Raw genomic sequence first — 57671 nt, 5'->3', positions numbered from 1 at the left:
GGACATGGCGATTCCGTGTAATAAGGCCTTCTAACAGTTGCAGTAGCATTATTATCTCACGAAGACTAGTATAGTACCTATCGGTGAGAGGAATGAGCCAACGAATATTTGCGGTCTTTGACATTGGAACAACTGGTGCTCGCGCATGCCTTGTTGATGAGGAGGGTCGTGAGATCACACGAGAATATGAGGAATATCCCAAGACACCTCATAGTCTCTCGACACACGAACAACTGGCGGATACGTTCTGGCGTACTGCCTGCAATACGATGCAGCGAGCACTCGCGGATCTCCCCAGAGGCGCGAGCTCTGTGGTCGCCTGTGTAGTTGCGACAACACGCGATTGCATCACACCGGTTGACAAAGCGGGGACACCTCTTGCGCCCACTGTGACATGGGTGGACAATCGTTCCACAGACAGGGCGAGAGAGATGGCTGAGGACATCGGACCGCGAAAGAGCATTCACAAGATGATGTGGTTTGCAGAGAACCGCCCAGATCTCTTTCAGAAGACCTACAAGTTCGTGACTCTTGATGCTCTCATCAACTATCGACTCTGTGGGGCAATGGTGACAGAACCCGCCAATGCCCGGTATGGCCCATTTAATCACGAGTCACTCACTTGGTCCGAAGACCTCTGCGAACTGACGGGCATTCCTCTTGACAAACTTGCAGACATAGTGAAACCAGGACAGATGATTGGAGAGGTCTCACCCGATGCGGCAAGGCAGACGGGACTTCTCAAGGGGACACCAGTGATCATGGGAAGCGGTGATCAGCAATGTTCGGCTTTGGGTACTGGAACAATTCGCCCTGGAATCGTCAAGGCCACAACAGGGACAGGCACCTTTGTGATTACCCACACCGACGAATATTTTGATGAACCTTACGTGATGTTCAGCAACCCCTCTGCAATTCCGGGCAAGTGGATCTTGGAAGGGGTCATTCCGGGAACAGGTCTTGCCTACAAGTGGTTCCGTGATCAGTACTGCGATAGAGAGAGAGCCATTGCCGCCGAGACCAATCGTGATGTCTATGAGATCATCGAGGGCTCTGCGAGCTCTGTTCCTGCAGGCAGTGATGGTCTTGTCATCTTCCCATTCATGGCCTACAACAAGGGCATCTTCTATAATCTGGGATTCGGCCACACAAAGGCGCACATTGCACGTGCCATTATGGAAGCAAATGGGTATGGCATTCAGATGTACGTCCAGATGATGGAGGGCATGCTTGATGTCGAGTTCCCAGAGATCATCATTGATGGTGGCGGTTCCAACTCACCACTCTGGCGACAGATAATTGCCGACTGCACGAACAAACCCGTTGCCCTACCAAGGACCCGTGATGCCACCGTGATCGGAGCCGCAATCTTGGCCGCAATCGGCATGGGAGTATATGGCACGTTTGAAGAGGCCGTCGACAACATGGTGCACATGGAAGAGCGAAGACAACCAATCCCAGAGAATGTTACCATTTACGAACAACAGTATGGGGTCTTCAATAAACTCATGATTGCAGAGATGTCGGACCTGATTTCACTGACATCATAAAATGAGAGTAACTGATTAGGCCGAATAGTGAAACGGAGAGGTCGTTTTAACAACCTCTCTTTAATCAGAAACAAGTTCGAGACCTATGAGTCTTGTTGCTTGCTCTCTTCCCAGAATCGGCCAAGAAGCACCATTGCGAGAACGAGTTCCGAACCATTTAATCGCTGGGCAATGAATTCTATTGATTCACTAACCGTGTCGCCATAGCCCCATGCTTCCTTTGCTGTACTTAACAGATCATCAAAGCGATGCTCAGGGATTCCAAGTGCATCAGTTATCTTTTCGGCATCGTGCCCTACAACTGTCATTATACCAAGATTGTATGTTGGCATCATTCTTCACCATTATCTGGCATCGGTGTCGCCATTAGTTTCTTTTCGCAAAGTATCTCCTTTTAATGTTCCTACGACAGTTCTCACTCTGATGACCATTTTTCGGAGGAGTAGTAACGTTTCTATTGAAGTTCTGGTTCAATAAACGAGTCCCTGCACAGACAAGGGAGGCACAATGAATGGCTGAATACGATGTCATTGTAATCGGCGGAGGAAGCACCGGAACTGCGATGGTCCGCGACTGCGCCTTACGTGGTCTAAAGACTCTGCTCTTGGAGCGTGATGATCTTGCATCTGGAACAGTAGGAACCTGTGCAGGAATGATCTCATCAGGTCTCAAATACATGAATGAGCCGGAGATTGTGGATCTATGTTCCACAGAGGTCGTTCATCTTCTACACATTGCGCGCCATATCATCATGAAGGACCCTATTCTCACACCTATGCTTGAGATGAGCGATCTCTCGAGTGGGGGGAACTTTGCAGAAGAGTATTCCAAGCGTGCTGCCGAACGTGATGTCCCTCCAGTCATGTTTCTCACACCAGAAGACTCCCTGAAGATCGAACCCATGCTCAATCCGGATCTTATTGCATCACTCTATTTTGAAGAGTTTTTCATCGATCCTTTTCGATTCTGCCTCCTTCAAGCACTCGACGCCAAACGACATGGAGCAGATGTTCGTACATACTGCGAAGTGACAGACATCATAGTAGAGAACGGAAAAGTCCAAGGCATCCAGTTCTTTGACCGGACATCTGGAAGATTGGAATCGGTCAAGACCAAGTTTGTTGTGAATGCCACCGGACCGTGGGCACCAAAGATCGTAGAGATGGCAGGAGCCCATCTGGATATCCGCATGAACAAGGGAGCACATATCATCTTTGACAGACGTGTGGTCAATGTGGGAGTGATCACAAAAGCAGTTGATGGCCGTATGATCTATCTCTTCCCCCATGAGAACACGACACTATTGGGGACTACAGCACTTGACACATGGGATGATCCTGATACCCTCTCAGCATCTCATGATGAAATCGAATACCTACTCAAAAGTATTGAATGGGTCGTCCCTTCGATTCGCGAGGCGCGTATCATTCGAACGATGGAGGGCGTACGACCATTGGTGGCTGAGTGGAAGATTCCAGAGGGGGATGTCACACGAGGGTACAAGGTCATTGACCATGAAGCGGATGGCGTATCAGGACTGATCAGTTTTGCTGGAGGGAAGCTGGTCATGTGCAGACAGATGGCCGAAGATGCTACAGATCTGGTCTGCAAAAAACTTGGTATCAGCACGCCATGTTCGACTCATGAAACACCATTACCGGGAAATGAAGACGATATTGATGTTCTTGCCATTGCTACAGAATACGGCGTGTCAAGCCATCTTGTTGAACGTATGCGGACTCGTCGTGGAACCGAAGTGACAAAGATTCTAGAATTGACTCGTGAACAGCCAAGCTGGAAAACGACCATATGCACCTGTGAACCGGTGACTGAGGCAGAGATCCGCTATACGATTCGAAATGAATTCCCTCAGACGATGAACGACCTGAGGCGCCGGCTCAGGATAGGAACAGGGCCCTGTCAGGGGACATTTTGCACCTTCAAGGCTGCTGCGATCCTCGCCGAAGAGTTAGGACTTGAGGGGAAACAATACCACGAGGAGATCATCCAGTTCCTTGCAGAACGCTGGAAGGGAAAGCGGCCTCCCATGCGTGGAGAACAGCTTGCTCAGGAAGAGCTTGCTCAGGGCATCTATGCATGTGTGGCCAATCTTGATCATGCAGGACTTCAGACCGAACGTCAACCTTGGGAGGAGGCGAACTAGATGGACTTGTCAGCAGATGTGCTCATCATTGGGAGCGGCATGGCAGGTCTGGTCGCTGGGTCGGTCACGGCCGAGGCGGGTCTAAAGACAATCATCGTCACCAGAGGCCACGGTGCCACAGCAGACTCTTCGGGGGCAATTGACATAGTTGGATATCTTCCTCAGGCGGGTACTGCTGTATCATCTCCATTAGAAGGGCTATACGGTATCTCCGCACTCTATCCATTACATCCCTATTCCCTCTTAGGGGTCAAGAACGGAGAACCAGTGATCAATGAGGAGAGAGTGGTGGAACGGGTTCGCGCATCAGTGGACTGGTTCCTTCAAAAAATGAGCAGGTCATCAATACCATACATTGGAAACCTCAAAGAAACCCTTTGGCCCCTAACTATGCTTGGGACTACCAAACCAACAGCCCTTCTTCAGGAGTCCATGGATCCTCGCGGAATCACGAGAGAGCCCGATAATGTTCTACTATTTGTGGGGATTCGAGGATTTCCCGACTTTCATTCGGCGCTTGCAGCAAAGGCGTATCTGGAAGAACGCCAGACCGAAGGAACTGGCCCGCGTCGTGTCGCCAATTGCACGGTCGATCTGGGTCACTTGGGAGGCCCTCAGAATCTCTCAGCCATAGAGGTGGCAAGATTTCTGGACAGTTACCAAGGAATAGATCGTCTCATGACTCAATTGAGTCCACACATTGAGATGAGCGGCGCCACTCACCTTGCGATACCACCTGTTCTTGGACTCGATCAGCCTCTGGAAACAAAGGCACTCTTAGAAAAAGAACTTAGAGCTGATATCATCGAGCTTTTGGGATTCCCCCCATCGGTTCCGGGAACACGCTTACAGAATGCACTTGAACGGATATTTGTCGAACAGGGAGGAACTCTTCTGAAAGGTCATCAGGTCGTCTCGGCCACGAACACTAATAGCTCGGTACAGGAAGTCATTGCAAGAGCTCCAAAACGTTCGATCAAGATCAAGGCACAAGCATTTATCCTATCATCAGGAAAGTTCATCGGCGGGGGTATTGCTGGCTCGGAGAGAGGGCTTCATGAGACAATATTCGACCTGCCCGTCTTTGATGCTCGACGAATTCCAACAGAGGATGTACGACCACAGCGCCTCACTCGGCTCATGTCGATCACTGAGCAAGGACACCCACTCTTCGGCTGCGGAGTGGGAAGTGATGAGACCCTAAGACCGATCACAATTAGTGGTGAGCGCTATGCATCGAACCTCTTCTGTGCGGGAGCTGTACTTGCAGGGCACAATTGGCCGGTAGAGAAGAGTGGTCTCGGTGTGGCGCTGGCAACAGGGTATGCAGCGGGCACATCGGTCATAGAGGAGGTGTCAGCATGAGCGAGGAAGAGGCATATGAATTTGTCAAGAACACATTGAAACAGGAACGGATCGTACCATACACCAAGGCAGAGCTCGATGTCATCCGCTCAGTTGAACAGTGTATCAACTGTGGCCTATGCATCAATCACTGCCCTGTGGTCCGTGCAGTTGGCCTAGATCGCTTCAGTGGCCCCCGAAGTATTGCTGTTGAGCTGAGCCGTTCACCACCAGAGTTTTGGTCCACCGTTGACAAGATCTATCTCTGCACTGGCTGTGGGACCTGTCGAGAGGTCTGTCCAAAGAATGTCAACATTCCAGAGGTCGTGAACATAGTACGAGCAAGGCTGTTCAATACACGACCCGATCTTGTTCCAAAAAGTCTGTTGAAGACCAGCAAGATCATCGCAACCCATAATCTTGCCTTTGAGCCGTGGGAAGACCCTGAGGACAAGGCCGACAGTCGTGACATGAGATTGGAGATGCTGGGACTCCCCCTGATTGAAGATCGTATTGTCAAGGGCGCCGAAGTCCTCTTTTACCCCGGTTGCCAAGCCGAGGAACGTGCTCAGGAAGTGCGTGAGGCGGGGAAAATAATTCTTGATCACTTTGGAGTGGACTATACGCTTCTTGAAGAGATGAGTTGCTGCGGTCTTCCAGCACGATTAATTGGGGACACGGCCACTGCTGAACACCTCGCAGATATTTTGACAGAGAAGGTAAAGGCAATGGGTGTCAAGAGCGTAGTGACAACCTGTGCGGGGTGTACCTCAAGTCTGAGCCAGATGGCAGAGGAGAGAGAGTGGAACATCCCTGTCTATCATATGATGGAGTACCTTGTGGAGGTCATTGGCATCGATCGCGTCAGAAAAGCAATTGATGCGACCTCTACTGAGACCGCGCCTCAAAAGGTCACACTCCATAATCCCTGCCATCTCATTCGCCATACTTCTCGCCAGATGGAGGACTACGAACGTGAGATACTCACACTTCTTCCAACCGAATATGTCTCATCCTCTGTGGCAGACTCGTGCTGTGGTGGCGGAGGGATGGTGGGCTATCATTCCCCGGATGTGGCAAATGCAGTCACGCAGGTGAATGTGAGTGGAATCAAGCAGAGTGGTGCCACACATCTTGTTGCCCCATGTCCCTTATGCACAGCCCAAATTGAAAATGCGCTCTTTCGTGCGGACAGTGAAGTAGAAGTGAGTGATTTCACAGTATATCTTGCACAGCATCTTCGGTTGAAGAGGTGATCTCGTGGTTCTTGATAAGGATACAATCACAAAGGCCGCATCTATGATCCAAGACATTGTGGGTCCCGATTATGTGACCCTGACAACTACTGATCGTGTATTGAACGCACATGATGCATGGCCCCTCAGTGAGGCCAAGATCCGAGCAGGTGAAATCCTACCTCTTGCGGATATCATCGCATTTCCTGCAACAACGGAAGAGGTCGCAGAGATTCTGAAGATCGCAAACAATCTGCGAATCCCCGTGGTCCCGGTGGGAGGCGGTGCTGGTACCTGTGGAGGCACACTACCAATCTACGGTGGCATCCAGCTCGACCTGAAGCGAATGGACAAGATTTTGGAGATCGATGATGTATCGATGACTGTCAGAGTGCAGGCTGGAGTCGTCGGAATCGACCTTGAAGAGGCGGTGAATCGTCGCGGGTACACAACAGGACATACTCCCACGTCCTTACGTGCATCAAATGTGGGAGGATTCATCGCTACTCGGTCTGGTGGCTCAATGTCATCGCTCTACGGCAAAATTGAGGACATGACACTGGGTCTCCAAGTGGTCCTTCCCAATGGTTCAATTGTGGAGTGCAAGGCGGTCCCCCGTCATTCTGTGGGGCCGGATCTCAAACAGTTATTCATCGGTTCTGAGGGAACCTTGTGCGTGATCACTGAGGCCACACTCAAGCTCTTTCCTCTGCCCGAAACACGCAAGTTTCGCAGCTTTGCGTTCAAGGACGTTCATACAGGTCTCACAGCGATACAGCACATCTTCCGAGCGGGGGTAACACCGTCCGTTGTCAGACTCTATGATCCCGAAGACACTGCAATGAGCGTGAGTACTCATTTTGAGGTGGATGATGGTGACTGTATGCTGATGCTAGCCTTTGACGGCAGCCCTGAGCGGGTTGAGTTGGACGAACGTGTAGCAGCGGAGATCTGTCTTGGACATGGAGGAAAGGACTTTGGTGAGGGCCCCTCTAAAAGATGGTGGGAACATCGATATGATATGTACTATCCGTCCAAGTTCACTACGGCGGGCTATGCCATTGGAGATACTATTGATGTCGTCGCCACCTACGATAAACTTGAGCAGGTCTATCACTCGATGAAGCAGGTAATGGAGGAAAATGATGCAATAATTTTGGCTCATTTCTCCCATATGTACCCACATGGCGGAAGTATCTACATGATCTTCTTTCTTGCAAGGGAGGAGGCAGATTCGTCTTGGGCAGCCTACAAGAAAATCTGGGATGATGGGGTCAAGGCGTGTCTCGCGGCGGGTGGGACCATGAGCCACCAACATGGAGTAGGCCTTAGTCGAAGTACCTATACAGAAGATGAACTCGGTTCGGGAATGGAAGTCCTCAGAAAGATCAAGGCTGTTCTCGACCCGAACGGAATCATGAATCCCGGCAAACTTGGTCTGGAGGTGCGTGACCGATGAAACCTGAGAATATAGCAGAACAGGTGCGGATGTGCGCATCCTGCCCAAAGATGTGTCGGCATGTCTGCCCCACATTCTTCGCATGGAGATCTGACAGCCCGACGCCTCACGGACGGGCACTCCTTATCCATCAGGACCTCACAGGAGTACGGCCACTTGACGAAAGAGGTATCGAAGTGCTCTATCAGTGCCTAGAGTGCAGTGCCTGCCTGACGTGGTGCGTACCGGGTATTGATATCGCGTCAATTGTTGAGATCGTTCGTGCGCGAATCGTTGAAGAGGGCCGAGCCCCAGAACGCCTGACTGAGATTGCCACATCCATTCATGAGCATCACAATCCCTATGGGGAGGATCACAACAATCGCAATTCGTGGCTTAAGACCACCAGAACAGGAGAGAAACGTGTCATCTACTTTACTGGTTGCACTACAGCTTATAGAGAAAAGGAGATTGCAGAGAGCACCATCCAGTTGCTTGAGCGACTTGGGTATAGCGTCACGATCACTCCTGATGAGTGGTGTTGCGGTTCACCGCTCTTACGAACAGGCTTTGTGGAAGAGGCGCGTGAAACCGCAAACCATAATGTCGAAGTGCTAAATGCATTGGATGCGGAAACAATCATGGTGACCTGTCCGGGTTGTTATCGCACACTGACAGAAGACTATCCCGAGCTTGGACTGACTCTGAACAAACCCGTTGTCCATATCACTCAATTTCTTGATTCTCAACTGAAGGACCTTCCCACTGGGGTCAAGGGAACTGTGACATACCACGACCCTTGCCATCTGGGGCGCCACAGTGGCATCTATGATGAACCTCGACGAGTCATCGATCGGGTCGCTGAAACGCCATTAGTAGAGATGGAGCGATCACGTGAGAATGCGATGTGTTGTGGTAATGGAGCAGGTCTCAGGACTCTGTTTCCCGAACAGTCTCGAAAGATTGGCCGTGAACGTATTGAGCAGTCACTTCGTACTGGCGCGGACTATCTTGTGACAGCGTGCCCATTTTGCAAGAACATGCTAAAGTCACAGGCACAGGACCAGATCAAGGTCCTTGATCTTCCCGAATACCTGATGCTTGCAGATGGCCACAAAAGGAGCATAGATTAAGCCAAAATGTGACAGGGGACCGAGCATCATGAACACTGAAGAATTACTTCGGCTGAAAATTCGGCTTCTCACTCAGGGTGCGACCGTGATCAAAAAGGAACTCAAAGGTCGTCGAGGCGGCGCTGGTCCAGTGGGTGCTCGATATTTCATCATTCCAAATGGGCGTCCCGTTGGAGTACCACTCAGGAGCGGAAAACAAGCAGAGGTATTTCATTCTGCAACATTGGAACCGACAGAGGATCCCCTAGTATGGATATACGACGGGGCTGTCGAGCTTCGTGCAGTGCCGACACCCAAGTTTTTGGGTATGAAGACGGCGGATGGGATAGAGTATCGTAAGATAGCTCTCTTGCATGGTAGTGAGACCCTTGCAACGACAGCGTATCAGGCCTGTCGCTATTGGGCCCACGGAAGCCAGTGTAAATTCTGCACAATCCCAGTCTCGTTAAACGCGGGTGACACAATCTTAGACAAGCAACCAGAACAAGTGGCGGAAGTGGTCATGGCTGCTGAGCGGGAAGGGGTCATCAAGAACATCCTGATCACGACTGGTACTCCAGACGCCCCCGATGTCGGGACAAATAGACTCGTCAGAATAATTAAAAAAATCCGTGAGGTCTCGGACCTTCCAATTGGGGTGCAGTTCGAACCTCCAACCGAAATGAGATACATAGAGAATGTTGCTACTGCAGGTGCAAATGCAGTAGGGATCCACATTGAGAGCGCCGATGATGAGGTCCGTAAACGAGTATGCCCCGGAAAACACGAGTACGGTCCATTGAACCTCTATCGCCAAGCTTGGGATACAGCCCTTGATTACTTTGACCGAGGCAATGTGAGCACCTTTCTTCTCTATGGCCTAGGAGAAGATCAAGCAACCACATTATCATTTATCCAAGAGCTATCAGAATTGGGAATAATGACTGTCGTCACTCCGTTTAGGCCAGCATATGGAAGCCAACTCGCAAACTACATACCTCCCTATGTGTCCGACTTGGAGGGCGCCATAGCATTTTACAAAAATGTAGGACGAATTCTCTACGACAATGATCTGAATCCTGATAAGACAGTGGCTGGTTGCCACAAATGTGGTGGCTGTACGCCCATTCAAGAGGCCTTTGACTGGGCCAAAACACACCAATAGCCCTGAGAGCGGCGTTTATTTGTTCGTGCAAATCAAACATAAACCACACAAAACTGATGGGATGATCTATGGCTGAGCTTGCACCTGAAGAGATTAAGATCATAGAGTTCACAGAAGAGGATGCTGAGGAGATCTCACAACTGTTCAAGGAGGTCTGGCCGCTTCAGAAGGAATACCCCACATCATGGAGAAAAAAGCGAATGTACACTCCGGAACAGATTATAGAGGAGATGCATTCGGGATATCACTATTTTGGAGCCCGTCTCGAGGGTAAGATCGTTGGGGTCTACAAGGCCATAATCACAGACAAGGGTCTCTATGGAGAACATCAGACAGTTAGTCGCTCCTGTCGAGCCTCAGGTCTCGCTTCTGCAATGTATCTACAGTTTGCAGAATATGCACGTGCCCATGGATTACGGCGTAATTATTGCAATATCTTGGTCGGAAGCAAAATAGGTGAACGCTTGATGGCCAAGTTCGGATTCAGACCTTGGGGCGAGCCGTACGAACAAGATGAAGGTATGTTTGTCCAGATGTATGAACGCATCTTGGACGACGAATAACCAACTAAAAAAGAAAAGAGCGAGCCCTATCAGAGGGCTCGTCAACAATCACCAATAAGTTTCCTCAAACACATTGGCTCTGGCAACTAAATCGCGATACAAGACCGTCTGAAAGATCATATCGATTGCAGAGAACAAGGCAACCCCAACAAGTCCTCCAATCGATGATGCCAATGTGAAATTAGGCACAAACAGAGACACTATTGCCATAATGACCAAGTTCAGTAATGCAACTCCTAGCCACACAAGAATCATACCTCCCAAGATATGCCAGAAGTTTCGTCCGCTGAGTCGATATGCGCGTTTAACAGAATCCACAACCCCTAGATCCTCAATCGTACCGACTGCCATGGCAGGAGTAAGACGGATTATCACATAGACACCAATAAATAGTATTATTATACTCAGTAAGAGGAGCGAAACATACTGCTGAACTTGGACCATCCACACATAGGGATCGGTCATGGGAATTGCCGCGATAGCGAACATAACAAACACAAGAGGAACAAAGAACGCACCCGTAATGAGGGCACGGAGCAAACCGATTCCAATCAGCTTGAACATTCTGCTCGTAGCAAATGAAAGACTCTCTCTAACAGTACCATTACCGGGAGTACCATAATCGGAATATGCAAATTTAATGGTTGCACCTGTGACAAAAGCAGAAACAAACAAACCGCCTATTGAGAAGAAAGCCACAGTTGCCGAATAGGCGGACACTGAAGACACTAGAGTGAGCAAATGATTCACTATATCCAAGACATTTCCATTAAATGATATGAAGTTGGGCAGAGACCCCGTAACAACCATTATCACAATCAGAGAGATCGTTTGGTACAAGAGCAAGATTGCCCCCGCCACTATGATATATTCCAAAATCCTACGCAACCAGAGTGTGAGTGTACGACTTGCAATATCATAAGCACTGATTGCAAAACGTTCCTCACCAGTTGTGATTCCGTCAGGCTCGTTTTCAAGCGCCATAGTGCATCGACCTCGTACTATCAGATTATCCTTATTTGTTCTTTGGCTTAAGCCATAAACTTGTAATCTGTCATGCAGGTTTTGGACGTACATCTGCAATCTCCATGAACTTCATACCACCCGCCTTCTCGAGAAGTTCTTCAAAGGACATCATAAAGACTCGTGGAGTAATCTCTGTCGAGTCTTTTGTCAGACGCTGTATCTCAGTGACGAGTGTGTTATGTGGGGGTCTCACTGATGAATGCGTTGCAACATACAAGTTGAGAACATCCATACTGTACGGATCGCTCATGTCCTCCTTGGCAATCTCTATCTGTATCTCCTCAATCTCAGGGAAACGAAGGAGATCCGTTCTCAGAGCGGTCAGATTGACGGTGGCACCTTTGATCTTTTTCTCTGAGAGTCCCATGATTTCAATTTGAGCCTCAGCATCATTTTGACGGCCAATGTCCCAAAAGTGAGGACCATCAATCCCACAGATCGGGCACTTTCCGTTCTCATGACGGGAGGTAACATCACCCAAGAGAAAACCTTCGAAGACCGTACCTGTCGCATCCAGATGGAACAGAGTAACATGCCCCGGCTCGTTCTCGTCAACAAACTCCCAGCTTCCATCCTTATTGAGCCGGGTGAACTCGAAAGAGAGGACAAGAGGACTCACATTATGATAAGGTCCGTTATAATCACACTGCACGGCAAACGAGACCTTGCTCTCAGATGATGCATATCCCCCAATAACACGGACTTCCTTTGCACCTTTGGACTTGAGGGTTGAGATCATATCATCTACTACTGGAGGGTAGATCTTCTCTCCGGCCAAGAGAACCACGACTTTCTCAGGAGCCTCATAGTCTGCTTCCTTCATCGCACGGATGAACCTGTTACGGAGATAGCTGGGCATGCCTGCAAAGCCATTTGCTTTGAAGAGATTTGCAATCTCTACAAGTTTTGGCGTGGGAATTGCCCCACCAGCACTTGTGGCCACATAGAATTTTGACATCTGTTTGAGACCCAAGTTAACTGCATGCCATCCTAGATGTGGTGCATAGGGGAAGAGATTCATGCTCACCAGTTCCCATCCCTCAGCAGCCCAGGGATCAACAGCCATCTGGCCGACCTTGACACAATTCTTGTACAAGAGATCATTATCATATCGCGTGAGAAATACAGGTGCTGGCATCCCAGAGGCGCGACCTGAACTCAACCAGAACTGAAGCGGGGCATACATGTAGGTCAAACGTTCTCTAATTCTGTCCATTGCCGCAGATGCACCCAGATGTAATTTTACGCGGGCCCCATTATTTCTTAGAAATTTATACAGCTCGGCCTTGCCTGCGGCACGAGCATAGTTCAGTAGGTTCTTGACAATCTCTGCGGGGTCCCTCTCTTTGCCATCCACTTCTGAGGGATTCAGTACAAACTCCTTGAGATGGTCTTTGTAGTCGATCTTTCGAACCAATGGGATTTGGTACTTCTCCCAGTCCTCTATCTTTGTGATATTGAACGGATCAATGTTATTTTCCTTGAAGAGCCGTCTATAGTAAGGATGGTTCGGATAGACCTGATATCGGATGAACGCCTTAAACTTGCGTTCCTGAAGTTCCCGTAGCTCTCTATAAGAGATCCTCTTGAGTTCCTCAAACGTGAATGTAGTCTTAACCAATTGTATACCTCCAGTGTCAAGTCGCAGATATAATCTGAAGCGAATGGCAGGAAATAAACATTATCTCTCACAGAAAATTAAGTAGAGGACCGTCCCTGAAACAAGTCTATACAGATCCACGTCATTCCGATGTACATAGAGAGAGGTTTCGCTTTAGATTCCCGGCTGATTAGCATCAACAATGTTCAAAAACATAATACACATACTTAGGAACATTGATACGAGCAGAAAGTCATAATAGTATCTTGAACACTCAACAGAGCATCAGACAATAAACTGAGAGGATACAGCGATGTCCGAAACCGATGAAAAGCTTCAGAAAGGAATAATCGAACTGGATAAGGGAAATGTGAAGAAGGCATTTGGCCTCTTCAAGGATGTCTTTGAAACCAGACAGGACAGACTGATCAAGAAGGTACAGGATAATCCCAAGTCACCAACACTGATGTTGGACTCGCTGTATATGATTCATGCCCTGGTTTGGATGAGAGTCGCAGAATCAGGAATGAAACCAAAAGAGGCTCTTGAGCTTTTAGGGAAGGCTGTGGGAACCGTAGAGGCTGCACGGACTGCACTTGGCCCTCTTGTGACAGGTCTTGCTCAGTGGGCCAAAGAGAAGAACATTACAGTAGTCCGAAATAAGGCACTAGGCCTCCTTGCTGCAACAAAGGATCTTGAGGACATGGCCAAAAAGGCACTTGATGCCCAACGACGACTGCAATAGAATCACTGCACGGCCATCCGTCCAGTCGTTTCGCGGTGGGGCATAGTTCACTTCTTTAGACGCTTCGCCCACTCATCCTCAGGAAATCGCCGCCCCATAATCTCCAGTTCTTCTTGAATACAGGTTTCGAGATCGATGCCAAAGTGATTGGCCAACTGCACAAATAATGAGAAGACCTGAGCGAATTCTCGGCCCAGTGATTCTTTTTTCGGTGCCTCATGACCAATTCCTACTATTTTGTAGCCTTCCTCGATGGTGATAAAACGGGAAATCTCACCAAGTTCCTCGATCAGATGAGTGAAGACCTGTGACGCAGGAAATGAATTCCAGCCTCGTGCCTCATCGAACTCATTCAATCGCTTCTGAAGTTCTTTTAGCTCTACCACTTTTACGCAAGCCTCTTGATCAAGGAGAGCACCTGCCCACGTGCCTGTGCAAGTGATCGTTCAGGAATATCATCCATAAGACCGAGAGATGTTTCATCCGGCAACGACTCACCCCCTAAGAACATGGCCTCGCTAATCACGCCCATGAATTCTGTCGGGGGAAGCACAGCAGCAGCTAATTTCGTCTCCTTTTTGACACCTTGAATATTGGTCACAATAGTCCAGATTCGTGAACCGTCGGTGCATCGGCATTCGGTGAGTTTGTCGCTGCCTTTCACCGCACTCGTCTGACTGATCTCGACAGCTAGTAGATCCACGGCGTACCCGGCATCATCAGGGAATTTTTGGAGCCTTCGTGGGAACCCAGTGATGGCACGAATTGCATAGCGGAACTCTGCAATTGCTAATCTCTCACCCTCGGTCTTAGGTTTGTGACCAGTTGACGTAAGGGTGGTCTCAAAGCCTTCGCCCATAGCAACAACTGCCTGAACGATCTTTTTTGTAGCCGGAAGTTCAGCCAGTTGTGGTGCCTCTACATAGGAGTACTTGATCTCGTAAAAGATCCCCTCAAGAGTCTTTAACACCTCATTGAACTTTCCATAGTTCAGATGCATCTTCAGTCGCCGATTGCGAATGAGAGCCGTGAGGCGAGCAAGTGCATCCTCTACGATTAGAACCCGGGCATCCTTTGCTGTGTCCACCGTGTTCACCGTAGAATGCTCCAGTAGTATCGGTAAAAAGCCCTCCGGAATGTTAATTTTGCCAACAAAACCAAAAACAAATCAATAAGGCCACAGCACGAATACTGATATAAACACATGATTCATAGTGAATTCGTAAGTATTGAATGGAGCGATCTCGATTTGATTCAGGCCATCTACATCCTCATTGCTGACAGTGGGTTGTGTGTTCTCGACAGAAAATATGGCGAGGCCGACATGGATCCGAACCTCATCAGCGGGTTTTTGACCGCCCTGATTCAATTCGGGCGAGAGCTGAGTTCCGGGAATCGTGTTCACGTAATAGACTTTGGAGCTTTTGACATCTGCCTCTCACTCAGAAAAAATGTCATTGTTGCAGCGATCGTGGATAAAGTGGACGACACCAATGCAGCCATGGCCGTTCTTGCGGATGTGAATAATGCCTTTGTAAAAGAGTACGAAGATGTCCTTGTGGACTGGGATGGCAATCTGGAGCCATTTGAGAAATTTGGCAAGATCCTTGACGACATTACCAAGAACGGGAAGGCCTCAGAAAAGAAAATCATAGTCCCGCTTCTAAAAGGCAAGGTCTCACCAATGCTTGTTCGACTTGGACAGATGGACCAAGACACGTACGATGTTGCAAAGATGTGTAAGGGGAGCCTCACCACACGAGCAATTGCAGATCAGCTCGGAAAGCATCTCAAAGATGTACAAAAAGCACTCCATACTCTTGAAGATCTAAAAATGCTTGAATGGAAAGAGATCGGCTAAAAGAGATTGAATGGTAGAGATCAAATCACCTCTACCACATGTATGTAATTATTTCTGACCCCATTCATTTCCTATAGCAATAAGAATCAGTCCTATCACAATCAGGCCCGGTGCGAGAATGCCGGGAATCGTGTAGCTCCCGAAGACAAAAGTTGCCAGTACTTCTCTACCGGAGTGAACCGCTCTACCCGCAAAGAGAACAAAGAAGCCAAGTCCAAGAATGAAGTTTGACCTTCGGAGAAGCCCGCCTGACTGATATGCCAGATACCAGAACAATAAGGGGATGAATAATGCATAGATTGCTCCTGCACTACCGGTAATATTCGCACGCATACCTGAGTCCAGAGGAAAGACTGCCAGTACGACTGCAATTATCGCAGCGGGGGTTGCAAAGAGAATCTCGCCCCATCTTCGTCCGATAATCATGAAGCCTGCTGTTGCCGAAAGAATTGCAAGGGCCATCCATTGAAAGAATGCACCAGCACTAAGCCATGGAGTGAGATCAGGTAGTAATGTAGTGACGCCAAGAGAGGGGAGTCCACCATATAGTGAGCGTGAATCCGCATAGAAATCACCGACAAAGTAGAAACATCTTCCAATGGCCAGTAGCAAAAAGAACAGAGCCATTGCTAGCTGGAATGGATTCTTGGTGTTTCGCCAACGGAAGAACAAGAGAAACAGGAACAGAAAGAAGTAATAGCCCACAACAAGGAACCAAAGTCCAATGTGAACTTCGCGGATAGCCATATCGATTGTTTGTAACATTCGACTCACTCCATCGTATAATCGGCAGAGAATTGTTATGCTCACCAACAAATAAAGGTATTCCGCGCAAGAATACGAGCAGATAATCTCTATATAATCCGGCTTCAAAGTATAAAGTATAGGTGGTAGTACTTGAGTACACATACATGGAAGCTGAAAAATGCCGATGGGACCATTGAAGAATTTAGTGATATCCGTCGGAAGGTCGGCAACCAAGTCATTCGTGCGTATCTTCTTGATGAACTCCTTCAAAAAGGCAGAACTATACATATTCAGGCAAGCCTCAGGGGGCCAAAGAACGAATTCAAAGATTTTGCAAAACACTTTATCCTTCAGGCACAGCATAACAACAGTGAGTTTAAGATTCTGGCAGAGTTTGGAGTCTACGAGAATCTACGAATTATTGGTACAAACTCTTCAACAATATACGACATGGATGCAGCAGATATCATTAACTTATTTACGGAAGCCTTACAAAGCCCCGAACAATACCGTGCCACTCTACTAGTGAGCGAAGATACAAAATTAGTTACAAAATGATCAGAGAATTTTATAATCTGATAAAGGTGGAATAGATGTTTAAAAGATACGCAAAATGCCCAGTCTGTGGCAAAAAGACCGTACTAAATGTACCGCCCAATGTGCTAATCAGTGCCAAGCGATTTCCCTTTACAGTAAAGGTCAAACATAATGATCATTATTTCTATATTAATCTGGACAGCCAAGCATTGATAACTGATATTCTTCGCCCCGAACTTGTTGAATAACAATATCATCCGATATAACGGTCAGGTCGAGTCTCCTCGTCCTGCATTTGCTTACCCTGCTGTTCCATCTCGTCCTTGGCCCATCCAAGAAATTCAACTACTTGTTCAGCCTGTTCATCAAGTGCATCAAGAGGTGTCTTGAGGCCCACCAGATCCCCAAAGACGGCGATGGCCATTCTGGCTGCGCGATAATCCATCTTGAGAATACCGATGGTCTCGCCTAGAAGACAGGCACCCTTCATATCATACATTGTGGCGGCCCAGGTCGGAATGATTCCATTAGCGCCATTGATGACGCCCTGCTTCATACTCACAACCCCTGAGATGAGCGATAATGCGTCAAGGAGCTGTTGATCACTTGCTGAGACAAAGACACGTGGCTCGGCCGGGAATTGGTCGAAGTAAGCCGCATAGTCTTGCTCGTAGGCTGCAAGTGCAATGACCTCTTCCACACCATAAGTGGCAAATTCTCGAACGATAAAGTCGGCATACTCGAAGACACCACGACTATTTCCCGGTTGATAGTCTGCTGTGAGAAAGAACACATCATGCGGCTCATCTGGGGCTGATCGATAGAGATAGAGTGATGATTTTGGCATCTTCGTGATTCCGTCATGGACCATCACCTGCGGTGGGAAATCGCTACAGAAAAACTGCATGACCGGTTCTGCATTTAGTACCTCTATAAGCGTTTCAACTGAGATGCGCCCTACATTTGCAATTCCGGGTAGCCCCACAACAGCAACAGGATGCTTGAGTTCTGCTGTTATGTCTATGAATTTCCGAGTATACACACCTTTTCACAGTCCACTATAGTATTTAGTCTTCTTTGTATATGGCCATGTCGGTCAGGCATTGAACAAGTTTTCAGAGGCGATAGAATTCACGCGCATTGGAGGTCGTAGTCGTCCCGACAACTTCGGGATCAACCTCTTTAATCTCCGCAAGGGTTTCACAGCCATATCTAACATTTGCAGGCTCGTTTCGTTGATCCGTAGGAGATAGATAGGGACCATCGGTTTCAAGTAAGATCTGTTCAAGGGGCATGATCTCGGCGGCGCGCCTCCGGTTTCTATAGCGTCCAAAATTGGCTGGAAGTGTAATGAACCAGCCATTGTCGGCCACACGCTGAGCGACACGCGGAGGACCATCAAAACAATGCATAAGCACAGGACCATTGAATTCCCGTTCAAGTATGTCAGTGGCCTCAGCCTCAGCCTTACGTGAATGGATGACAATTGGCAGATTCAGCTCTTCTGCCAACCTAATAAAATCAATAAAGAGCGGCTCCTGCGCCTTACGACCAGCAGGATCTTTTATCCAGTAATAGTCAAGTCCCACCTCACCAACTGCAACTATTTGGTCAGCATACTTGCGAGAGAGTGCAATGATCTCATCAGCCTCTTTTCTGGTCAATTGTGACACGGAGGTTCCAGCAGTATGAAAGACGAGGCCCTTGTATTTTTCCACAATCCCTAGTGTTCGTCTAAAGGAACCGGGGCCAATAGAGCAGGTCACCATGCCCTCCACACCAGCATCCTGTGCCCGTTTGATCACCTTGTCCAAGTCATGCTGGTAATGTTTCATGTCAAGATGAGTATGGGCATCGAATAAGCGCATAACAGAAACACTTCCCTTTGAGGCAATACACATTTCCTTTTTATCCGTCACCGTCTGACAAAGAATGGGAATTGATATGTCCGACGATATTAACACACGGCTAAGAGAAAAGACCATGCAAATTGCAGCTCTCAATCAACGCTTAGAGACCATGCAAGCCCAACTTAGCGGTAGTGTCCGACGGGCATCTCAGCTGAATCAGCAACTACAGACCCTTGAGCAGAGTGTGAAAGAGAAGGACTCTGAGATTCAGCAATTAAAGACTGAACTCCAGAAGGCTCAGGGTGCGCTTCGTGCAATGGGGCAAGAGGTCCGCGATATGCGATCCGACCAACCAACCACAGGAGCCCCCGTGGTATCAGGTCTACCCCAGTCAGGAGAAACCCAGCACCAACTGGATCTTGCTCAAGCCCAAGTCCGCCAGCTCAAAGAGGACCTGGCCAAACTCTCTGCTGCATCGATGGATGCAATCACGGGAAAAGAACAGGCCATCGAAGGGTTGAGAAAAGCCCTGTTGGCTCATGGTGATACGCGATACCGAATCCTTGGCATTGTCTTACAAAAGCGCAAGGTGACCATTGAAGATCTTGCAGCTATGTTGGCTACAAGCGTAGCGGAGATTAAATCAATAATAGATAAACTGCAAGTCGAAGACGAAGTGGAGCTCGGTCCGAATAATGTGGTCATCCCAGCCAAAAAGTATCGTGAGGCTCAGATTCCTATCGAGCAGTGGCAACGCGCTTCACCGGACACCATATTTGATGATCTGGATCAGATAGTGGAACGTACCGAGGGCCATGAGAATATTGCCAAGGCTCTTGAGACCGCTGTGGACATATTGGAACAGAAACTGGCACGAGGCGGTGCACTCATCTTTGAGATGCGCCGGACGGCCAATGCATGGAATTCAAAGCCGGGCGACATCCAAGATCTGCAATACAAGATCCGCCAATGGAAATCTCGAGCTCAAGCCATGAAATGAGCGAGATCGGTCTAATCATTCATTCATCTTTCTTATGAATGGCCTCGCGGACATAGTCACTAAAATCGGAGGTCTCACCATCACGCTGAATCTTAATGCGTGGACCTTCACCCTTTACTTGGCGCTCGACGTACCGAACATCCAATTGACTGAACATCTGACGAATACCGCGATAGACTATGAGATAAAGGATCACATCCTCAACACGCTTCGCAATGACAGGCTCATTTTTTCTGAGAGCGTCCAAGTAACTTGCAGCATCAGGAGCCAAAAACCGCTTCAGGAGGCCCAATCGTTCAGTAGTGGTCTTTTGCTGACGCTCTTGCTGTTCGCGCAGCCGCTTCTCACGAGCGATCAGTTGCTCCATCTTCTTCTTACGGATTCGTTCCAGTTCGTCATCACCGTCTATCACGAGGCATACCTCCTCAAGGCCCAAGTTACATATCCAGTTAAGAGTTATGATACGCCGTGAATGGATTTTTTAACGCTCAAGATAAAGACCTACCGAGAGGTGCAAAGGCACAGTGGAATCATCAGAATATTGCTCTTGGCTTCGTAGTGATAAGGGTCGCTACACCTGTGGCCTACGAAATCAGGTCATTTCCAAGGGCGAGGTGGCCATGAAATGTTCGGACTTTGACAGATCGGTAATGTGCATAGACGCATACACCTCCCTTGCCAAGGGCCAAGAGATGATGTCTCAACAGAGTTCGGATGCAGTCCTATGGCTTATTGAGGCCGCAACCCAGTTCGAAAATCTTGGCGAGACCGATAATGCCATTCTCACTGCGATCTCTGGCCTCAACTTTCTGGTCGATCTCGGACTCATTAATCGTGCCTATGAGATCTATCGATATTGTCGCGCCGTCTATGAGAGCGGAATAGCCAATTCGGATCCCACCTTACAGAATTCATCTGTCCGCGAGTCGCTCCTCAAGGCAGGACGGAATATGATCACGACTGCAAACAAATTGGTCATGAAAGATAATATGCGAAGCATGCAGGCGGAACTCAAGGCGACCCTTCTGAGTGGCGGAGGGCTGAAAAAGGTCGAGCATGAGGAACAACTGCGGGATATCACGATAGTTGATGGTCGTCAACTCTATGCAAAGAAATCGAAGGAATACAAGGAGGGCGCCGAGACCTATATCAAATCAGGATTGGCAAAGAATGCGATTGTCTTTGCATGTATGGGTGCACTTGCAGATCTGATGCTGGGAAGACCAAAGGACGGAATCAAATATCTGACTCAGGTTGCGGAGTCCTCCGGATTCTCTGACAAGTTCAATCAAGACCCATGTTTCAAGTGGACCAAACTATTGTTTCGAGCATATGTGAGCCGAGATATAGAGACCATCGAAAAGGCACGCAAGGAGTATTATTCGATTCCGTTCGCCTTCAAAGATGATCAGGAATTTGCGCGTAGGGTAATGGACTCGATCTATCGACGAGTATCCGGTGGACGGTGAGGTCACACAATACGAAACTTCGCAATAAAAAAGCCACTTGTATTGTGAATATGTGGGAACAATCGTCGGACCTTATCTGTACACGTATATTCGGGGTAACCGTGGCTCGCATTGGGAATTGGAATCTCAAGAAACTCCACATCATACCGGCTCAGCATGGAATCGATTTGGTCCTCGCCCTCATGAGGCAAGAGAGAGCATGTTGCATAGACAATTTCAGTGCTGGGTCTATTCACATAGACAGACATAATCCCCTCCAGAATCTTATGCTGTATTGACATGATACTCATGAGATACCTCTTGTTTAGTTTCCACTTGAAGGAGGGACGACTTCGTAGAATTCCTGTTGAAGTACATGGTGCATCGATGAGGATCTTGTCAGCATTACGTACAGGAACAGTTGAAGCATCTGCAAGTATCCATGAGACCTCACTACAGCCGAGTGCTCCGATTCGATCGGCCGCCATTTTTAATCTGCCAAGATGAATATCGGAGGCGGCCAAGTGGCCCTGTTTGTGCATGGACTCCCAGAGGAGTTGGGTCTTCATTCCGGGGGCTGCACAGGCATCCCATACTGTATCGCCCGGCCGTGCATCTAACGATCTGACTGTCAACACACTGGCCTTGTCCTGTACAAGCACATTGCCCTTACGAAATAATGAGGACCTGATGATGCGGTCTGCTCCCTCAATCACCTTATAGATACCAGTCACTTCAGGGTCTGATTCAACCTTGATATTGGCCTCATGTAGTGCCTCCACCATTTCAGACTCGTTACATTTCAGTAGATTTGGACGAATGTAATATGGACGCGGTTGAAGATTGACTTGCATAAGCTGGATGGCATCATCTCTCCCAAGCTTGTCAATGAATGTCTTGACAAGAAAGGATGGATGGGAAAACTCAATCCCCAAACGCTCGGGATCTTCTAGTGAGGAAACTGCTCTTGCAAGATCCATCCCAATTGCGCGTCTAAGTGCTCTGCGGAGGTGATCATATTTTGCAAGATACTGGTCTTCAAGTATAGCAATTGGTGTTCTTAGCCATCGCCCCTCATAGACCGCCAGTCGTAAGGCATTCTTTTCGGGGTCGGGCAGACTCTTGAAATGCGCCTGTAATTTGCTCCGCGATATGAGAAAGTCGATGGTGTTAAGAAACCTGATAGTGCTCATGGTGAGAGCCTGCACCATCATGAATAGGTCAACTGTAGGCTTCTCCTCAGCAAGGTATTGCCTCAAGATAGCATGCATGGATGTGGGTCGCGTGGCAAACTCACAGAGCAACTCGACTGATTTCTTACGTGCTTCAGATTTTATTATTTTGAGCAGTGTAGTCCGATCTGGTTCCGCCCCGCTGTCGTTCATTTTCAGAACTCCACACTAGGCCCCACATGAACATACTTCATTCTGGTCAACATCTCAGGGAAGTACTTTGCGCCTATTACTCCAGAGTCCTTATAGCCTCCAAGATGTGGCATATACGGATCGAAATAGAGATGGTCTGTGCCGATTATGACTCCCCCGGCCTCTATCTCTTTCACCCATGTGCGCCTAGCATTGACATCATCTGTGAAGATTGATGATCTCAGGCCATAGCGAGATCGATTAGCGATTGAGATCGCCTCTTCAACACTATCGACCGCCATCACTGGTAAGGCTGGTGCAAAGACCTCTTCGGTCATGATTCGCATATCTGGAGTCACTTCAGTCAGAACAGTTGGCTTGTAGAAGAGTCCTGCCGGATCGGGGTCTCCTTGGAAATCACAACGATACCCACCAATCTTGACATGTGCCCCTTTTGCCAGTGCGTCGTCCATCTGATCCACAAGAAGATATAGAGCAGTGATCCCTAATGGTGGAAGATCGGTTGCTGGGTCTGAGGGCCGACCAACCTGAAGCCTGTTAGCCTCTTCTACTAGTAGGGCGACTAGATCATCATGTAATTCCTTCTGCACGAGCAGTCGCTTAACGGCAAGACAGGCCTGCCCACTGCCAAGGTATCGCCCCTTCACAATCATTTTTGCTGCAAACTCAAGATCCACATCTCGACCCCATACAAGACACGCATCACTGCCTGCGAGTTCCGGTGCCATCTGTATTCGGTGCATCACTGATTGAGACCAGAGATGTACACCAGTATTGCTGTCACCATACCAGACTAGAGCGCGGACAAGTGGATCATTCATAAATCGGCTCATCATCTGTTTCCCGCCTCCAGTGAGTACTTGGAGCATACCCAAAGGCAGACCGTTGCCAACAAATGACTCCACAAAGATACGGCCTAAGAGGATGGTGGAGAGAGGTACTTTGCTAGGTGGTTTCAGAATAGTCGCATTGCCAGCAAGTATTGAAGAGGTGATACTGAGGATTCCAAGCGCCAAGGGAGAGTTATAGGGCGTGAACAGACAGGTCACACCGTAGGGTTCTCTGAAACGATAATTCTTACCCCCATCCCTTCCCGGGGTCTCAACAACATCTAGAGCCTTGCCCCATAGTTCGAAGGTCTCACGTTCAAGATATTCGGTAAACATGGACCAGGTCCACTCAAAGGTCTTGATGGGAACACCCTCGCGTATCGAGATTTCTTGAACTTCCTTGAATCGGTCCTTGACCGCCAGCCCTGCATGATAGAGCGCATCGACACGATCGTCAAGACTCACACCCATGTCTTTTACTCTAAAGGGGTTGAAGAGCTTCTGATGATCCCGCGCACCAGAGTGAATTGCCCGACGGATGTCCTCTTCACGAGCAAGTGCTACTCGGGCGTAAGATATCTCATCTAGCTCGTCGCGTGAATATTTAGGAACTCCGTGGGCCTTACGATAGTCCTTGAGGTATCTCATCTCAGGCGTGCTTTGAGGAATAAGACCTGGTGCTCTTGAAAAGATGGCTTTCTGACTGAAAGATGCTCCTCTAAGTTGAAGAGATATGGCTAGTCCTGGTTCCACTATCACCTTATCCATATCTGGAAATATGATGTATTTGCCAGTATCCACTTCATCTCCATCTACCAATATAGGAAATAGTTCCATGTTCAATCACGTGTCCGATGCGAGGCATGATGATGACAGCAATTGGTGAGTCGTCACTTATAGGCTTTCTTGGAAATATTCAACCAAGAGTTCATCTAAGACATACAACGATCAAGTCAATTATTATCATCATCATAATCGGAGGCATACGGAAAGATCATGAACCGAATCAAAAAAGGCTCAGTGGTCACTATTCGCATGCCCAAGTAACCACTTGCTCATAGGGATATAATTAATTATTGCGCCATCATGTTCGACTTTATCCTCGACATCCCATGTGATAACAAGCAATCTCTTGCAATCAAAGGCACGTGATGCCTTGAGAAGAGATCGTTCTTCACGCATTCGTGTCTTCTCGTCTTCTATATTGTAACATACCTGTATCATCTGTTCAATTCCCCTTCGGCCACGAATCACAAAATCGACTTCATACCCCTCATGGGACTGCCAATAGAATAACTCTGTTCCGTGACGTAGGGATTCTTTGTGGAGTTCGATTGCAGCAACGGCCTCAAATCTACGAGTAATTGATTCGGAGAATGAAAAGTATGGTTGAAAGAGTCCCACATCTACAGGATAGACCTTCTTTGGCATCTGCGTGACTCCTCGTGAAGACCGCGAGAACCGTGGGACAGAGAAAATCAAAAAGGCATCCTCAAAATAGTCGAGCAACTCGCTAAGAGTCTTTTTACTCTTAGAAATACCAATACTCTTGAGAAACTTTGTAGTCTTTGATATCGAAAACGGTTGTGCAAGGTTACGCATCAACTGGTCTCTGAAAATACGTGCACTCTGAATGTCACGAACATTAAAACGCTCTACTACATCCCTAAAGAAAATCGTGTCATTATAGGCACTGAGAAGCTCGGATTTATCAGTGGAGAGATAGACACGCGGGAAACCACCCCACTCAAGATATCTATTCAAAAGTGCATTGGCCTTTCGTCCTGATAGATCCTCATATTTGAAGATCTCTCTAAAACTGAACGGAAAGACAATCCGAGATATACTCCTCCCGCGTAGTGAAGTCACAATCTCACGATCTAACAGCTTTGAACTGGAGCCACTCACAAATATATGATATTTTCGCCAGTTATGAAACCCTCTCAACCACGATGCCCAGTCTTCTATAGACTGAATCTCATCAAGTAAGAGAACATCTCGATCGGGAATCAACTCGTCAAGTACACGTATGAAGTCGGAATAAGAAACACGGACCAACGGATCCTCAAAGTCCACATAGACCATGTTCTCTTTACCGAATTCGGCTTCAAGTGATTCTGTAATCTGATACATGAAAAAAGTCTTACCTGACCTACGGGGACCAATCATCGTAGTAATCTCTTCGGTAACACTAACCGGAATACTTCGCTCTAATATCTTGAATTCGGCCTCTCACCATGCTAGAACATGATTTCTTAGATTCTGTTTCCCCATGACCAGTTAGGAAACAGTTGTGCCATAAAATCGTTTCCAATTTTCAAAATCAAGGTGGTTTGAATAGGCATCAAATCGGCAATCGGTCTGATAACGGTATACTGTCGCCAAACATTGCAAAAAAAGACAAGAAACGAGGCGGAAATGCCTCGTTCAATAAATAGTAGCAGATCACAAAAGACCATGTTTCTCAGCGAACTCGCGGATGACATCCTCAAGGTCGGGCTTCCCAATCTCTTGAAGGTCATAACGAACTCTTGTGGCGGGCTTGTTGATCTTGATGATCCGGCCCAGATCAATGGGAGTCCCAATGACAACTGCGTCCACATCGGCCTTGTTGATGGTCTTTTCGAGTTCCTTCATCTGTTCTGCACCGTAACCCATTGCTGGGAGAACATCATGGAGGTGCGTGTATTTTGCGAAGGTCTTCTCGATGCTGCCTACAGCGTAGGGGCGGGGATCAACAATAGTTGCACCTGCCTTACGAGCAGCAATGTAACCTGCACCATAAGGCATCTCACCGTGGGTCACAGTTGGACCGTCTTCGACAACAAGAACACGCTTGCCCTTGATGATGTCCATGTCTTCAACTCGCACTGGAGATGCTGCATCGATCACTATTGCGTGAGGATTAACTTTCTGAATGTTCTTACGGACCTCTTCGATATTCTCGTAATCTGCGGTCTCGACCTTGTTGATGACAACTACATCTGCCATCCGCAGGTTGGTTTCACCTGGGTAGTACGAGACCTCATGACCGGGCCTGTGAGGATCAACGATGGTGATGAGCAGGTCGGGCTTGTAGAATGGGAAGTCGTTGTTTCCGCCATCCCACGTAATGACATCTGCCTCTTGCTCGGCCTGTTCCAAGATCTTTCCGTAATCGACACCGGCGTACAAGATCACACCCATATTGATCATGGGCTCGTATTCTTCGCGCTCTTCAATCGTACATCTATACTTGTCCATATCTTCTAGGGTCTCATAGCGCTGAGCTATCTGTGTGGTCAGATCAGGATCGTAAGGCATCGGGTGTCTGATGTTGACAGGCTTGAGACCAAGATCAATGAGAATCTTATTGACTCTACGGGAGGTCTGGCTCTTTCCACAACCTGTCCGAATAGCACAGACTGCAAGAACGGGCTTTTTACTCTTAATCATGGTTGTTTCTGGGCCCATGAGTCGCATATCCGGCCCCAGTGAATTCACCCATGCTATCTTGTGGCCTACTGTCGAATAGGGGAGGTCGGAATATGCAAGAACACATTGTTCGGGTTTGAATTTCTCGACCAGTTCAGGCAACTTCTCCTCGGGGTAGATCTTGATCCCATCGGGATACAGTCTGCCCGAGAGTTCGGGAGGATATATTCGATCTTCAATTCCCGGAATCTGCTCTGCCGTGAAGGCCACAACCTCATAGTCCTCGTTATCTCTGAAGAAGACATTGAAGTTATGAAAATCGCGGCCAGCAGCACCCATGATAATTACTTTTTTACGTGACATGTTTGTCGCCGCCGTTCCTCAAAATTGGTACGTGCTGACGGCGTTTAGTGGCGTGTTAAGAAATTATTGGTATCTTCATTTTATCGTGTCAGATAAGTATCGAAAAATCGAAATTACGAAAAATCGACGACATAATACAAAGACTTATCTTCTACTCGACCTCAAAGTGTATTACCTACAGAATACTATGCATCGCTATCTACCGGGGTGCAATTGTGACGTCTAAACGGAAACTCGTCGAACTCGCCAGAGATACAGTGGAATTGCTCAAAGAGTGTGGCGAAGAGGGAATCCGTAGTGATGAAATAGCTACAAGACTTGAAACCCCAAAGAGGAGAGTCTATGATGTCATTGCTGTACTAAAAGCAATGGGTTTCATAAAGACAACTCGTAGATTTGATGGCACCACAGTGACATGGATTGACAAGATGGCGGACTTTGTTCCAAAGAAGGAATATGAGTCTATGAAGGCGACACTTGATGATGTGATCGATACTCGTAACAAGCTCCAAGTTCAGGTAGCTGAACTCAAAGAGCAATTACGCATTGCAAAGACAAAGACCCGATCCGAGACACAACTCATCGAAGCCGCCTCAAAGACAGAATTCAATACAACAATGCTAACTATACGTGCACTCTCTACAAAGGGCATCAAGAGTGTGACAGACTCAGGGCTTGAGGTAATAATTGAGACCTATGAGCCGGGAATGACCGCGGATCCCACTGAGGTAAAAAAGGATGAGACCAAACTACTCCTAAAGAGCTTTCAACGGCTATAGAGCCGAGTTCATGTGGAGAGCCTGATCTGAACCTTACTGCCTCGTCTAACTTGTTTGAGCTGAGATAATCGCTCTTCATCAGTGGTGATTTTACCTATGACATTCACGGGACTAAATGTGTGCATATCCTTGAGATAGATACAGAGAGAATCCCCAAGCGGCATATATGCAATATCACCACGTTTCACATCACGTACTGGCTTCTGGTTCCCACGCGAGATGTCCAGAGTGATCTTCATCTCATCCCGCAACAATGCAGTCCGTCCTTCCAGTGGCAGCATTGTCTTGATGTCGTCCACAATAAGTGGCGCATGGACACGATCTATAACACCTTTTAGTACAAGCCCATCATCAAACTCGAATTCAATGGCGATCTCGCTCTCACGCATAGCACACACAGTCCAGTATTCATACAAAGAGCGTGCTCATGACTAAAAATGTTCGCTAGTATAGATGTACGCAAGGCATAATACTACCAATGACGAGTGTCTTTCTGACACAATTGCGGAGTGAGCGGAGTGAGTTCCATCTCAAAGATTGACGTGGCCTTCGTCGTTGACACAACTGGCTCGATGCGTGACGATATCCGTGCAGTCAAGGATAGTCTATTCGATATTGTAAAGCGAATAACTAAACGGACGACGGACATCAGCATCAGATTCGCTGTTGTATCATACCGGGACCACCCACCACAAGATTATACATACGTGACAAAGATCTTCGATTTTACGGACAACATAAAGAAAGTCCACAAGGCCATCTCGTCACTCAGGCCCTCTGAGGGCGGAGATGCCCCCGAGGCTGTTGCTGACGGTCTCCATGACGCACGAACAAAACTCTCATGGTCGGCTGACGCTTACAAAGTACTGCTTCTTGTTGGGGATGCGCCTCCACACGGAACGGACTACAACCATCTTGACGATGACTACTGGCCACAAGGCTGCCCTGCAGGGTATGACCCAAAACAAGAGGTCCTCGAACTGAGAAAGCAATTTGGATCAACAGTCTTTGTTTTCGTTGTAGGATGCAATGAGATTGTGGAGCGCTCCTTCAAGATGATCGCAGAGGCAGTCGAAGGAGGACAATATTTCCCGCTCGAAGACCGAAACAAGCTACCAGAGGCGATCCTACAGATACTTGAGGGCGTGAGCGATCTCATAGAAGCGGACCGCAAGGTGCTGTCATACTATGCGACTCATGATGGCGTCTTTGATCTGGGAGAGGCCTCTTCTGAACTGGGACTTGAAGTAAGACAGCTACGGACTTCTTTGTCACGCCTTCTTGAACTAGAACGTATTCCTCGCTGGCCACGGGGCCGGCCACTCTCAGCATCTCAAATGGGTATTGAAGTACAACTCGGCAAGATCCCAGATGCGATTATTGGTGGCAAACCCATTAAATATAACATTCACGTCAGGAATCCCAGTCCGTCGGTGATCTGTGTTCGGGTCGTGGCCTCCTTGATCTCCGAGGACGGAATATCTGAGATCATCAATGAGCCACATGACATCGGTCCGCGGTCTGATCAGGAGATTGAACTCACACTCGTGCCTATGGCATTTGAGACAGGTAAGGCAAGCATTCGTGTAGAGGTCTTTTATGGTTCCCAATCTCTGACCAGTAAAGTGTACAAGACTAGGCTGTACTAATGATTCGAGGTGAGGCTTGAAATGACAGAGGCTCTTGTCAAGGAACTCACAGCACTTCACAATAGTGGGGCTATTTCCGGATTCATCATCTCCCGATTTGTTCCGGGCGAACTCAAATCTGGATGGATCGAACAGGGTATCACCCACAAGATGGTCTCACCAAATCTGACTGACAAAGAGCTACATAATCATTACTTGATTCCCGGGGACAGAGCTGCGCGATTAGCAGTGGATCTTAATGCAATAGCAATGCGGAAAGGGTTCCTAGTAATCCTCGGTCCTCCAGGAATTGCAACAGAAAAGTTCGTCGCGCTAGTAGACATCACTGATCCTGAAAACGCACTTGATATTATATGGTGGTCTCGCACTCAGACACTGGCGGACATCGTTCGCCTCGCGTCACAACATTTCGGTGAACGTGAGTTCACTCTTCCTGGGGAGGAGCCAAGTCTGGATTATATAGAGCAGATGCGTTCCGACGCGATTGATGGCAGGCTAGAGTGTGCTGTGGCAGTCAAAATACCAAAGAAACCCTCCGAAACAGGAACTGTAGTAGCAAAGGCGGAGGGACAGACCGAAGACGACACTGTGCCTCTTGCCAAAGGGGATCTCTCATCACTAGTACCATTTTCACGCATATTCTCTCGTTGGATCGCACAGTTAAAATTATTTAAGAAAATACAAGAGGGACTGGGGACCTGTGTCGCAATAGGCACCGACACTGCCCAGATCGCACTATGGGATGCCCCACGATCATTAGCCAGCTTTGCGGTCCAGAGACCACCGTCCCTGTCTCAACTTGTGCACAAGTATCTAAGTCCACTCTGGACTGATATCAAAAGTCAAGCACCGCCCTCCAAAGAGCCAAGAGCGTCTCAGCCAGCTGATGACAGTAACAAGATACTGACAGTCCTCACTAAATTAGAGGAGAAACTAGAACAGGCAGATGTGAAAGGGCTACAGAAGAGTCTACTCGATTTTGAAAAGAGGATAAGCAGACTGGAGGAACAAGCAGCCAAGGGTACAAAACCCTCGGCAATCGGAGCACCAGCAGATAAAGAGACAACCCAGAAGATACGCAGTCTAGTCACACGGTTGGAAGAGATTGCGGAACGACTTGACAGACTGGAGGAGAGTATGAAAGCAATCATTGATCAAAGAGAGTGAGGGGGAGCCATGTCGGAAGAGCGTCATATCGAACGAATCAAAACACTTCACTATATCATAGGCCAGATACAACTATTGACCGAAAAATCAGATGAGCTCAAGTTGCGATTAGAACAGCTTGAACAACAACTCTCAGCAGCTTCTGCAAGTGATTCATCAGATCAATCGTCTTCAGACAGTTCGCCAGTCTCAAAGACCCTTGAGATGATAGTTGATCTAGAACAAGCAATAACAGAACTTGAGCGCCGAGTCGCAGCACTTCGCAAGTATTAGATGAAAGACATCAGCACAGATCGTGGATCGCATCTAGCAGTTTCGAGTCTATATCATAGGCTCTAAATGATTCGATCCGTGTGACCTTGCCTTTTATCGGTCTAAACAGTCGCTCTGCAAGGGCTTCATCGAACTCGGTCCCAAGAGCAAGGAATTCTAATCTGTATCTGGAATGCGATGCAATAGATGTGAGGAAGGGATCGGAATCCTCATCGGGATCACTGACAGAGTCGCCAATCATGATAACAAGTGTGGGAAGGTCGTCTCCAAAGTCCTCCAACAGCTCGGCGACAGCTCGATATGCATCACTCATCTCAGTCCTTGTCGATGATGCTCTCATCGAGTCCAGAATCGAATAGACAATCGCCTCGACCACCTGAGGCGATAAGAGATCCTCCGAGAATTCTGCATAGTACTGCGGAGTGTCCCCTTTCTGAATCGAGAACTTCTCGGCAAAGTCCGTCACAGTGACCACTCCCAGTTTGCCCTCGCCTCTATTCAGAAGAATCTCGTTTATGATCAGCAGTCCGATCAATGCGGCCGCTTCGGAACGAGTGATCTTTGTATCAATAGTAGAGAGGAACGCTTCAACATCGGGAACAATTTTCGTCAGTGGTTCAAGGCGCCGTCGTATAGTGTACAGAGTCTTGATGCTCACATCGGTCGTGTCCATTCCTGCATCAAGGGATATACAGATGACCAGATTCATGTCGTGGAGCATCATCTTTGGAACGTACTTGACCTCTGTCCCATTTATCTGACCAAGTTGTCCCTCCATAAGAGGCGGATCGGACTCAACCAGTGTCAGAGAGACCTGATCATCGGGTAACTCCATGAACACCGAAGTGCCAAGTCCAAGAAGCCTATTCTTAAGCTGGTCACGGGCCTCCGAACCATGCAGATACAGATATTGATTATCCTCGGCAGTCACACTCTCGCAAAATGTCTGATATGAGAACACGGCCTCATCGATCTCTTGAATGAACGAGTCATATCGCACAACGTCCACAGACTCATTCTCATGGATACCAAAGAGAACAGCATCCTGCTCGGAGATCTTGACCGTATGCTCAGCACTATCCTTCTGCTCCTCAACTACAGCACCCCACCACCTACGGCTCTCTGCATGTAGCACGATCACATAGTCCTTCTCTCCGACATCCAGTGTCTTCATGTCTCGTGGAGAGAGCTGAACGGTTCCATCTTCCGCTGCACCAATCGTGACTCTGTAGTGCAGTGCGGAGAGTATGTCCTTTCCATCGCGGAGCTTGAGGCATTTAATGAGAAAGTTACCAAATTGGTCGAAATGCCGGGGTGAGTCCAAGACAATATCCCCAGAACTTGCAGCATTCTGCATAAGCGTTGTAAAGAGCTCACTGTTCCGTATCTGTAAGGGATCCGCCAGTTTAGAATGCCATCCCGAAACGGTCAGAGTACCATCACGCTTCATCCAGAGCGCCAAGCAACGGGCTGGGCCTTCCGGGCCATCGAGAAGAGTGATCACCATACTATTGGTGTCAACTTCTCCATTTGTGGTGACCAAATAATCCGCCGAGATGACCTCTATGTCGGTTCGCTTCATCAGAACCTCAAGAAATCGTGCTAACCCCTTAACACTACTATGCCCAAGGGAACCCTCAGCAGTGATCACTAGTTTGGACTGAATGAATTTGATAAACTTGGGATACGGTGGTAACAGACCTAATAGGTTTCCACCAAGAATTCTATGTAGATCGGTCGGAGTTGCGCTTACGGTTCGGCTCAACAGAAAACTCAAGATCTCAACAAGGCTATCCCCGATCTGGGTCTCAGGATATGAACTTGCAAATACAAGCTTCCGGGACCACTCATCCCCAAATTTTTCGCGCAACGTCTTGATAAGAGTCGAGAGATGAACAACAGTGGCTCCGGAGGTCATTATCATTGTTCGGGGGATCTCAAGTAACTTGGCAATATCATCACCCCACTCATTGTAGGATCGGACCACAAAGATCAAGCGGGGCGAGGTCAACTTGAGTTTCTTCACAAAGACCAGCCAATCAAGAAGGGTCTCAAGATCATCCTTTTGTTCCATCTCAATTATAATTGGCACTTGATACTTGATATGCTCTAACACATCATTTCTGTTAGGCCCTCTAAATACGCTTGGAAGATCCTTCGCCCGTAGTACGCAAAGCCACCCGTTCATGTCGGATTTTTCATCTCTCAGGTCCTGAGTGAAATAGAGCCGGGGCGCATAGAATGATTCGAGTGCCCACTTCCTCGTCAGCCGAGTGTTTGCGATCTGTTGGACCTTGGGCAGAACAACATGCCCCACTTGGATCAGAGGCTTGGTAATGAAAAAGTCAACCAACCATCGGGGTTCCGTTGAGGAACTGCGATATACTTCTCCTATGACCGGTGGTGGTTTCAGATACTCATAGGTCTTTCTTGGAAGATACCGGTATGACTCGGGATACTTTCCTGCAAGATCCATCAGATGCTGTTCCACTGTTCCAAAAAAGGACAAGACCCTCTCCGGATCAAAACGTTTTACTTGCGTGCCAACCTTGACCTCTCCAAGTCGTACGGATGCATCCACAACGACGAAGCGCAGAATCTCATTGCTCTCCGTGTCTTCAACAACCAACATCCGTGTTATCCTCCACTATACTTGGAGAAATATTCAAACAGATATATGCCTACTGCTGGTCTATGCCAGCATCAGACAATTGTTTATTATGGGAGTACCATTGTTAAGGTGAGGGTATAGTCCTATGTTAGTTGTCCGAGCCACGGAAGATATTCCTGAACAGGGATTGCAAAAGGGGGATCTCTTACAGTTCTACATTGTGGATGGCCATCACCATATGGGCAAGGAAAAGACCCATCGTAATATGCCGTCTTCCGCTTACGAGTTCTATTCCATGTTATGGGTAGAACTCCAAAAAATGGCTCAGTCCATGCGTGAGCGTGATGAACTTCTCTTCGAACCAATTGAGGTGGTACCAACCGATGCTGCAAGGCTTGTCTTCGAGAGCAGAGATCAATGGAAACGCAATAGCATAGGGTGGCTCGTTGACAGAACAATCGCATTTCCATATACGGATGATTACTGCAAGTCGGGATTCCCCAAGAATGCTAGCTTCCGTATCTCAAATGATCGCATCGCAAGCTGGACCACTCAGGCCCCACACTCAGCACGGGTCATTGGTTTCGCGCGGATTGACCCAATGGATGCGGTCAATGCGGCCTCGGATCTTGCAGTCAAAGAACTCCGGCGAGCAATATTGCAGTTAGGTCTCAGAGGATTAAAACTCCACCCGCTTGCCCAGCTCTTTATTGACCGAATGGACAGTCCTCCAGTGATCGAAGTGGTGTCGACCGCGGGAAGTCTAGACATTCCAGTTCTCTTTGATGCACGAAATGCGAAGACCATTGAACGCATCACCGATCTTGTAGAACATATCCGTGATGATGGTGAGAGACCACCACGAGTGATAGTCGGCCACTGCGGCATGAGCCCAGCCTCAGGAACTCTATATCAGACCATATCGGACCCACTAGTGTTTGGTGAGACCTCATCGCTCCATGACAGAGACATTCCACTTCTGTTCAAAAAGGCGCCGAATCTCATTCATGATCCGACCACATCGTGGTCAAGCAAACTTCTCTTCGGTACAGATTATTCGTTTCTCTCAGTTCAGGCTGCAGAATTCATACTCTTTCTACTATCTCGTGACTTTCCCGGAACGACCTCAGACATTCAGAAAATACTCGCAGGCAACGCACTCTCACTTGTGCGACGACCCTATCATGCGGAGGGTGGCAAGTCACAACAGATGAAGCACTTCATAACCTCCAATCCTCAGAGCAAACTCTTGTGCTGTATAGTTCAAAAGGTCATCAAGCGTGCCAGTGAGGAGAATTGGTCATTAACCTCTCTCGACTACATGATTCCACCAGTCGGAACATGGCCATCTGTCAAGACTGTGGCACAGGGAGGGCGTAATGGCATTGAAACCGATTCCTGCATTTTCTCGCTCAAATCACGGGAGGGAAATCAAATTCATGTCTGGATACAGCCGCAGCCGGGAAACCTCTATAGCTGTGCAGTGATACCCTTCTCGGGAAATGAGGGAATCAGGACACTGGAATCAAATCATCTTGGCGCCAATCGGCATTTGATGACAGAACTGAACCGAAAGAGCCAGATGTTTGAGACTGATGAATTACTGTGCAATGCGCTTGAGCACGCGTTATCATCATAATACCATGTGATTGTTTATATCCCATTACGGAGAATGAACTACATAGTAAGACAGGGAGGCACTGGTCATCACAAAGAAGATCACTCTTGAAATTATAGACGGCGGAGACCTCAGAGGATTTGCCCATCTGCACCCGAAGACCGCCGAGTCTCTCAATGCGGATCTTGGCTCGATTGTTCTCTTCGAACATCCGGAGAGCGCTTTTTGGGGCGCCGCAGAGATACGCAAGAGCAAGGATGTCACAAAGAATCAGATCATGATTGACTCGCTGGTCTTGGATGCATCACTGCTGATGGAGGGTGATATTGTAGAGGTCTCATTGTATGACGAACCAATGATTGCCCTCGAATTTGTTGAATTTGGTCTTCGCCCGCTCAGTGAAGATGCAAATACTGACGATCTCGTGGCGCGAGCAGTGGCCAATGTGGACTCCCTTGAAAAGATGATTGATGGTCGCTTGGTCTATCCGGGAATGTCCTTCAATTGGCCCGAACTTGGTGTTAAGGTCGAAATCATGAACACGCGACCTCCCCTCTCGGAGAAGAGTTTTGCAAAGGTCGCTTTTGAGGCACTAAGAGAACGCACTGGCTATCAATTCAAGACGATAGGAATTCCCTCCCCGTTTAATGCGATCCTTCTCATTGATACCTCAGGTTCTATGAAGACCAGCGATGTACCTGTCCGTGATATTGCACATGCACGTGAAGGCCTCAAGGATCTCGCGGGCGATAATCCCGAGGTGCATTCCTTCCTTAACCGGTTCAAAGAGGGGTCAAATGTCAGCAGGGCAGAAGCGGCTGCAATGGCAGTCCTTCTCTATCTAGCTGAAAAAGTCGGGCGTGGCTATGGTGAGAAAGTAGCAGTGATCACTTTCGAGAAGGAGGTTAACGAGATGACCTTCATCAATTCCGAAACCGGTGAGGTCCGTCCCTTCGTTGAATGTACAGGCGCGGACAAGGCACTTGGCATCCAGATGATCAGTACTCACGTCGTCGATAAAGTAGAAGAGGGCGGAACACTGACAGACATGGGTACCGCTCTAGAACGGGCGAGCCAAGTGCTTGAGGCATTTGGGGATCATTCTAAGCCAACAATGATCATCATGTTGACCGATGGAATTCCCACAGCCGGCCCGCCACCGCTTAAGATACTCAAGGAACGCTTCACTGATAGGAATCGCCTTGTCATTTATTGCATCGGTCTTGGCAACCGTGCAGAGATCGATGAGGAACTGATGGTGGCAATAGCTCAGTATGGCAATGGCACCTATCGCCATGTGGACAATATGCGTGATCTTCTCGAATGGTATGGTCGTCTCGCCGGAGAGTTTGCTGTGATCGTACGAGGCCGACAATCATAGAGAGGGCAAGTGGATCAGTGCGATTCTAACGCACGTGTGAGATCCTTAAGCGTATCAATATCCATCTCATCGATCTGCTCTGGGGGTATCCCCTCTAGCATATCGGGAGGAAGAATGGACAGAAGTTCGGCCTTTGCCTTACCGTACTTTTGCTCAAGCATCTTCTTACGTTCCGTCTCATCTTCGGGAATCTTCTCAACTTCCGTGGTCGCTGTAGTCTTACGTGATTCCTTCTTCTTCGCTTTAGAGGACGCCTTACGCCGGGTCCTTTTCGTTTCAGGTTCGACTACAACTTCCTCCTCAGTCTCAACGGAGGTGGACAGCAGTGCTTCAAGTTCTTCAACACTCAACATAGCAAGTGTATCCTCCGAGACAGAAGCCTTCACCTCAGGAGGCAACTTGGCTAGCAGTTCGTCTTTAGATGGTTCTTTCTTTACTCTACGCACACGTTTGACTTTTCGTACCTTGACCTTTTTCTTCGGTTTTTCTGATGGCGTCGGGCCAATGAGCGAGTCCACCAGCTCGCGCGCGGTCTCGGGGGTCAGGCGTTTCAAATCTTCAGGGGGAAGCTTTTCTCGCATATCACGTGGTAATTCAGAAAGAATAGTCTCAACTTCTGGTGAGAGTGCTAGCCCACTATGTGTTGAGAGAACTGCGGTCTCTGCTTCTGCTCCCTCGCCCATCAGAATAATCGGACCGCTCTCCATCTCTGCAACAACAGAGAAATCAATCTCCACATCAAAGTCCTTCTTCCGCCATTGCAAATATTGCTGGATTGCATCAGGATGAATTCCCAAATCGGTCATGAACAATGTAATCTCATCATTGGTCATATCTGGAAATGATGCAATGAACTTGTTAATCACATCCTCTTTAAGACGGGCCCAGATTGGCCCATTCATGAGCTTGGAGAGCCCCACAGCACAATGAGAACGAACCCATGTATTAGAGTCCTTAAGACCTGCTAATAGAGCAGGAACCGTTCTAGGCTGGTGATACCATGCTAGAGCCTGTGCTGCGGCAATTCTCACATCGACTTCATTATCCGATAGTGCCTTAGCGATGTCATCAACTATAGTCGGGTCGTTCAAATCGATTGACGCGATAAGAGCGCGTTCCCTAACGATCTCCGATGCATCTGAGAATGCACGAATAAGCTCCTCTCTCACTCTCTTGTCTTTTTTCGCAAGACTACTGAGAAGCTCAGTTTCGAACTCCAGTAGTAGGCGTCTTGTTTCCGACACGGACCGTCTCTCTCCAACTAAATTGGGCTGTCTGAAACTCATCTCCAGACGTGCTGATTATAGCAGATACAGTATAATACTTAAATCAGTTGGCTTTATGTATCGCCCAGGAAATATTTTGATACGTATCTCTTGCGATTAGGTACAGATTTAGGTAGCTTCGCGCTCCAACTTTTTTGAGAATTATGACCGCTGCCATATGGGAAGACAGACTACGTATCATTCTCTTTATGACACTGATGCTCATCTATCTCGAGTTCTCCGATCTCTTACCAAGAGCAGCCCCAATGGAACTCTACGGGCTCGTTGCTACAGTTTCGTTCTTTGCAACCATATTTCTAATGTACGTCACAGTTGTTGCGTTTCTTGAATGGGATGGCGGCAAGTCGATCTCCACGCTTGGTCTCAAGACTGACTCTAAGACGATCAATCAATTACTCATCGGAGGACTTCTAGGCACAGCAGGGGCCATTGTAGTGATCCTATTTGCATTGGTCTTTGGCGGCCAATTACGACCGCCCTCGGAGATCACGGGAGACCTAATCACAAATGAGATAATCATCACATCGCTTGTTGCATTTGTCGAGGAACTCACGTATCGAGGATATCTGCTGACCCGTATGGAGCGAATCTGGGGGAGAAATCACGCAATCCTCGGTAGCTCTCTGATATTCTCGCTTCTACACTTTGGCTGGTGGACCCCTCTAGGAGTGATTCCACTTCATCTGGTCATTCTCTTCACGCTCAACATATTTCTGGGAGGCGTTGTACTCTCGTTCTCGTACTATGTCTCCGGAAGACGACTATGGGTCCCACTTGGATTCCACTTTATGTGGAATATTCTTGCATATGTGATCTTCCCCGTCTATCCACGAGATAGTGTGTTCTTGCCAGAGATATTTCAGATCGAATGGGGTGTGACAACGGTCGTTGGCTTTCTATTTGCTCTGTCGCTGGTCTATGTGGTAGTACCTCTTGTGGCCAGTAGAAGTGAAAAAAGAAAGAGAGAGCGGATCAAATAACATGATCCGCAGAGGCTGAACGTAGTATCAGCTTGGTGTGGTTGTGCCTACTGTGCCTCCTCACGGAGAGAGGAAACACCGATCTTCTCGTCGCGGGTCACAATCATAGTGATACCACTTAGTGCAACAAGTCGAACTTTCTCCCCCTCACGGATTGGAGGACCAACTGTCCGTGCCCACCAGATCTCAGCACCCGCTTTCACCTTTCCACGAGGGTTGATATCAGTAAGTGCTATGAGATTCCGGGCCTTGTTATATTCATATTCAGGCCACTCATCATAGTTGCGGAGAAAGACCATGTAGACGGCCATCAGACCCAAAACGGTTCCCGCCATGATATAGACCGTCGTTCTGTGGGTGGGATCCAAAATCGCTGACACAATGATTGCGAGGCCATAGATCGGAAACAGCTTGATAGCCATCTTGGCATCAATAAAACCTCCATGCATGACTCCGCCACCACCTGTGAACATGGCCAGCATCAAGAACAGCATGGCCGCAGTAGCGAGGAGCATCCATCCATTGAACTGTAGGCCATTCATGTATACCTGAAACATGAATAGTACAATTATTAGGGGAATGACCACTTGAGCCATGGCCTTCCCGGTTGCTGGTTCGACTGTTAATACTAACAATGTCAATACCACAGCGAGTAGAATAAGACCCACAAATGGATCGAATATCACTATTCCAATCACCCAGCTGAGCATTGACAGCATCAGTAGCACAACGCATATCTTAATCCATGCATCCATTCCCTATTCCACTCCCGCCCATGATTCTGTTATGATGTGTTAGATCCTCGATTGCTTGTGGTCTTGGAGCCACTGATTCCTGCACTCAGGGCTGCCGCCGTACCCACTGTCGTTCCAACCTGAGGAATATTTGTAGGTACCATAATGATCAGGCTTGCATTCTTGGAGATCTCTTGCATGATGTTCCAAGTTCGCAGAGTGAGACCAATTGATGACTCCTCATAGCTTCGGGCGGCCTGCAGCATTGCCTGTGAGGCCTCGAGCTCGGCCTGTGCAAGGGTAATGCGTGCACGACGTTCACGTTCGGCCTGTGCCTCCCTGCTCATTGCATCCTGAAGTTGAGTTGGAATGACAACATCACGAATCTCAACTGCTGAAACCTTCACACCCCAGTGCTCGGTCTTCTCATCAATGAGTTCTTGCAGATGCATCGCAATTTTATCACGTTCAGAAAGGAGTTCATCGAGGGTGACTTTTCCTGTTGTTTCTCTGAGCGTGGTCTGAGCTGCAAGCTCAACTGCGACTGTGTATCTCTCAACACTCAGAATAGCCTTCTCAACATCTATGACCTTGAAATACATCACAGCATCGACTACAACAGGCACGTTGTCCTTTGTGAGCGATCTCTCAGTCTTGAAGGCGTATGTCTGCAGTCGAAGCGAAACCTTCATTGCGACTTTATCCAAGAGGGGCATGATCCAGATGATACCTGGTCCCTTGATGGTTCTGAATTTCCCAAGCCGTAGTATGGCTACGCGCTCCCATTCTCGCAAGACTTTGATTCCACTTGCAATGATCATCAGCAAGAACACTGCCACCATTGCGATTAGGAACGATAATAGTACTGGTTCTAAACCTGTTTGCAATTCCACTTTACTCCTCTTAACGTTAAATCAATGATTCAACGTAAGAACGGTTTTCCGTTCTACTTATTATTATGTCGCAAAGGTATATTAACTTTAGGCATAAACTCTCAAACCGATTTTGGTGGAGAAAATTAAGTGGAACGGCCATTTTAGGATAAGACTTGGAGATCTTCCAGCTCGATCGATGAGACCGTGATACCAACCTGTTCGGTCTTCAGATTCATTAAGTCTTGTAGACGTTTTGTAATGTCATCGCCATCAGAACGAAGCTCATCAAGCGTAAACGTCCCTATTGCCTCTCTGAGCGTAGTCTGAGCTGTGACCTCTATGATGGCCGGACATTCGGTGTTGCTCTTGAACATCGTTTCAACATCAGTGATCATGTAGTCCACCCGAGCAGCGAGAACAATTGAAACATTATCTCGTGTTAGAAGATCGTCCATTTTGAGCGTGTATGTCTGTTGTTGAAGTGAAACCTTCATGGCGACCTTGTCCAAGAGGGGCATGATCCAGATGACACCCGGTCCCTTGATTCCCAAGAATTTTCCGAAACGCAATATAACAGCGCGCTCCCGCAGACCTAACACTCTGATACTACTTGCCAGAAACAGCAAGAACAGTATTGCCAAGATTAAGAAAAGTAATAATATAAGAACATCTTCACCTATCAGCATCGTTCCACTACCTCTTTTGATCTAAATACCAACACTGGTATAACACGCGAAATCTATCATGTTTCATTTCAACATTACTTGTCTATCAGGCTAATCTTAAAAATACGAGTGGTTGAGAACTTTGACCATCAATACGGTATTTGAAAATACCAGCCTAGATGCGATGATTCCCTCCAGCCTTACCACGAATCTACTTACCAAAGATGAAGACTTGCTATGATTCACGATTCTAATTCATGAACACCAGTTCGATCCAACGATACGAATTGCTGAATGGCCTTTAAGACTCCAATAACAACAAATGTCAGAATCACTGTAGCAATAATTCGCTCAATTGGATATACTAATGCAACTCCTATGAATATAGATGCAAGTACGTTAGGTGCCATGTTGTACACAATATTAAAATAAAAGGCAGCTATAGTAGAACCCACAATATGATCCGTCATCACTGCAAAGAAACAGGTGAAAGCTACAGCAATGACCAACCTATACGAGTCCTCAGCCTTGTCAAAGGTTGTCTTAAAGAAATCTGTAACTGTTGGTGATACTAGAAGAATCAAGAGATACAGGGTCACAATGTGGAGCCAGAGATAAGAATACGCAAGCGAACCGATTGGGCTAAACAGAAACCCAATTACTCCTGCAAAGTATATCAGAGGAACGTACAGGCCCTTTCCACTTCGTATAGCCCCAGCAACGAATGCGCCAGATATAGTCGCTAACGGGGTGAAAATGCCCATGATGCCTGAGAGAGGAGAAACCCAGATACCAAGGAGCGAACCGATTCCGACTGCAATAGTTCCAGCATATGGCCCAAGCAAAATTCCGATCAGAGGTGCAGTAATGAGGCCTATGGAGATAGTGCCTTCAGCTCCGATAGCCACGGAATATGGCATGATCGTAGCGACGACTTGAATTGCTGCGAATATTCCGATGAAAGACCATTTCTCAGTTGCAGATCGCATTTGTAAAGACACTGTAACTCACTCGGATGGTTTGCCTCTTATCCAGCACTACAATATTTTAAGCTCCCGGATATGGTTCAAGGTCGAGCACTTGAAATTGTGTGTTCTCCGTACTGGTCTGTTCGGTGATCTTGAACAGATTTCCCGATTGAACTGCCTTCAACACAGAAGTCGTGACCAGTGTGATGAGTATAGTGGCCACTGCCCGTTCTATCGGATAAACAAAGGCGATTATCAAAAAGATACCAGCCATCGGGCCCGCGGGGGACCCACCAATGTATACAAAGTAAAATGCTGCAATTGAGGATCCAATAATATGATTCGTCATTGTAGCCATAAATGCCACAAGTCCTATGGCCCCTACTTGCTGGAGAAAACTATCCGGCGTCTCGATTGCGGTACGGGCCTTTGTTGAAATACTTGGTACAGAATAGATGACAAGTAGCGCAAGTGTTATGACATGCAACCAGAGAAAGCCAAGAGATGCCAACCCAATAGGACTGGCAATGTACATGAGCATGCCGACTATGAATACGGGAAGCACAAACTTTTCTCTGCCAGTCGAAAGCGCTCCTGCTGCGAAGGCACCCATTGAGGTGGCAATGGGAGTCAAGGGGCCCATCACTGCAACAGTAGGATTCAAGGTGATTCCGAGGAATGCTCCAATCAAGACTGCAACGGTTCCTAAATACGGACCAAGAAGAAATCCTATAATCGGGGCAGATACGATACCCATAGAGATACTGGCTTGAGTTCCAAGCGCCACTGAGAAGGGCATGACGGTAACTACAACATGAAACGCCGCAAATAGTCCAACCAAAGCGGTCCGATATGCCACAGAATTCATTCTTAGAGCCATTATTGCACGCTCGCGTTGGTGGCGTGGCATCTTATTTTCTTTTTAAATCTTGTTGACTATGCCATGAAACCATTACATATCGCTCTGCATACGTGCCACATCCAACGTGACCCTCTACATCAAAATTGACCAAGATCATCTCATCTGCGTGTGGCAACACTAGTTACTAGAAGAAGCAAGCACCCAGACAAAGAGCGCACCAAGAATCCACACAAAGAGCCCTGCACCAAGAACTACTCCGAGGGTGGCACCGATACCTGACGATCCAAAGTTGACATGTGCGTTCGTAAACCTCTTGAACCCGCCCACGTACTTGGTCTCATAATCGCAATGATATTCCTTGTCCGTGATGGCACCACAGATCTCGCAGATGTATCTATTCTGTGCAACTGCTCCGAGAAGACTATCCATATTGCAACCAATAAATCCCGTAAGAATTGCGAGCGGCATGATAAGTAAGATCTGCTCGTTTGAGGTCACAGGAACAAGTGCAGGAGCAAATAGTGCAAACAAGAGGACGATTATTCCAATAGCCACACCAGCAAAGATCGCCACGCCCTCACCCAAGAGAGAGACCGCACCAATCGTACCAGCAGGAACTTTTCTACGTAGATTTGTTATCAAGCGTGGCTTTCGTTTACTGAAGACGCCGATCTCACTGGCGAGAGTATCAGCACTTGTTGTCGCAACGGATCCAATGAAACCACCAAACATCCAGAATGATAATGAGGCATCAACAATACCAATAGATGCCAGCTTCTCAGTAGCAAAAATTCCAATTGAGAAGAACATAGGGATGATACCGCTACCAAACACATTTTTCCAAGAGCGCTTCCCCTTGGCCTCCTGAGCGACATTCTTCTTGAGCTTTGCTTTGTATTTGTATTTCGTTGCCAGCCCTGAGCTGAGAAAGAAGAACAGTAAGACCGTAAATGCAGCAATTCCCCCAGTGTACCAGACCGTAAAACCGACTACAAATGCGCTGATCAGTCCTGAAATGTCCACAAAATGAAGTCGGTAGCTTAATGAGCCAAGAAGGCCCATTACGATTAGTCCGGAGACCACGGAGTTTGTCAGGAATTCCCACATAGTATGTATCACGTCCTTGCTGTCGCTTTCCTCAGGGCGGATTGCCCAAGGAAGTATTCTATGAGCATATATCATTTGATAGTAGTTCTCTCAAATTATCTAGTCAGACCCGTGCCGCTCCATTTATACCTTTGCCAGTGGATTCAGCAATTGCCGATGATGACTTCGACTTGTCAAAATCGGTCAAATAAGCCGTTAGTAGACGGTAATCTGTCGTCGCGAGCTCTCTATGGCTCTTGGAGGGATAGGACGCCCGTTATGAGAGAGTGCTGTCTCCAGATAGAAGCCCGTGACCATCTCGACAGCAGGTGTTGTCCATTGAGCCCGTACAACCTGATGAGGCGCAGTTGAGAAATCGATGGGGATCTCAAACTTTTCAATAATCTGTTTCTTCTTCATGATCTGAAGGTGTAAGGTGATATTCTCAATCCCTGCTCTGTAGCTCTGCACATCAGCCAGTATCTCAAGACGTGACGCACGAGGAACAAGTCCGGGAATCTCACGCCCAAGCTCGTCGCGTATAGACACGATCACTGAAAATAACGGTTGAGCAATTGCCTTGATCTTAATCTTCTTCCGTTCTACGATTCGGCCCGTTGGAGAATCTATACTGACCGAGAGAAATGCGGTACTCATCTCGCTAGTCAGAGGGATTCGAAATTGTGCAGGGAGTAATCGTGATCGACCCCTCTCCAATGAGAGACCTCTTGAGAGAATCACCTCGTTCCCAACTACGGATTCGAATTGGATTGTGACATTCGCTTGCAGTGGAACTTCAGATTCATTGGCTATTTCGACCGCACCCTCAATGAAATCATCAGGCATGACGAAGGGGGGGACACCCGTTATGCTAATTGCAACCGGAAGCCTCCTCTTCGATTCTGCAAAGGTAATTGTGTGTGTCTTGGAGTCTACAACGGCGCCGTCGTAGATCAGCTCGGCCGTGATCAGTCCACTCGTGGGAGCGTCGCGGCCTGAGGGGAAGGGAATCTCCAGAGGACCAATCTCAACGGTGATGTTGCGTAAGGGTTTGACCCGTTGCACCAGCAAAGTGTATGCTCCGCCCTCAGGATACTCTATCCGCAATCGCAGAGTCGCATCTTTACCTTCTTCCGTGTTCCTACGAATTCTCAACCAACCCTTGAGTTTTGCGCCAATATCAAGGCTCTCTGGAAGTCGCATCGAGCCAATGACGACAGTGACTCCGGTCTCATATACTTCAAAGGGTTCGGACTCGATCTCGGCTCTAACTTCATCGTCCTCAATCAATGCCACATGGATTCGTCCAACTAGCCCTCTCGACCCGACTGACAGTAATGCGGGGACGCGCCACCTGAATCGTACAGAGTGTGATAGGAGATCATGCTCATCGAATTCTCCAATTTTGGTGGAATCACCTGTGTCCCCCTTAAAAGATACAACCAGTCGGGGATTCTGAATCTTCATGCCACCCCTGATGTCTAGTGCCACTTCTCCATGGATTACATCCCCAGGATGATGCGATTTTTTGGCATCCGTCCGCAATCGGAGGACAGGGCGTCTTGCCATAAAGCCCACATAGAACGGTTTGGAGACCGTACGTGTATGTTCACGCCCCTCTGGATCCACGAGAACAAGTCGTAAGACACATCGTTCAACACGGTCTGAGGCATCAGCGGAAATGACAAGCGGAGTGAGGTCGGTGTGAGAGAGGATCAATGGTTCAGAGCGATCAATTGAAACTTGAGTAGAGGTCTCGGCCAAGATCGCCTCCTTTCGTGGGGCAATAACAGCTATCTGACAGGTAAAACTCTGAGGTGAGGGGTAGTTGGTCTCGATCTCACTGGTGAACAGGACAGGGGTCTTCCCATCTGCAAATTGCGTCGTTGCTTCTGAATGAATTGTCGCTCTTGTCCAGTACGTATTCAAGGTACTTGTGAGATTGATCTCTCTACCCGCAATTCCAATCTGTACTATAATATTATACGCGGACACACCTTTTGATGTCTGGAATGTGATGCGTTCCTCACGTACCTCGCCTGCTGCAACTTTTGTTATCGGGGTGATATTATGCTCAATGATCGCTCTATCAGAGCTCTCTATGGTGTAGGTCAGAGTGAGATTCATCATGTCCTGTCTTGTAGTATTGCGAAGCAGAATCGTAAATGAGGCGTCATCACCAGCAATCGTATAGTCAGAACTTGGGATGATCTCAGGTTCTAATCCCTTCCACCAACATAACCAAGTAGGCAAGTTCGGGGTGCCCTCTAACGGGTCATATAACCAATTCGTACAACACGAACGTGTAATCTCAGCAAGATTACGAAGCAACACGACCATATTCAGGTCGGACTTTGCATATACCTCCAATTGGAATTCGGCCCCAGTGGTCCGTGGCTTCACGAACTCGCTTCCAAATATGGACACAAAGAGAGCCTGCATGAACGGATTCTCGATAAGCCCGAGATCTTCAAGCTCTTCGCGGATCAAGTATAGCATGGACACAACTGCGTCGCTCATGAAGCGATTCTTCTTTTTGGTGTCTATGGTCCCATCATCTCTGACTCGATAATTATAGGCCTGCGTAAAGGTCGGGTTTTCGGAACCGACCCCTGGTCTGAACGGTGCCCATAGACCAGCAGAGACCGCAGACTCCCTATTGGCTGCCAGAGCCTTTGCTCCCATATCGGGGATGTTCTCCCCCTTGGAGACCATCTTTTTTGCCTTCAAGGCCAATGCCTGTAAGAGAAGCGCAATGCCTACTCTCCGCGGGACCGAGAGCTGTGTATCAAATATCCGTAATTCAATCGTCTTGTAATCCGTAAAGGGATAGAGGTCAACCATTCGGGCGTAAGATCGGTTCACCTGTCTGGCAAAATATTCCTCATCTGCGGATCGTAGATAGGGTATGAACTCAAACTCGCTAGTCGGCCCGAGCTGCGTCGTATTTTTCGACAGGCGAATAGACCTCTTACATCGGGGTGCTCGAAGTCGGCCGTGTTCGTCAACAGAAACCTCACTTGTAGGCATCTTGTTCTCAAATGGGGAATTTACTGAGAGAGCAATGAGATGCGGAATAAAATTACGGATCATGTTGTAGACGCCAAGTTTGGTTGCCTCGTCCACATCTGGTCCCAAGATATGATGATGCTCTCCAAAAGAGAGATTCTTGAGATATTCCTGCGTCGGATTGAGACCTGTAGAAATAAGAATGGTCTTCGAGTCCTTTGGGATCGACTCGTATGAGATGGCAATGAGCGTCTGAATCCACCATGCGAGTTCCTCAGCGGTAGTGCATGGCGGGGTTGCAACCTCTAGTATCCATGTGAGCGAAGTGACATTTGGGTCATGACCAAGTAGAGTGTATTCATGAGCCACCCCTGAAGGGTCTTCGTAGCTTGCCACAATCCGCGAACCACGTTCGCCCTCCTCGGTACGAGTAGAGTATTTGTATTTGCGCCGCACAGAGGCAATATCCGAGGACCGGATTCTTCGCTCCAAGTTATCCTTTGCACTTGACACGATCTTCTCAAACAGTTCAAGGACTTCCTCACCACGAATCCATGACCCATCGCGCTTCAATATCTGTAGCTCGATCTCTACACCGTGTGGAAAGGGCAGATGGAGTTCGTCAGAAGAGGGTTCTCGTTCCATGAGATATCATCTCAATCATAGAGCGCTTCTATCAATGATGCAACTTTCTTCTTATCCTTAGCAAAACTCTCAGACACGGTAATCTCACAAACAGCCACATCACTCTGTTCAAGTTCATGGCATAAATTATAGGTGATACTACTACCACCATATTGATGTTCGTCGGTCTCAATCATGATACCCTTCTTTGAGAGCCTCGCCACTAGTGTTGATACGATGCTTGTGGGATCATAAAAATAACGTCGCCCAAGAATAACAGCCCGGGCCTTTTCGAGAGGGGGAATAAGAACGTCCCAGGTCAGTACAATAACAAATGAACCGGTCTTCTCTGTCTTCAGGCGGGCAGTGATAACGTGGACAGCTCTTCTTGCAAGTGATGAGTCCTCAATAGTGGCATTTCCAAAGAGGATGGATGGAGTCTTGTTTCTTTTAACAATGAACTTTACAGTTATTCCAAGAGGATCATCTGCCCCTTCGCCACTGGGAAGATAAATGATCCCGCTTAGAGATCCCTCTCGTACCGAACCTACAATATCGAACTGGTCGCTCTCTTTTTGAGAAGCAAGTTCATCGATGTGCTGAATACATGAGTTTACCGTATTCATCAGGCGAACTACAATAGCATTTACGCTCTGCAGTTCTTTGGCAAAGTCCTCCATTAACACGTTACACTCCGGAGATTAACATCTATACAGAGATGCTATCGTTTTAATTACCTTTGCTGGGCGGATGTGCTAATCATTCTTTGGCAACCATATCAAAGATATCTTTCGCTTTTTCGCTCAGCTCTTTGAGCCGGTACCATACTGATTCGCGCCCTCTTCGTTGCGCCAGCATATCAAACAGTAATTGATAGTCGAACTCTGTGAGATCTTGAAGCAAGACCATCGCATCCTTGGATGCAAAATGGGACTCATTCACGCGCCCGTCTCTGACACGTTTCGTGAGCGGCCGGAGTGCCTTTTCGGCCTTGTCAAGAGTGACAACCGCCTTTCGATAATTGCTTGTGGGATCGCTCATCCCATAACCACCGATAAGGGGTGCCATTCCGGCCCCTACCGAACCTCTCCCAATCTCATCTAGAAGGTCCATGGTTTCTTGGAAATGCGTATAGGCATCCGAGAGACATTTTTTGATTGCTCGAAGAATTCGCGGCCTCTCGCTCATTTTGAACACCTTAGAAGAATAAAAAAGAGCCCAACGGACGGTTGTACAAACCGCCCGATGTAGTAAATATTGTTTATAGCTCGCTTTCGAACTCGCCTGCAAAGTGACAGGCGACAAAGTGGCCATTACCCATATCTCTCTCCTCAGGAATCTCTTTTGCACAGATATCCTGAGCGTACGGGCATCGCGGATGGAATCTGCATCCGGACGGTACGTTAATTGGACTGGGTGGCTCACCTTTCAGCGACTCCACACGCCTCTTGATCGTTGGGTCACCAGATGGGACCGCAGAGATGAGAGCTCGTGTGTATGGGTGCTGAGGATTGAAAGCAACGTCGTGAGCTGGACCGATCTCCATAATCTTACCAAGATACATGATACCGATTCTGTCGGCAATGTATGTTGCAACTGCAAGGTCGTGAGTAATGAAGAGATATGTGAGTCCGAGGTCCTCTCGGAGCTTCAGAAGCAGGTTGAGGATCTCTGCGCGGATTGACACATCCAACATTGACACTGGTTCATCTGCAACCATGAACTCGGGGTGCAAGATCAATGCACGTGCAATGGAGATACGCTGTCGCTGACCACCAGAGAGTTCGTGTGGGTACCTGTCAATGTAGTCCTCAGCAGGGGTCAGTGATACACTCTCAAGAGCCTCCAATACACGTTCCCTGCGTTCACTCGGGGTGAGTGGGAGCTTGTGTACCGTGAGCGGCTCCGAAACAATACTGAATATGCTCTGTTTTGGATTGAGCGACTCGTATGGGTCTTGGAAGGTGATCTGCATCCGCTTGCGCAGTTCCTTCATCTCATTTCTGTCAAGCTCGCCAAGGTTAATTCCTGCATAGAGGACTTCACCATCAGATGGAGGCTCCAAGTACAGAACACATCGTCCGGTCGTGGTCTTTCCACAACCACTCTCACCTGCAAGGACGAGAATCTCGCCCTTCTTGATGTCAAACGTGACACCATCGACTGCCTTGACGTACAATTCCTGCTTATACAGGAGTGAGGACAGGAACCCAGTATTCACAGGGAACCATTTTCGAAGATTCCGTACTGAAATCAGGGTCTCGCCTTCTTGAACTTCCTTGGCATATGAAAGATATCTACTCTCTTGAATTGCCATTCTTCATCACTCCAAGTCTACCTTAAGCTGTCCCTTGAGCTTGTGTGCAAAGTGACATGCCACAAATCTACCGGGCTCAATCTCCTCAGCCAGAGGTTCTTCTCTCGAACAAATCTCTTCAGCGTATGGGCACCGCGGATGGAATCTGCATCCTGTTGGTGGATCGATAAGATCCGGAGGCGACCCTGGAATCGAAGTCAGCTTCTTTTTCTCTGCTTTCACCATGCTTGGGATTGCACCGACAAGGCCAGTTGCATAGGGATGGATTGGGTCTTTGAATACAGACACAACATCAGCCAACTCTGCAATACGGCCTGCGTACATGACTGCAACCTTATCACACGTCTCGGCGATGACGCTCAAGTCGTGAGTGATCAGAATCAGGCTCAGTCCAAGATCCTTCTGCAACTTCTGCATGAGTTTCAGGATCTGGGCCTGAATGGTGACGTCAAGGGCCGTGGTTGGTTCGTCTGCAATGACAAGGTCCGGATTACAGGCAAGAGCCATTGCGATCATGGCACGCTGTCGCATTCCTCCTGAGAACTCGTGAGGATAGTTATGGATACGTCCGGGATCAAGACCGACCATCTCAAAGAGCTTGGCAACTCGATCGAGGGCTTCTTCTTCAGTCACATTCTCATGCATCAGAATTGCTTCTGCAATCTGTTCCCCAATCTCAAACACTGGATTCAGTGCGTTCATTGCGCCCTGAAAGACGATTGCAACATTCTTCCATCGGATGTCGCGCATCTCTCGAGGAGTCTTTCGCAGCAGGTCTTCTCCCTTGAAGTAAACGTTACCGCCAACAACATTCGCAGCCGGCGGAAGGAGCTGCATGATCGAGTATGCAAGAGAGGATTTCCCGCAGCCCGACTCACCTGCCAGACCTATGGACTCGCCAGGTTCTAACTGCAACGAGACGTTGTCCACAGCCTTCACAAGACCACGTTTTGTGGCATAGTACATGCGTAGATTTCTAATATCGAGCAAAGGCATCTTCATAATCTCCGCCGGAGCTCTGTAACGGGTGTGTTATCTATGTTCACCCAACTTGTAGGGAGAACTTCTGAGTTGGGTTAAATATGTTCCGTTCCACGAAGATGACTGTGCAATATACTAACTTTCGCGTTTCGACACCAAAAAGAGCAGGCTTTTTTGTACGATCATCGTATGGGACACACCTTCAGGCTCATCAGTATACTAATCACAACAAACCGTCCGCATAGTCAAGAAATGCAGTTCCTGTCAACGGCTCCTTTGAAGTCAGGGATTAGAAACAATACAAATGTCCACAGAACGGCAGCGAACAATTTTCATCAGACCATGAATGTGATAGCCCACTTGAACGTGGACTCTATCGGATCGATACTGCCGGGCATCATTCTTAGCTCGGTTTCAAGTGACTAACTCGTGCCTCTAACTCTTGACCACGTCCAGTCAAGAAAATCTGACAATAATTATAAGCTCACTTGCAGTTACACCTATCTAGGGATTTACTTGAATAGGGGGTCAAAAATAGCAATCACTTTTGCAATGATTGCGATCTCAGCGGTCAGCTTTGGCATACTGCTGAGTCTTCCGCCAATTCCTAACAATCACGGGTGGTTGATCAGGCAATACGACGAGGTCCAGTACTCTGTGACCAGGGAACTACATGCAGGAGATACGATCGTCACCAAGATCCTCAACGACTATGACATCATGAACTCCGCAGAGTTTAGAGTTCGCCCCACAGACACTCCTTCGACTGTAAACATCACGGCCATCACTGAAGACATATTGCAGCTCAGGGGAACAGTTGCAGTTGAACAGCAATATGGCAATGAGTGGGTGCTTCGTAACTCAAGCCTACCATTCTTTCTCCCTGCCGGATATTGGGACGATATCAACAGCATATTGAATCAGACCACAGGTGTTGCGCTCAAGAACGAGTGGTGGGGCGACATGACCATCACAATTCCCATCAACTCATCAGAACTGGGTGTTCTGGAATGTTACTTTGCGTGGGATAAGCAGAATGGTGTGCTACAGGGAATGACAATCAATGCCACATCACATGGGACTTGGGACTTCATTCGACTCTCGCTCTCCAATGAGCGACTGGCGTATGAAACGGACATCAATTACATTTTGCAGGCTATAGAGAAACGACTCCCTGTTGCGACCTTCAGCCTCGGCACCGTGGTTCCCCTCCTCGTACCGGGATTTCTCTGGAGAGTGGAGATTCAAGAACGCTTACACAAGCCACTTCAGGGATCAATTGAGGAACGACTGGACGAATATGGCCACACCTATCTGTTCCTGTGGATGAGTGGGATTCTCATCACTGCACTAGCAAGTCTGGTAGCGTCTCAACAAATTCAAGAGTCAATCACACCTATGTACGAAGCATTTGGTGTTGCGATCGCTCTCGGTATAATTGTCATGGTATACAAACAGAGAACGATTGAGGAAGAGCCCAAGCCTATCGAAATGATGCAGTATGCGTTTGTATCAGGCGGAATCAGTGTGAGCGTCCCGATTCTGTCGGATCCTGAGAACATCAACTCCCCATTTGTCTATGTGATACCTCTGATGTTCATCTTGACAGCATTAGTTATGCTGGTGGGAATGTATCCCCTGCGGGGACTCAGAACAACTATCGATGATGAAATCATGGAATCACAAGTGTCTGCCACTGAGCAGAGCCAATGAGCCTGCGTGGATCGTAGTCGTTCAGACAACCGCTCATTCAACAGTAAGTCGTTTCTCCGAGAACTGCATGATGCCGTTCTTGGACCTCATTCATGTTGCGTGATCCCCGAGCCTGTACTTGTGAGCCCGATGAGCAAATTTAGAGAACATCTTGGTCGTACTCATACTTGCCCATGCTCAATCTCAGCCTAGTTAGGAGGAACACGACATAGTCCTGTGCCCGGACCATCTGTTGTGGTCGCGGACGGTGGAATGTGCAACCGGCTGAAAAGCCGCGCTGTTCGAAAATGGTAAAAGCACCCCTACCCGTTAATGACCCGGTCATCACAATGTCGGTCCGCGCATTTCCAAAGACTCGTAACGAACCCCGCAAGCGTATCCTCTTGATTCCGATCCTCTTGCTCGTTTTGGGCTATGTCCTCATGTTACTTCATCCATACCTCTCCACTGGCTTTTTTGGAGCCGTGATCTCGATGGCCGGTGTCCTGTCCATCTTTCTCGTCGGGATGGTCTTTGCCGATCTCTGGGCCGCCTCCAAGCGTACTAAGGACATCATCAAAGCTCGTGAGGCAAGACGTGCAGCTGAGGCACAGGAAACACCCGCGACAGGTCCTGCAACTGCTCGGGATGCTCTCGATGATGATGATGATGATGATGATGATGAGTATCCGGATCCCTTTGAAGAGGAGATCGGGGACGAGTAGATTTGCCAACCTCAACATCCATGAGATATAGTAGTACACTGAAGTCATAATGCTACACGGTCCCCGAACGGATTAAGGGAGAACAAAGGATCGCAAACGATGGCCCGAGAATCGACGGACCGTTGCCGGTCTTGCGAATGTTCTTCCGCGAAGGTCCGCCCCCGAAATGCAAGAGGACGGCACTCGTGACTGCGGACATGTCGGCTCTATGTCGGCTCTTGGTAAGTGGCTTTTTTTATTTTATGTGGGACTGTTACGTATGCAAGTTGGTCAGTAATCTCACTCGAGTACGCAACACCCAGCACTCAGAAGAACAAGAGGCCGAGAAACAAGTCGTGAGAATCCCTAACGCGGATCGCTGTGCACGCCTTTTCGAGGCTGCACCTTCTAAAAGTCGCAGTATGCCATATCACTCTGGGGTATTGAATCGCATTGCGGAGCGTCACGGTTCCTCTACAGGCTCACTGCACGCATCTCGAAGCAATCAAAAAATCGATGCACGATATTTCGAAGCGTCGGTACTGTTAAAATTGTGTTGACGTACTCAAACCGAACTGCTTTTTAGGGGAATCCCCAGCAGCTTCTTTAGTTATAATCAGTCATTTGGAGCGACTTCGTCTCTGGATTGTCGTTCCCTCAACAAGGAGGTCAAGCCTTGTCAGACAAGAAAGGCACTTGGAAAGACTCAAACTGGTACGTAAGTATAACTGGCTTCTGGAGAGAATTCAAAAGACACAAAATTGGCATCCTCGGTGTTTTTATTATCTTCCTCTTCTTTGGTATGGCCGTGACGGCTCCTATCCTTGCCACTCACGACCCTTCCCCGAGCGCTAAGATTGCACCGCCATTCCTCGCTCCTGGATGGACGAGCGTCTTTGACCCTGGGTATGTCCACAATGCTCAGTATCTCCCCGATCCATATCTCAACACCATGTATTCCCCCAGTGATGATCTGCATACCAACCAGATCACGACCTATGGTCCGGCTACTTATGGGAACGCCTCGTCATTCTCTGGCACTCATCATATCGCCACCGGCGCGAACGATAAAAATTATATCGAACTCACATGGGATCATCATGCCGGGGACCGACCCGATTTCCATCTCCCCTGGCCTGGCCAGAGCGAAATGCCTGACTGTGACCAGTTCATCTACTACACCCAGACTTTCAAATGGTCCTACGATCGAATCCCCAATGACGTCATCGTCACCTTCAATTTCTCAGCCACTCTTACCGGTGACTTCGCCTCCCATGATGAGGGCGGCCTCATGTTCAAAGTCTATGCTTGGCTCATAGACTCCTCCGGTAACTGGCGTAATATCTACAAATCTTCTCCACCCTATACAGAGGTCATCCAGTCCCGTAACATCGACCTCAACTTCTTTGATATCTTAGACGGCTGGGGCGGTATGGTCAAAAATGCCACAGGCCAAGAAGATCCTAAAGATCAACTCACCCTCGCCATCGGCCTCGCTCCCACTCGTAACTTCTACTTCGCTTACGATTCCTATAACGGTTCGGTCTCCACTCGCTTCTACTGGGAACAACTCTATGCCTACGGCGACTACTTCGGTGTCCTCGGCACAACTGATAAGGGCGGTGACGCTTGGTCCCAACTCGTCTACGGTTCCCGCATCTCCCTCATCATCGGCCTCGTCGCTACCGCGCTCTCTACCGCCGTCGGTGTCATCGTCGGCATGGTGGCTGGGTACTTCGGCGGTAAGACCGATGAGATTCTCATGCGCGTCGTTGACTTCTTGCTAGTCATTCCTGGTTTACCATTGATGATGGTTCTTGCAGCCTTCCTCGGGCCGACAATTCAAAATATCATCGTCGTCATCGCGATCCTCGGGTGGACCGGCACCGCACGGCTCATCCGATCTCAGGTTCTCGCGGAGAAGAATAAAGCATATGTCGAGTCGGCTCGGGCAATCGGCGCCAGTGATACTTATATAATATTTCGTCATATCTTGCCCAACGTGACCCCAATTTTATTTGCAAATATTACGTTGGGAGTAGTAGGCGCGATCCTGAGTGAGGCAGGGCTGTCCTTCCTAGGGTTGACGGACCCGAGCCAACCGAGCTGGGGCCGAATGCTGGCAGATGCACGTTCGTCAGGAGGCTTCAGTAACGGAGCCTGGTGGGTTGTCGTGTTCCCGGGAATGATGATCACAGCGCTCTCGCTGGCGTTCACATTTGTTGGTCACACGCTTGATCAAGTGCTGAACCCAAGGCTGAGAGAGAGGTAATGTCCCCCAAATCCCTCCCTCCCCTCCTCCACGTACACATACGATGGGCCTGCTTGCTTGCTTGCGGGCGAGCGGGTCCATCCCCCCTCTTCTTTTTAAAATTTTTCAAGTAACATCCTTTGCGTGTGTGCTCTCGCTCTAGTAGTCAGGTCCGTACGTTGTGAGTATCATTGTAATTCCCACAGTAGAAGATCAAGCACCAGAAGTATCAGGATCGATACATCTCCGTTCCCAAGACGATCCGCTCCAAAGACTATCTCCTTCACGTGCTGGAGCAACTCACTCCGACCAAGGACTACGACCACCTCATAGAGAAATTCAAGCAGCGCTTCAGAGATGGAGAGCGCCTCGCACACATGGACAGGACAGAGGCCTTCATGTACCTCCTCGGGCTCATCCTCTCAGACGGAACCATCGAGCACTCCCGCCCGTATTCTGCATCCTTGAAGTTCAAGGCCTCCTCCGCGTATTCGTGGGGACTCCAACTTGGTGAACTCTATCGCCTCTTCCTCGCCCAGTTCGGCCTCTCGTGTTCCTACAGACTAGAGGATTCCTCATATGATCCCGACCACGACCCACCACATGTATGGAGTAGTACCTCCACCTCTCTCGCCGTGTGGATCGAGCACGTCCTCTTCGGCCTGCCTATGACCAGTGCTGACGTGAAGTTCGGCCTGACCGACGAACAGAAACGGCGGCCGCAGACGAAGACGTACATCCCCATCGACGCAGAGTGGCTCTTTGACCTTCCTGATACATGGGTGGATAAGTTTATCCAAGGCCTCGCCGATGGCGATGGTAGCGTTTCTCTTGAGAACACACGCTGCACGATCACTTCCCTAGCCAATCAAGACCTCATCCAGCATGTTCTTGCACGGCTGGGCGTGAAGGCCAGAGTACATGGAATCTACATCGTCACCAGTGGGAACGAGGATGTTATCAAGGCCTCAACCATCCCCTTCTTCTGGGGCACAACTGCGAAACGCGAGAAACTCACCATGCTGGTCGAGTGGTTGAAGAAACCCCCGCCTCAAAAGTGGTATACCCCAGCCGAACTCGAGGTCTTATCTGAAGCGATTGACATGGGCTGGCCGATTGAGAAGATCAACAACACGATCTATGAGGTGACTTCCCAAAAACACAATGGTGAGGGCTGGTATCGCGCACCGCGAGGCCTTATCCGAAAAATGAGCAAGATGAGACGAGCACGTTCAGATCTCCTACGAGAGGTCTTAAAAGAAGCGCAGCAGAGGCATTGGTCCACCAAAATGGTCATTCGAGCAGTTCGGACTTGCTCCAAGGCGCGACTTGGTTATATCTGGAAACCCCGAGAAAATGACATCGAACGTGAGATACGTTTCATGACAGAAGAGAGCAATGACCCGGACTAACTACAATTTACTCTATGGCGTGGTCACTGACTGTATGCTGCGCCATTCAAGTTGGGCACGGATCTTTTTTCCTCGAAACCCTCTGAGAAAAGGCGGCCAACCGCCCTTTCGATACCGTTCATCCGCCACCACCCGAGTGTCTTCATCAATACGAAGTTTTACTAGGTGCCTACATTGCATAAGCGGTGTGATGTCCAACTCTTCAAGTTCATTATTATAGAGCTGGATGTTCTCCAAATTTGAACACATGACCAATGGTGTGAGGTCAATACTTGCCAGCCGATTACTTGTAAGATATAGTCCCTTAAGTTCATGGCACCGTGATAGGGGGCTCAAATCTATTTGTTTTAAGGGAGTTTCTGCAATTGCA

The 57671-nt window shown here is 48.2% G+C and carries 54 protein-coding genes (1 of these 54 only partly in view); 25 read left to right on the top strand and 29 right to left on the bottom strand.

The window, feature by feature from the left end:
* The first annotated feature begins 92 nt into the window (after positions 1–92).
* Complete coding sequence (locus K9W43_03000; GenBank protein ID MCF2136184.1) at positions 93–1550, top strand: hypothetical protein; 1458 nt, start codon at positions 93–95, stop codon at positions 1548–1550.
* Between the two features lie 83 nt (positions 1551–1633).
* On the opposite strand, the gene K9W43_02995 is transcribed toward K9W43_03000, so the two are convergent.
* A complete protein-coding gene (locus K9W43_02995; GenBank protein MCF2136183.1) occupies positions 1634–1885 on the bottom strand; it encodes a hypothetical protein in 252 nt (83 codons plus the stop codon).
* 176 nt (positions 1886–2061) lie between these two features.
* Between K9W43_02995 and K9W43_02990 the strand changes: the two genes are divergently transcribed.
* The 7 genes from K9W43_02990 to K9W43_02960 all read left to right on the top strand — a co-directional run bounded on the left by K9W43_02990 (position 2062) and on the right by K9W43_02960 (position 10571).
* Positions 2062–3714: an FAD-dependent oxidoreductase gene (locus tag K9W43_02990; protein ID MCF2136182.1), complete on the top strand. Its 1653-nt coding sequence runs from the start codon at positions 2062–2064 to the stop codon at positions 3712–3714.
* A complete protein-coding gene (gene glpB / locus K9W43_02985) occupies positions 3715–5079 on the top strand; it encodes an anaerobic glycerol-3-phosphate dehydrogenase subunit B (protein MCF2136181.1) in 1365 nt (454 codons plus the stop codon). It begins immediately after the preceding gene.
* Positions 5076–6314, top strand: coding sequence for a (Fe-S)-binding protein (locus tag K9W43_02980; GenBank protein ID MCF2136180.1), 1239 nt, complete (start codon positions 5076–5078; stop codon positions 6312–6314). Before glpB ends, K9W43_02980 begins: the two co-directional genes overlap by 4 nt.
* A gap of 4 nt (positions 6315–6318) precedes the next feature.
* A complete protein-coding gene (locus K9W43_02975; GenBank protein ID MCF2136179.1) occupies positions 6319–7752 on the top strand; it encodes an FAD-binding oxidoreductase in 1434 nt (477 codons plus the stop codon).
* Positions 7749–8864 (top strand): (Fe-S)-binding protein, encoded by a 1116-nt coding sequence (locus tag K9W43_02970; protein ID MCF2136178.1) that lies wholly within the window; start codon positions 7749–7751, stop codon positions 8862–8864. The genes K9W43_02975 and K9W43_02970 overlap by 4 nt, the downstream gene beginning before the upstream one ends.
* 28 nt (positions 8865–8892) lie before the next feature.
* On the top strand, positions 8893–10008 hold the full coding sequence (locus K9W43_02965) for a radical SAM protein (protein ID MCF2136177.1): 1116 nt from the start codon (positions 8893–8895) through the stop codon (positions 10006–10008).
* Between the two features lie 68 nt (positions 10009–10076).
* Positions 10077–10571, top strand: coding sequence for a GNAT family N-acetyltransferase (locus K9W43_02960; GenBank protein MCF2136176.1), 495 nt, complete (start codon positions 10077–10079; stop codon positions 10569–10571).
* 48 nt (positions 10572–10619) lie between these two features.
* On the opposite strand, the gene K9W43_02955 is transcribed toward K9W43_02960, so the two are convergent.
* Together K9W43_02955 and K9W43_02950 are read right to left on the bottom strand one after the other, a co-directional pair.
* Entirely contained in the window at positions 10620–11555 is a 936-nt protein-coding gene (locus tag K9W43_02955; protein MCF2136175.1) for a hypothetical protein, read from the bottom strand.
* 70 nt (positions 11556–11625) lie between these two features.
* Positions 11626–13218: a hypothetical protein gene (locus K9W43_02950; protein MCF2136174.1), complete on the bottom strand. Its 1593-nt coding sequence runs from the start codon at positions 13216–13218 to the stop codon at positions 11626–11628.
* 292 nt (positions 13219–13510) lie between these two features.
* On the opposite strand from K9W43_02950, the gene K9W43_02945 reads away from it, so the two are divergent.
* Positions 13511–13942 carry a hypothetical protein gene (locus tag K9W43_02945; protein MCF2136173.1) on the top strand — a complete coding sequence of 144 codons (432 nt, stop codon included), beginning with the start codon at positions 13511–13513 and terminating at the stop codon, positions 13940–13942.
* Positions 13943–13989: 47 nt separating this feature from the next.
* On the opposite strand, the gene K9W43_02940 is transcribed toward K9W43_02945, so the two are convergent.
* Positions 13990–14328 (bottom strand): MazG-like family protein, encoded by a 339-nt coding sequence (locus tag K9W43_02940; GenBank protein MCF2136172.1) that lies wholly within the window; start codon positions 14326–14328, stop codon positions 13990–13992.
* Between the two features lie 2 nt (positions 14329–14330).
* Positions 14331–15029: a hypothetical protein gene (locus K9W43_02935; GenBank protein MCF2136171.1), complete on the bottom strand. Its 699-nt coding sequence runs from the start codon at positions 15027–15029 to the stop codon at positions 14331–14333.
* Positions 15030–15146: 117 nt separating this feature from the next.
* On the opposite strand from K9W43_02935, the gene K9W43_02930 reads away from it, so the two are divergent.
* Positions 15147–15803, top strand: a complete 657-nt coding sequence (locus K9W43_02930) for a hypothetical protein (protein ID MCF2136170.1) — start codon at positions 15147–15149, stop codon at positions 15801–15803.
* 48 nt (positions 15804–15851) lie between these two features.
* Here K9W43_02930 and K9W43_02925 read toward each other — a convergent pair whose 3' ends face one another.
* A complete protein-coding gene (locus tag K9W43_02925) occupies positions 15852–16568 on the bottom strand; it encodes a hypothetical protein (GenBank protein MCF2136169.1) in 717 nt (238 codons plus the stop codon).
* 132 nt (positions 16569–16700) lie between these two features.
* On the opposite strand from K9W43_02925, the gene K9W43_02920 reads away from it, so the two are divergent.
* Both K9W43_02920 and K9W43_02915 read left to right on the top strand, forming a co-directional pair.
* Positions 16701–17108 (top strand): hypothetical protein, encoded by a 408-nt coding sequence (locus tag K9W43_02920; protein ID MCF2136168.1) that lies wholly within the window; start codon positions 16701–16703, stop codon positions 17106–17108.
* A 35-nt stretch (positions 17109–17143) separates the two neighbouring features.
* On the top strand, positions 17144–17335 hold the full coding sequence (locus K9W43_02915; protein MCF2136167.1) for a hypothetical protein: 192 nt from the start codon (positions 17144–17146) through the stop codon (positions 17333–17335).
* Positions 17336–17340: 5 nt separating this feature from the next.
* On the opposite strand, the gene K9W43_02910 is transcribed toward K9W43_02915, so the two are convergent.
* Both K9W43_02910 and K9W43_02905 read right to left on the bottom strand, forming a co-directional pair.
* Complete coding sequence (locus K9W43_02910; GenBank protein MCF2136166.1) at positions 17341–18129, bottom strand: PAC2 family protein; 789 nt, start codon at positions 18127–18129, stop codon at positions 17341–17343.
* 73 nt (positions 18130–18202) lie between these two features.
* A complete protein-coding gene (locus K9W43_02905; GenBank protein MCF2136165.1) occupies positions 18203–18955 on the bottom strand; it encodes a TatD family hydrolase in 753 nt (250 codons plus the stop codon).
* 64 nt (positions 18956–19019) lie between these two features.
* On the opposite strand from K9W43_02905, the gene K9W43_02900 reads away from it, so the two are divergent.
* Positions 19020–19937 carry a hypothetical protein gene (locus K9W43_02900; protein ID MCF2136164.1) on the top strand — a complete coding sequence of 306 codons (918 nt, stop codon included), beginning with the start codon at positions 19020–19022 and terminating at the stop codon, positions 19935–19937.
* A gap of 19 nt (positions 19938–19956) precedes the next feature.
* On the opposite strand, the gene K9W43_02895 is transcribed toward K9W43_02900, so the two are convergent.
* Complete coding sequence (locus tag K9W43_02895; protein ID MCF2136163.1) at positions 19957–20349, bottom strand: hypothetical protein; 393 nt, start codon at positions 20347–20349, stop codon at positions 19957–19959.
* Between the two features lie 112 nt (positions 20350–20461).
* Between K9W43_02895 and K9W43_02890 the strand changes: the two genes are divergently transcribed.
* Positions 20462–21406, top strand: coding sequence for a hypothetical protein (locus K9W43_02890; GenBank protein MCF2136162.1), 945 nt, complete (start codon positions 20462–20464; stop codon positions 21404–21406).
* 2 nt (positions 21407–21408) lie between these two features.
* On the opposite strand, the gene K9W43_02885 is transcribed toward K9W43_02890, so the two are convergent.
* The 4 genes from K9W43_02885 to K9W43_02870 form a co-directional block, all read right to left on the bottom strand.
* Positions 21409–22770: a hypothetical protein gene (locus tag K9W43_02885; protein MCF2136161.1), complete on the bottom strand. Its 1362-nt coding sequence runs from the start codon at positions 22768–22770 to the stop codon at positions 21409–21411.
* A 2-nt stretch (positions 22771–22772) separates the two neighbouring features.
* Positions 22773–24437, bottom strand: a complete 1665-nt coding sequence (locus tag K9W43_02880; GenBank protein MCF2136160.1) for an aldehyde dehydrogenase family protein — start codon at positions 24435–24437, stop codon at positions 22773–22775.
* A gap of 180 nt (positions 24438–24617) precedes the next feature.
* Positions 24618–25769 (bottom strand): ATP-binding protein, encoded by a 1152-nt coding sequence (locus K9W43_02875; GenBank protein ID MCF2136159.1) that lies wholly within the window; start codon positions 25767–25769, stop codon positions 24618–24620.
* Positions 25770–26045: 276 nt separating this feature from the next.
* Entirely contained in the window at positions 26046–27377 is a 1332-nt protein-coding gene (locus tag K9W43_02870; GenBank protein MCF2136158.1) for a cyclic 2,3-diphosphoglycerate synthase, read from the bottom strand.
* A 215-nt stretch (positions 27378–27592) separates the two neighbouring features.
* Here K9W43_02870 and K9W43_02865 point away from each other — a divergent pair, with 215 nt between their 5' ends.
* On the top strand, positions 27593–28156 hold the full coding sequence (locus K9W43_02865; protein MCF2136157.1) for an E2F family transcription factor: 564 nt from the start codon (positions 27593–27595) through the stop codon (positions 28154–28156).
* 8 nt (positions 28157–28164) lie between these two features.
* On the opposite strand, the gene K9W43_02860 is transcribed toward K9W43_02865, so the two are convergent.
* The gene (locus K9W43_02860) at positions 28165–28545 is read right to left on the bottom strand and encodes a hypothetical protein (protein MCF2136156.1); all 381 of its coding nucleotides are present in this window, start codon (positions 28543–28545) and stop codon (positions 28165–28167) included.
* Between the two features lie 129 nt (positions 28546–28674).
* Between K9W43_02860 and K9W43_02855 the strand changes: the two genes are divergently transcribed.
* The 3 genes from K9W43_02855 to K9W43_02845 are packed head-to-tail and all read left to right on the top strand — an operon-like array spanning position 28675 to position 31245.
* The gene (locus K9W43_02855; protein MCF2136155.1) at positions 28675–29805 is read left to right on the top strand and encodes a VWA domain-containing protein; all 1131 of its coding nucleotides are present in this window, start codon (positions 28675–28677) and stop codon (positions 29803–29805) included.
* A 21-nt stretch (positions 29806–29826) separates the two neighbouring features.
* Positions 29827–30972, top strand: a complete 1146-nt coding sequence (locus tag K9W43_02850; protein ID MCF2136154.1) for a hypothetical protein — start codon at positions 29827–29829, stop codon at positions 30970–30972.
* 9 nt (positions 30973–30981) lie between these two features.
* The gene (locus K9W43_02845; GenBank protein ID MCF2136153.1) at positions 30982–31245 is read left to right on the top strand and encodes a hypothetical protein; all 264 of its coding nucleotides are present in this window, start codon (positions 30982–30984) and stop codon (positions 31243–31245) included.
* Positions 31246–31255: 10 nt separating this feature from the next.
* Here the strand turns inward: K9W43_02845 and K9W43_02840 are convergent, their stop codons facing one another.
* Positions 31256–33877 (bottom strand): hypothetical protein, encoded by a 2622-nt coding sequence (locus K9W43_02840; GenBank protein MCF2136152.1) that lies wholly within the window; start codon positions 33875–33877, stop codon positions 31256–31258.
* Positions 33878–34001: 124 nt separating this feature from the next.
* On the opposite strand from K9W43_02840, the gene K9W43_02835 reads away from it, so the two are divergent.
* On the top strand, positions 34002–35495 hold the full coding sequence (locus K9W43_02835) for an amidohydrolase family protein (GenBank protein MCF2136151.1): 1494 nt from the start codon (positions 34002–34004) through the stop codon (positions 35493–35495).
* A 256-nt stretch (positions 35496–35751) separates the two neighbouring features.
* Positions 35752–36855, top strand: coding sequence for a VWA domain-containing protein (locus tag K9W43_02830; GenBank protein MCF2136150.1), 1104 nt, complete (start codon positions 35752–35754; stop codon positions 36853–36855).
* A gap of 14 nt (positions 36856–36869) precedes the next feature.
* Here K9W43_02830 and K9W43_02825 read toward each other — a convergent pair whose 3' ends face one another.
* Positions 36870–38099, bottom strand: coding sequence for a HEAT repeat domain-containing protein (locus tag K9W43_02825; protein MCF2136149.1), 1230 nt, complete (start codon positions 38097–38099; stop codon positions 36870–36872).
* A gap of 185 nt (positions 38100–38284) precedes the next feature.
* Here K9W43_02825 and K9W43_02820 point away from each other — a divergent pair, with 185 nt between their 5' ends.
* Positions 38285–39121: a CPBP family intramembrane metalloprotease gene (locus tag K9W43_02820; protein MCF2136148.1), complete on the top strand. Its 837-nt coding sequence runs from the start codon at positions 38285–38287 to the stop codon at positions 39119–39121.
* Positions 39122–39168: 47 nt separating this feature from the next.
* Here K9W43_02820 and K9W43_02815 read toward each other — a convergent pair whose 3' ends face one another.
* The 11 genes from K9W43_02815 to K9W43_02765 all read right to left on the bottom strand — a co-directional run bounded on the left by K9W43_02815 (position 39169) and on the right by K9W43_02765 (position 51263).
* Positions 39169–39876: a hypothetical protein gene (locus K9W43_02815; protein ID MCF2136147.1), complete on the bottom strand. Its 708-nt coding sequence runs from the start codon at positions 39874–39876 to the stop codon at positions 39169–39171.
* Positions 39877–39905: 29 nt separating this feature from the next.
* Positions 39906–40748 (bottom strand): slipin family protein, encoded by an 843-nt coding sequence (locus tag K9W43_02810; GenBank protein ID MCF2136146.1) that lies wholly within the window; start codon positions 40746–40748, stop codon positions 39906–39908.
* A 143-nt stretch (positions 40749–40891) separates the two neighbouring features.
* The gene (locus tag K9W43_02805; protein MCF2136145.1) at positions 40892–41416 is read right to left on the bottom strand and encodes a hypothetical protein; all 525 of its coding nucleotides are present in this window, start codon (positions 41414–41416) and stop codon (positions 40892–40894) included.
* Positions 41417–41637: 221 nt separating this feature from the next.
* A complete protein-coding gene (locus tag K9W43_02800) occupies positions 41638–42384 on the bottom strand; it encodes a hypothetical protein (protein MCF2136144.1) in 747 nt (248 codons plus the stop codon).
* 58 nt (positions 42385–42442) lie between these two features.
* Entirely contained in the window at positions 42443–43273 is an 831-nt protein-coding gene (locus K9W43_02795; GenBank protein MCF2136143.1) for a hypothetical protein, read from the bottom strand.
* Between the two features lie 129 nt (positions 43274–43402).
* Complete coding sequence (locus K9W43_02790) at positions 43403–44407, bottom strand: DUF92 domain-containing protein (GenBank protein ID MCF2136142.1); 1005 nt, start codon at positions 44405–44407, stop codon at positions 43403–43405.
* 120 nt (positions 44408–44527) lie between these two features.
* Entirely contained in the window at positions 44528–47965 is a 3438-nt protein-coding gene (locus K9W43_02785) for a hypothetical protein (protein MCF2136141.1), read from the bottom strand.
* Positions 47966–47976: 11 nt separating this feature from the next.
* Positions 47977–48624: a hypothetical protein gene (locus tag K9W43_02780; GenBank protein ID MCF2136140.1), complete on the bottom strand. Its 648-nt coding sequence runs from the start codon at positions 48622–48624 to the stop codon at positions 47977–47979.
* 79 nt (positions 48625–48703) lie between these two features.
* Positions 48704–49132, bottom strand: coding sequence for a hypothetical protein (locus K9W43_02775; GenBank protein MCF2136139.1), 429 nt, complete (start codon positions 49130–49132; stop codon positions 48704–48706).
* Between the two features lie 73 nt (positions 49133–49205).
* Positions 49206–50261: an ABC transporter ATP-binding protein gene (locus tag K9W43_02770; protein ID MCF2136138.1), complete on the bottom strand. Its 1056-nt coding sequence runs from the start codon at positions 50259–50261 to the stop codon at positions 49206–49208.
* A 6-nt stretch (positions 50262–50267) separates the two neighbouring features.
* Positions 50268–51263: an ABC transporter ATP-binding protein gene (locus tag K9W43_02765; protein ID MCF2136137.1), complete on the bottom strand. Its 996-nt coding sequence runs from the start codon at positions 51261–51263 to the stop codon at positions 50268–50270.
* Positions 51264–51794: 531 nt separating this feature from the next.
* On the opposite strand from K9W43_02765, the gene K9W43_02760 reads away from it, so the two are divergent.
* From K9W43_02760 to K9W43_02750, 3 genes are all read left to right on the top strand, one after another.
* A complete protein-coding gene (locus tag K9W43_02760) occupies positions 51795–52955 on the top strand; it encodes a hypothetical protein (GenBank protein MCF2136136.1) in 1161 nt (386 codons plus the stop codon).
* A gap of 287 nt (positions 52956–53242) precedes the next feature.
* Positions 53243–53659: a hypothetical protein gene (locus tag K9W43_02755; protein MCF2136135.1), complete on the top strand. Its 417-nt coding sequence runs from the start codon at positions 53243–53245 to the stop codon at positions 53657–53659.
* Positions 53660–54314: 655 nt separating this feature from the next.
* The gene (locus K9W43_02750) at positions 54315–55910 is read left to right on the top strand and encodes an ABC transporter permease (protein ID MCF2136134.1); all 1596 of its coding nucleotides are present in this window, start codon (positions 54315–54317) and stop codon (positions 55908–55910) included.
* 167 nt (positions 55911–56077) lie between these two features.
* Here the strand turns inward: K9W43_02750 and K9W43_02745 are convergent, their stop codons facing one another.
* Positions 56078–56266, bottom strand: a complete 189-nt coding sequence (locus tag K9W43_02745; protein MCF2136133.1) for a hypothetical protein — start codon at positions 56264–56266, stop codon at positions 56078–56080.
* Between K9W43_02745 and K9W43_02740 the strand changes: the two genes are divergently transcribed.
* Positions 56267–57301 (top strand): LAGLIDADG family homing endonuclease, encoded by a 1035-nt coding sequence (locus K9W43_02740; GenBank protein MCF2136132.1) that lies wholly within the window; start codon positions 56267–56269, stop codon positions 57299–57301.
* A 12-nt stretch (positions 57302–57313) separates the two neighbouring features.
* On the opposite strand, the gene K9W43_02735 is transcribed toward K9W43_02740, so the two are convergent.
* A protein-coding gene (locus K9W43_02735) for a leucine-rich repeat protein (protein ID MCF2136131.1) crosses the window boundary here: on the bottom strand, positions 57314–57671 show its final stretch. The gene runs 1202 nt beyond the window's last position; only the last 358 of its 1560 coding nucleotides appear in the window; the start codon falls outside the window, past its right edge; it ends in the stop codon at positions 57314–57316.

Source organism: Candidatus Thorarchaeota archaeon (assembly GCA_021498125.1).
Taxonomy (GTDB): Archaea; Asgardarchaeota; Thorarchaeia; order Thorarchaeales; family Thorarchaeaceae; genus B65-G9.
The sequence above is the reverse complement of the archived record's forward strand: the minus strand, read 5'-3'. Positions and strand labels throughout refer to the sequence as shown.

Bases quoted from the DNA above. Each gene is read 5' to 3' on its own strand.
- K9W43_02830 (MCF2136150.1), top strand. From the start codon at position 35,752: ATGATTGACTCGCTGGTCTTGGATGCATCACTGCTGATGGAGGGTGAT.
- K9W43_02795 (MCF2136143.1), bottom strand. From the start codon at position 43,273: ATGCCACGCCACCAACGCGAGCGTGCAATAATGGCTCTAAGAATGAAT.
- K9W43_02765 (MCF2136137.1), bottom strand. From the start codon at position 51,263: ATGAAGATGCCTTTGCTCGATATTAGAAATCTACGCATGTACTATGCC.
- K9W43_02835 (MCF2136151.1), top strand. From the start codon at position 34,002: ATGTTAGTTGTCCGAGCCACGGAAGATATTCCTGAACAGGGATTGCAA.
- K9W43_02965 (MCF2136177.1), top strand. From the start codon at position 8,893: ATGAACACTGAAGAATTACTTCGGCTGAAAATTCGGCTTCTCACTCAG.
- K9W43_02870 (MCF2136158.1), bottom strand. From the start codon at position 27,377: ATGTCACGTAAAAAAGTAATTATCATGGGTGCTGCTGGCCGCGATTTT.
- K9W43_02960 (MCF2136176.1), top strand. From the start codon at position 10,077: ATGGCTGAGCTTGCACCTGAAGAGATTAAGATCATAGAGTTCACAGAA.
- K9W43_02955 (MCF2136175.1), bottom strand. From the start codon at position 11,555: ATGGCGCTTGAAAACGAGCCTGACGGAATCACAACTGGTGAGGAACGT.
- K9W43_02770 (MCF2136138.1), bottom strand. From the start codon at position 50,261: ATGGCAATTCAAGAGAGTAGATATCTTTCATATGCCAAGGAAGTTCAA.
- K9W43_02860 (MCF2136156.1), bottom strand. From the start codon at position 28,545: ATGCGTGAGAGCGAGATCGCCATTGAATTCGAGTTTGATGATGGGCTT.
- K9W43_02990 (MCF2136182.1), top strand. From the start codon at position 2,062: ATGGCTGAATACGATGTCATTGTAATCGGCGGAGGAAGCACCGGAACT.
- K9W43_02925 (MCF2136169.1), bottom strand. From the start codon at position 16,568: ATGTTACAAACAATCGATATGGCTATCCGCGAAGTTCACATTGGACTT.
- K9W43_02755 (MCF2136135.1), top strand. From the start codon at position 53,243: ATGGTAAAAGCACCCCTACCCGTTAATGACCCGGTCATCACAATGTCG.
- K9W43_02980 (MCF2136180.1), top strand. From the start codon at position 5,076: ATGAGCGAGGAAGAGGCATATGAATTTGTCAAGAACACATTGAAACAG.
- K9W43_02930 (MCF2136170.1), top strand. From the start codon at position 15,147: ATGATTCATAGTGAATTCGTAAGTATTGAATGGAGCGATCTCGATTTG.
- K9W43_02815 (MCF2136147.1), bottom strand. From the start codon at position 39,876: ATGGATGCATGGATTAAGATATGCGTTGTGCTACTGATGCTGTCAATG.
- K9W43_02785 (MCF2136141.1), bottom strand. From the start codon at position 47,965: ATGGAACGAGAACCCTCTTCTGACGAACTCCATCTGCCCTTTCCACAC.
- K9W43_02850 (MCF2136154.1), top strand. From the start codon at position 29,827: ATGACAGAGGCTCTTGTCAAGGAACTCACAGCACTTCACAATAGTGGG.
- K9W43_02840 (MCF2136152.1), bottom strand. From the start codon at position 33,877: ATGTTGGTTGTTGAAGACACGGAGAGCAATGAGATTCTGCGCTTCGTC.
- K9W43_02800 (MCF2136144.1), bottom strand. From the start codon at position 42,384: ATGCGATCTGCAACTGAGAAATGGTCTTTCATCGGAATATTCGCAGCA.
- K9W43_02905 (MCF2136165.1), bottom strand. From the start codon at position 18,955: ATGCGCTTATTCGATGCCCATACTCATCTTGACATGAAACATTACCAG.
- K9W43_02880 (MCF2136160.1), bottom strand. From the start codon at position 24,437: ATGGAACTATTTCCTATATTGGTAGATGGAGATGAAGTGGATACTGGC.
- K9W43_02780 (MCF2136140.1), bottom strand. From the start codon at position 48,624: ATGGAGGACTTTGCCAAAGAACTGCAGAGCGTAAATGCTATTGTAGTT.
- K9W43_02995 (MCF2136183.1), bottom strand. From the start codon at position 1,885: ATGATGCCAACATACAATCTTGGTATAATGACAGTTGTAGGGCACGAT.
- K9W43_02820 (MCF2136148.1), top strand. From the start codon at position 38,285: ATGACCGCTGCCATATGGGAAGACAGACTACGTATCATTCTCTTTATG.
- glpB (MCF2136181.1), top strand. From the start codon at position 3,715: ATGGACTTGTCAGCAGATGTGCTCATCATTGGGAGCGGCATGGCAGGT.
- K9W43_02875 (MCF2136159.1), bottom strand. From the start codon at position 25,769: ATGATTGGTCCCCGTAGGTCAGGTAAGACTTTTTTCATGTATCAGATT.
- K9W43_02915 (MCF2136167.1), top strand. From the start codon at position 17,144: ATGTTTAAAAGATACGCAAAATGCCCAGTCTGTGGCAAAAAGACCGTA.
- K9W43_03000 (MCF2136184.1), top strand. From the start codon at position 93: ATGAGCCAACGAATATTTGCGGTCTTTGACATTGGAACAACTGGTGCT.
- K9W43_02740 (MCF2136132.1), top strand. From the start codon at position 56,267: ATGGACAGGACAGAGGCCTTCATGTACCTCCTCGGGCTCATCCTCTCA.
- K9W43_02845 (MCF2136153.1), top strand. From the start codon at position 30,982: ATGTCGGAAGAGCGTCATATCGAACGAATCAAAACACTTCACTATATC.
- K9W43_02805 (MCF2136145.1), bottom strand. From the start codon at position 41,416: ATGCTGATAGGTGAAGATGTTCTTATATTATTACTTTTCTTAATCTTG.
- K9W43_02945 (MCF2136173.1), top strand. From the start codon at position 13,511: ATGTCCGAAACCGATGAAAAGCTTCAGAAAGGAATAATCGAACTGGAT.
- K9W43_02885 (MCF2136161.1), bottom strand. From the start codon at position 22,770: ATGAACGACAGCGGGGCGGAACCAGATCGGACTACACTGCTCAAAATA.
- K9W43_02900 (MCF2136164.1), top strand. From the start codon at position 19,020: ATGGGAATTGATATGTCCGACGATATTAACACACGGCTAAGAGAAAAG.
- K9W43_02970 (MCF2136178.1), top strand. From the start codon at position 7,749: ATGAAACCTGAGAATATAGCAGAACAGGTGCGGATGTGCGCATCCTGC.
- K9W43_02790 (MCF2136142.1), bottom strand. From the start codon at position 44,407: ATGATATATGCTCATAGAATACTTCCTTGGGCAATCCGCCCTGAGGAA.
- K9W43_02775 (MCF2136139.1), bottom strand. From the start codon at position 49,132: ATGAGCGAGAGGCCGCGAATTCTTCGAGCAATCAAAAAATGTCTCTCG.
- K9W43_02760 (MCF2136136.1), top strand. From the start codon at position 51,795: ATGATTGCGATCTCAGCGGTCAGCTTTGGCATACTGCTGAGTCTTCCG.